The following is a 57,079-nucleotide window of genomic DNA, read 5'->3' on the forward strand; positions in this document are numbered from 1 at the left end:
GATGCCGGCGCCCGCGCTCAGGGCCGCATTGGCGCCGATCAGGTACAGCACCCACCACTGGGCCTGTTCGAAGAAGAAGTTGGGGTGGCGGCTGTAGCGGAACAGTCCCGTGGTCACGAAGCCGGGCGGGAGCTCGCCGCCGGCCGCGGCCTTGGCTCGATGGAAGTTCCACTGCTGCTGGTCGGCGAGCCACTCCCCGGCGAGGAAGGCGAGGAACAGCAGCGCCCACACCGCATCCCAGACGTTCAGCGGCGTCGCGTTCAGCATCGCGGCCGCCGCGGGCAGGGTGATCAGCACGAGCAGCGCGTTCTGATACAGCACGATGAACAGCAGATTGAAGACCTGGAACTGCCACGGCCGCATCCGGGCGCGCAGGATCGCCCAGCGATAGTCCTCCATGCCGCTGTAGCCGCCCTTGCGGGCGAAGTTGAAGGTGAGGCGCGCACCCCAGAGCGTCACGAGCACGGCCATCAGGATGAGCCGCGCCGCGTCGAGGCCGCCTGCGATCGCCACGCCCGCGAAGATCCACACGTAGGCGACCGGAACGATCGACCAGATCCGGTCGACCCACGAGGTGTCCTTCGTGATCAGCGACAGGATCCAGCACAGCGCGCAGACCGCACCGGCGAGCACGATGACCATCCCCAGAGCGCCCATGACGTCACCGTAGCGCGCACACGGCGGCGCGGGGAAGGGTCAGCGGGTGGGGAGGGTGGGGATGAGGGTGTCGAGGTAGTCCGCGGTGTCCTGCCAGCCGTGGACGGCGTGGCAGGTGACGCCGAGGGTGAGGACGGGGTAGTCGTTGCCGTCGGGGTCGAGGCGGTCGCCGATGAAGAGCATGTCGTCGAGGCTGATGCCGGTGTGTTCGGCGAGGCGTTGCATGCCGTAGGCCTTGTCGATGCCGCGGTGGGTGATGTCGACGCTGGTGGATCCGCCGGAGCGGACTTCGAGGTCGGGGATGCGGGCGGCGACGGCTTCGCGGAGGGTGTTCTTCTTCTCGCCGGTGGGGTCCCAGGCGGTCTTCGCGTCCAGGGGTGCGGACTGGCCGAGGGCGGAGAAGGTGATCTGCGAGCCGCGGTCTTCGAGGATGGGCCCCCAGGTCTGCTCGGCCCAGAGCCCGAGGCGTTTGGCTTCTTCTTCGACGGCGGCGAGGGCGCGGGTCTTCTCGTCGTCGGTGAGGCTGTGGGCGTAGACCGTGGTGATGCCCGCGGGGGTGAGGCGGTAGTACTGGGTACCGCAGGTGGGCAGCAGGTGCATGTGATCGAGGATGTCGTCGGTCGTGTCGGGCAGCTGCTCGACGACCTGGGCGCGGAACTGGGCGAGCTGGCCGCCGGAGATGATCGCGACCTCCACCCGGGAGGCGAGCGCGAGCAGCAGGTCCGCGATCCGCGGATCGACCGCGCTCTTGGACGGGGCGAGCGTGTCGTCCAGATCGAACGCAACGAGCTTCGGCGGCTGAGTCATGACGGCTCTCCAGCGGGTGTCGGGATCTGCCGGCGGCCCGGCGGAAGGATCTGAGCGCGGCGGCGCGGCTCCCGCCATCCTATCGGGGGCGACCGCACCCGCCGTGCGCGCCCGGTGCCCCCGTCGCCTTGTCCCCGTGCCCCGCTCCGCGAGACTGCATTCCCCGCACGAGATCATAGGTATCACCCGTGATCTCGTGCGAAAGATGCAGTCTCGGGGATAGGTTGGGGGGACTCCCGTTGCGGAGAGGTCGAGGCCGTCGGAAACGCAAGAAGAGGCCGACCCGAAGGTCGACCTCTTCTGCTGTGCGGTCGGGGTGACAGGATTTGAACCTGCGGCCTCTTCGTCCCGAACGAAGCGCGCTACCAAGCTGCGCCACACCCCGTGGCAACCGTTCGAGTCTACCCCAGCCCGAGCGATTCCCCGAATCGCGGAGGCATCATCGGAGCTGCGCGCGGTGCCGACGGAGTGCGACGACGGATGCCGCTGCGAACCCGAGGGCGAGCGCGCCCACTCCGAGTCCCGCGACCGTGCGCATCGAGGGTCCGCCGCTGATCGCCAGCATGTCGACGAAGGTCGTCTCACCCTCCTCCCCGCACGTACCGGTGTGCAGCACGACGAGTTCGGCGCCCGGCGCGGGTCGGTAGGCGAGTTCGGCGATCCAGAGTTTCGTCCCCGCCTCAGCCGAGGTGACGTCAGGGGAGACGTACTCACCGGATGCGGAGACCGCCAGCGGAGACGTCCGATGCTCGAGCGTCTCCGCGTCGCAGCGTGGCGCGGTGCCCGGCTCGTTGTGGAACACCGAGAACACCAGCTGCGCGTCGACGCCGTCGCCGAGCCCCGTGACCGTGGCCCGGTCGTTGTACGGGTCGCCGACGCCCGCGTGTTCGACTGCGCGGGTGGTCACCGCGGGTTCCTCGACGACCGTCGTCTCTTCGGTGAGTCCGCAGGTTCCGCGAGCGAGCAGACGGGCCTCGCCGCCCTCGGGCATGTGCCAGAGCGACTCGATCCAGTAGTGCACGCCGGCAGCGTGCAGGCGGACAGCGGGGGAGGCGTACTCGCCCGCAGCGGTCACGGCGACAGGGGAGGCGGAGGTCTCGGCGACGCGCGTCTCGGGCGTGCAGGCTTCCGCGGGGGTGACGCCCTCGGGCGCCTGGAACACCTCGAAGCTCAACCACGTGGTGCCCGTCGTCGGGACGAGACCCTCGACCAGCGCTGTGTCGACCGCCGCGCCGCCCAGCCCCACGGAGCTGACCGCCCGCGTCGACACCGTCGGCATGGCGGCGCGAGTCGTCTCGCTCTCGACCCCGCACGCGCCCTCGTGGATGAGGCGACCCTCGATGTCGGTCGCGCGTTCACGCCACACGTATGTGCCGAAGTCGGGGACCACGGGCCCCGCGATGCGCACCGAGCCCGGTTCCGTCGCGCGCACCGCCTCCTCCGGCCCCTGCCAGACGAGGTTCTCGGTCGTGCACGCATCCGTCGCCGCGACACCGTCGGGAACGCGGAACACGGATGCGGTCACGAGAACTCCGGACGTCGGGAGAGGCGCCCCCACGATCACCTCGTCGGACATCCGGTCGCCGACCGCCACCAGGGCATCGGCTCTCGATGAGACCTCCGGGATCATCGTGATCTGACTCTGCACCCCGAAGCGTTCCTGCCAGACGTAATCGGCGGTGAACGCCGCTGCGGTCTCCGGGCTCTGTCGGGAGCGCTCGATGCGCCACACGGCGGTGTAGAAGCCGGGGCCGGGCAGCGGCTCAGCGGACTCGACCCGGTACGGTGCCGTCGGGCCGATGGCGGGGTCGGTGGTCACCTCGAGCTCGGCGACCTCTTCCGCATCGGCCGGGGGAGCGTCCGTGAGCTGCGGCTCCGTCTCTGTTCGATACAGGATCGCTGTGGCCGTGACCGGAAGGTAGCCGCCGTCGACCGTGCGGGCCCAGGCGCCTCGGGTGCTGGCGAACGTCACGTCGTCGACGTACGCGCCGCCCGGGATGTAGCGCGACACCACCTGCGTCGTGACGAGCGGGTCGAACGTCGTGTCGCGCTCCTGCTCGTCGGCTCCGGCGAGCGGGAACTCGAGGCGGCCGCCCGGCCCCGCCGTGTCCTGGCCGCCCGGCGTCGTGAAGTGACGAACGACGGGCAGGAAGCCGCCGATGAAGTGCCCCTCACCAGAGACACGGAAGCGCGTGCCTCCGGTGGGAGCTGATGCGAGGATGTCGTAGGCCACACCGATCTGTGCGTCGTCTCGCGTAGCCTCACCGGTGTCTGCGAAGACCGCGTTCTGCAGCGTGATCCGCCCGCGCGCTCCGGCGGCGTCCGCGACGGCGGTCACCGTGCCGCGCAGGGGAGAAGCCGCATCCGTCGCGAACTGCAGCGAGCCGGTCGCCGTCGTCTGTCCGGCAGGCAGGGCCATCGCCTCCGCGTAATAGGCGGCGGCGAGATTCTGCACGGCGCCGTTGTGGTCGGGCGCGACATGGCGGAAGACCCAGTCGATCGCGCCCTGCAGAGTGTCGCCGGGATAGCCGAAGTGATGCAGCGACTCGTTCCAGTTCGCGATCGCCTTCACCGCCCAGGCAACGGCCGCCGCCTGCACAGGGTCGTCGGTCTGCCCGTAGGTGGAGACGAGCATGTTGATCGCGGTGAGTCGCTGCGGGTCGAGACCGGCGGCATTCGGGCTCGGGCCGTTGTCGACGCTGTCGCCCGTGGGAAGGGGCCGCCCGGGAAAGATGCAGTAGGTGTGCATGCCGCTGATGGCCATCGAGCCGTGCCACCCGTAGCGGGTGGAGCTCGCCCACTCGCCGAAGCCGGTTCCGGGAGAGGCTGCGGATGCGGGCATGATCGACACCGCGGCGGCGACGACGGCGGCGGCGAGGACGAGGAGAGCGGCGAGCACACGTTTCATGTCCCCGATGCTCGGCGGCATCCGCATCCACCGCCGGGCGATACGGACGAACGGGGACGGCGCGCGCGCCGCATCCGGCTGTGGAGAACCGGACCCTCTCCGTCAGGCCGCGGGGACCAGCGTCAGAAGCGAGGCCTCCGGGCGGCAGCCGAAGCGCACCGGCGCGAAGATCGAGTGGCCGATGCCGGCGCTCACGTTCAGCGGCACGCGGCGGCCGCCGTGTGCCCACGTGCTGAGGCCCCGGGCCTGGTCGAGCGGGATGTCGCAGTTGGCGACGATCGCCTTCGACGAGAACGGCACGCGCACCTGACCGCCGTGCGTGTGCCCCGCCAGCAGCAGATCGGCGTCGAGGTCGACGAACCCATCGAGCACCCGCCGGTACGGCGCGTGCGTCACACCCAGCACCAGATCCGCCTCGCCCGCCGCGCGTTGTTCGGCCCGCTTCGGCACGAGAGCGGGGAGGTCGTCCCAACGTCGGTGCGCGTCGTTCACGCCGAAGGCGTCGATGCGCAGCCCCGCCACCTCGAGCGTCGTCGTGGTGTTGTCGAGGGCGTGCCAGCCGAGCTCATCGGTCAGGAATCGATCGAGAGCGCCCGTGTCGAGCGCCTCCGCCGACCGATGCGCCTTCGACGGGCCCGTGAAATAGCGCAGTGGATTGCGGGGCGACGGCGCGTACAGATCGTTCGAGCCGTGCACGTACACGCCGGGTACGCCTCGCAGGCCGGCGAAGGCGTGCCGGATGCCTGCGAGTCCCTCTGCGTGACCGAGATTGTCGCCCGTGTTCACGACGAGGTCGGGCGCGAGCTCCGCGAGGCGCGCGATCCACTCCTGCTTGCGGTGCTGCCACGGCGCCATGTGCGCGTCGGACAGGTGTAGCACGCGCAGCTCGCGCGCGCCCGCGGGCAGGATCGGCAGGGTGTGCTCGCGCAGCGTGAACAGGTACCGCTCGACACCGATGCCCCACACCGCGGCACCTACGCCGACCGCCCCCACCGCTGCGAGCGCGGTGAGGGCGGAACGGCTCGGACTGCCGGTCAACAGCTCTTCTTGGAGTAGTTGATCAGGATCTGCGAGCCGCGGTTGACGGCCGTGCCCGCAGCGGGGTTGGTGCCCGTAGCGCGGCTCTCGTTGTCGGGCAGCTTGTCGTCCGGGGTGCAGGCGCCCAGTGCGATGGAGGTGAATCCCGCATCCTGGAGCGTCTTCTGCGCATCCTGAACCTTGCCGCTGACGGCCGGGATGGTCGCCCCCTGGCCGTTGCTGGGGTTGATCGTGACGGTCGTGCCGCCCGCGACCTGACCCGCGCCGGGGTTCTGCGCAGCGACGATGTCCGTCGGCTGGTCGGAGTCGACGGGGTCGCCCACCGTCACCTCGAAGCCGGCGTTCTGCAGCGTCGTCTGCGCCTGGTCGAGGGTCTGCCCGACGACGTTGGGCAGCTCCTTCAGCGTGCGCTTCGTGAGGTTCGGATCCGGCGCGGGGAAGTCGCCCGCGGGATAGACCTGGTCGGCCGTGCGCTGCAGGTTCTTGGCCAGCGTGTAGCGGATGTTCTGGAGACCGCGACCGAACATGTCGTTGTCGCCCTGCACCGTGCCGACCCACGCGGCGTTGACGACGCGCGTGCTCGACTCGATCATCCAGGTCTGCAGAGCCTCGTGCGTTCCCGTCTTACCGATCAGCTGGGTGCCGTCGTAGGGGTTCGCTCCCGAGCCGGTTCCGCCGTTCATGACGCCTCGGAGGGCGTAGGCGGCGGTGGCGGCGACCTCAGGGGAGATCTGCTGCGTGCAGGTGCGCTGCGGAGCATTCAGCTCGTTGCCCGCGGCGTCCGTCACGCGCTCGATGGCCTGCGGCTGGCAGTAGATGCCGTTGTTCGCGACGGTGCCGTACGCGCCTGCCATGGCGATCGGCGAGATGTTGTCGACACCGATGACCTCCGACGGGTTCGACATCGTGATGTCGCGACCGTCGCCGGTCGTCACACCCATCTTCTTCGCGACCTTCGCGATGTCGCACATGTCGAGCTCGGAAGCCATGGCGAGGTAGCCGGTGTTCAGCGACTGCGCCGTGAACGACATCGGCGTTCCGACGCCACCGCTGACCTTGCCGAAGTTGTTGATGGGGGTGCTGTTGACGATGTTGCCGGTGCAGGAGTTCGTGAAGTTCTTGAACACCCTCATCCGGCCGTCGAGCACCTCGTTCACCGATCGGCCCTGCTCCAGCCAGTCGACGAGCGTGAAGAGCTTGAACGTCGAGCCGGCTTGGAAGCCACCGGAGTTGCCGAACGTGGAGTCACCTGCGTAGACGAGGGAGCTGTACCCCTCGCCGGCGTTCGCCTCTTCCGAGAAGTTCGTGTTCTGGGCGATCGCGAGGATGCGGCCGGTGGACGCCTCGATGCTGACGGTCGCGGCACCGAAGTCGATGCCCGAAACGGATGCGGGGGCGTTCTCGGCCATGCTGACCGTCGCCTGGTACTGCATGTCGGGATCGAGTGTCGTGTAGATCTGCAGACCGCCGCGGCGCAGGTTCATCGCGCGCTCCGTGTCATCGGCACCGAAGGCCGGGTCCTTCTTGACCACGGAGACCACGTACTGGCAGAAGTACGGCGCGCTGGTCGCGGCGCACCCCGTGGTCGGCTGCGTGATCACCGGCGTGATCGGCTCGGCCACCGCGGCGTCGTGCTGCTCCTGCGTGATCTTGCCGTCGGAGAGCATCCGATCGAGCACGTACGTCTGGCGCTTCTTGGTGAGCGCGTAGCCGTCAGCGGCGCCGTTCGTCTCGCGATTGGGCTGATCGATGCGGTACGTGTTGGGGTTCTGCACGATGCCGGCGAGGGTCGCCGCCTGGCCGAGTGTCACGTTGGCCGCGGGCACACCGAAGTAGTACCGGGATGCGGCGTCGATGCCGTAGGTCGTGCCGCCGAAGTTGGCGATGTTCAGGTAGCCGAGCAGGATGTCGTTCTTCGAGTACTTCTGCTCGAGCCCGATCGCGTAGCGCATCTCCTGGAGCTTGCGCTCGATGCCTTCGCTGCCGGATGAGTTCGTCGCCTCGAGGAAGCACGACTGCCGCTCGTCCTCGCTCTGCGCGTTCCACTCGCAACGCTGGATCAGGATGTTCTTCACGTACTGCTGGCTGATCGTCGACCCGCCCTGGGTGTTCGCGCCGCCCTCGAGGTTGGAGAGCACGGCACGCGTCGTGCCGATCAGATCGACGCCGCCGTGGTCGTAGTACCGCGGGTCTTCGCTGGAGAGGATCGCGTCGTACATGACGGTCGCGATCTGGTCGAACTTCACCGGCGAACGGTTCTGGTCGTAGAAGGAGGTCTGCGGGACGAAGTTACCCGTGCCGTCCTTCCAGTAGATCGTCGACGGCTCCATGATGTCGTCGATCTCGAGGTAGTTCGGCATGTTGTCGAACAGCTTGATGGCTTGCGATGTCGCGGCGCCGGTGACGGCGATGGCGGGCGTGACCGTGGCGGTGATGAGAACACCGGCGACGACGCTCAGGCCGACGAGTCCGGCGAGGCCAGAGAGCACACCGGTGGCCGTGCGTTTCTTATCGGGCATAGGGTGATCGTAAGCCAGGATGCTGGGCGAACACTCGAAGGCGCTGCATCCGGTTCCCGCTGTTTCCGGGGCTCAGACCCCGTCCTCACCCACGAACGGGAGACGCCGTGACCACCTGGGAGTACCTCACCACTCCGCTGTTGATCCACAACACCGCCGCCATCTTGAACAACTGGGGCAAGCAGGGCTGGGAGCTCGTCCAGGTCGTGCAGGGCCCCGAGGGTGGCCTGGTCGCCTACTTCAAGCGTCCGGTCGGCTCGGATGCGGCCGCCAATGCAGGCCTCGGTGCGGCACAGGCTGCCGCGCGCCAGTTCGAAGGAGAGAACGCATGAGCACGGTGTCCGAGCGACTCGCGGAGCTGGGGATCGACCTGCCGGAGGTCGTACCGCCCGTGGCGTCCTACATCCCCGCAAAGGCCTTCGGCGACCTCGTGCACACCGCCGGCCAGTTGCCGTTCGTGGCGGGACAGCTCCCTGCGACGGGCAAGGTCGGCGAGGGCGAGGGTCTGGTTGCGCCGGAGGATGCCGCGACGTACGCGCGTCAGTCCGCGCTCAACGCGGTGGCCGCGGCCGCAGCCGCCGTCGGCGGTGTCGACCGCCTGACGGGTGTGCTCAAGGTCACCGGTTTCGTCTCTTCCGTGCCGGAGTTCACCGGACAGCCCGGCGTGATCAACGGAGCCAGCAACGTGCTCGCCGAGATCTTCGGCGAGCACGGACGTCACGCCCGCTCCGCCGTGGGCGTGCCCGTGCTCCCGCTCGACAGCCCCGTCGAGGTCGAGGTCGTCTTCACCGTCGCCTGAGGCGGCACCACGAAAGAGCCCCGCGCCCCCCAAGGTCGCGGGGCTTCTTCGTGCGTCCACCCGGTGCCTCGCACGCCGGAGTGAGCGCCGACTGTCGGCTCATCGTCGGGCGAGGCGGCGCGCCGTGACGATCGCGCTGCCGACGAGGAGAGCGAGCATGGCGGTGAGGATCGTGCCGGTCTGCATCTCGAAGCCGGTGGCTGCGAGCTCATCGGGCACGTGCGCGGCGAGGGCGGATGGAGTCGCCGACGTCACCTGGATCGCTCCCCATCCGACGAGGTTTCCCTCCGTGTCGGTCAGCGCGATCCTGTGCGCTCCGGCGGCGGCGTCGGCTGGCAGCGTCAGGCTCACCATGCCCGCCGCATCCACGACGGCCCGTCCGAGGGAGATCGGGGACGAGTAGAGCCATCCGTTCACCGTCTGGCCGGCGTAGTCGGGGTCGATCGAGATCGTGACGTCGGCTCCGGCGCGCCCCGTGGCGGGGACGACGACCGTCCCGCGCATCTCCTCGGTCAGCACCTCCGCGGACGGTGCCTGCGGCACGGAGGGGGTGCCGGGCCCGGCGGCCGGCGCGGTGGTGAACGTCGTCGTCGCGGCCATGCTCGGCCCGAACCACCCCGTGCTCTCGAAGAAGTAGCCGGCCGTGATTGTCGCCGTGTATGTCGTGGCCGGCTTCAACGCGTTGAACACGCCGATCGTGCCGTCCGCGGCCGAGGCTGCGCGCTCGATGGTCTCTGCGCCGTCGTCGAGGACCAGTTTGTAGACGATCGACGCGCGGGAGGTCGGGCCCGTCTGCTCGGGGAGGAGGTCGTTCACGGTGTGCACCGAGAACGTGACGTCGGTCGCGCCGACATCGGCACTGGTGATGACGGGTGCTGAGGTGATGTCGGGGAGGACGAAGAAGAAGTTCGAGACGCCCGCGCTGCCGGAGGCATTGATGGCCGCGACGTCCACGGCGTACAGGCCGGGTGTGAGCTCCGCCAGGGGGAAGTCGCCGGGGGTGCCCCGTTGCAGGACCGTCGGTTCGCCGCCGGCTCGTGGTGTGACGCTCGCTTGATAGGTCTCGACCGGGCCACCGCCCGTTCCCGCAGCGACGGTGATCTTCGCCGACGTGGGATCCACGAGCGTGATGGTGATCGACGGCACGGCCGGACGTTCCACGGCCTCGACGGTCGAGTCCGGACCCGTTTCGGCGGCGGCCGCCATCGTCGGGGCTCCGAGCGCGAATGCCGTCGCGAGGGCGAGCGACGAGACGAGGAGCCGGATGCGGCGCGGTGAGGGATCGACGAGGTGTCGAGGCATGAGCTGTCTCCTGGTGCGGCCGAAGGAACGAGATCGATCGGGGGCTGTGAACGGATCTCGCGACGACGCTAGTGGTGCGGCCGCGTCGTATCCCGGTCAGCGGACGTTCCCAGACGATCCCGGACAGTCCGGTCGTCTGTTTGTCGCGCCACGAGGGGTGCGCCAGAATGAGCGTCTGGGAAATACGGGGGTCAGGATGAAGGGCGACGGCGTCGGGCGTGTCTCAGGGGAAGGTTCCTTGATCTCCGTTGCGGAGGATCTCCAGCGGCTGCGTCATGAGGCCGGGGTTGTGAGCTACGCGGAGATCGCGACGCGGGTGACCAGCTTGAGGGCGGTTCGGTCCGGCCGTTCATCGGTCGCCGTGTCGCGCTCGACGGTGTACGACGCCTTCCGCCCCGGACGTACTCGGCTCGACGCCGATCTGGTCGTCGACATCGTGCGAAGTCTCGGAGTCACGGAGGCGGATGCGGAGAGCTGGCGCGCCCGGTGCATCGCAGCCAAGCCCGCCGCACCGCGGCCCACGTCGCGCGTGGGGACGGCATCCGGTGCCGAGGCGCCACCGGTGACTGCGGCATCCGTGCTCCGTGTCGACGTGCCTCGCCCCGGCGGGCGACGCGTCGCCCTCGTCGTCGGCGTCATGATCGGGGCCGTCCTCCTCAATGTGGCGGGTGGCCGTGTCGTGCTCTGGCTCGATCTGCCGCTCTACCTGGACATGGCCGGCACCGCCGTCGTGGCGTTGGTTCTCGGGCCGTGGTACGCGGTCGCGACGGCCATCGTCACTCAGCTCGGCGGTGTGCTCGTCAATGAGAGCACCCTGGGCCTTCCGTTCACGCCGGTCGCGGTGGTCGGCGCGCTCCTATGGGGGTACGGCGTGCACCGCTGGGGATGGGGGCGCTCGCTCTCACGGTTCTTGCTGCTCAGCGTGGTCGTCGCCGTCGCGTGCACCATCGTCGCCGCCCCGATCACGGATCTCGTGTACGGCGGCTTCAGCGCCCATGTGGCCGGAAACTCCCTGACGGCGCGATTCCGGGATGCGGGCATGGTGCTTCCGCTCGCAGTCGCGACCGCGAATCTCATCACCTCGCTACTGGACAAGCTGATCGCGAGCTTCGTGGCGCTCTCGCTGGCCGCCCCCATCCGACGCGGGATCACGAAGGATCGGATGCCGTCGCCGGATCTTCCGCCGATGGCTCTGTTCGCCGGCCGCCGCCCCTGGCCGGCTCTGCGCGTCGGCGTCGCGGCGCGCCGGGCCTCCGCCCTGTGAGCGTCGTCGTGCTCGTGCTCTCGGGCGGCGAGCTCATCTACACACCCTCGACCTCACTGCCCTGAGCTCCATCGCGAACGAACGAGCCCCGCATCCTCTGCGGGATGCGGGGCTCGTTCCTTCGCGGCTACTTCGTCGAGAGCTTGGCCTGGATGGTGGACATCACCATCGTGTCGGCGAGGGTCGTCGTGTCGCCGACCTCGCGCCCCTCAGCGACGTCGCGGAGCAGACGCCGCATGATCTTGCCGCTGCGGGTCTTGGGCAGCTCGGTGACGATGTAGACGTCGCGCGGGCGGGCGATCGGGCCGATCTGCTCACCGACCCAGGCGCGCAGGGTCTGGGCGAGGCCTTCGGGGGAGTGCTGGCGCAGGTAGCTCTCCTTGATGATCACGAACGACACGACGGCCTGGCCGGTGGTCTCGTCGCTTGCTCCGACGACGGCGGCCTCGGCGACCGCTTCGTTGCCCACGAGCGCCGACTCGATCTCCGCCGTGGACAGGCGGTGTCCGGAGACGTTCATCACGTCGTCGACGCGGCCCAGCAGCCAGATGTCGCCGTCCTCGTCGCGGCGGGCGCCGTCGCCGGCGAAGTAGTAACCGCGGTCGGCGAACTTCTCCCAGTACGTTTCGACGAAGCGGTCAGGATCGCCCCAGATGCCCCGCAGCATGCTGGGCCACGGCTCGGTGACCACGAGCAGTCCGCCGGCGTCGTTGCCGACCTCCTCGCCCGACTCGTCGACGACGTCGACAGAGATCCCGGGAAGCGGGACCTGCGCCGAGCCGGGCTTGGTCTCGGTGACGCCGGGCAGGGCCGAGATCATGATGGCGCCCGTCTCGGTCTGCCACCAGGTGTCCACGATCGGCGTGCGCTCGGCGCCGATCACGTTGCGGTACCACATCCACGCCTCGGGGTTGATGGGTTCGCCGACGGAGCCGAGCAGCCGCAGCGAAGAGAGGTCGAACTCCTGCGGCACCTGGCGTCCGATCTTCATGAACGACCGGATGGCGGTGGGCGCGGTGTAGAGGATCGTGACCCCGTACTTCTCGATGATCTCCCACCAGCGGCCGGGATGCGGGGTGTCGGGGGTGCCCTCGTAGATCACCTGCGTGGCGCCGTTCGCGAGTGGACCGTAGGTGACGTAGCTGTGGCCGGTGATCCAGCCGATGTCGGCTGTGCACCAGTAGATGTCGCGCTCGGGGTGCAGATCGAACACGTTGCGGTGCGTGTAGGCCGCTTGCGTGAGGTAGCCGCCGGACGTGTGCAGGATGCCCTTGGGCTTCCCGGTGGTGCCGGAGGTGTACAGGATGAACAGCGGATTCTCGGCGCCGAACGGCTTCGCCTCGTGCTCGGCGGATGCGGCCGCCACCGCGTCGTGCCACCAGATGTCGCGCCCGGGCGTCCAGTCCACGTCGTTGCCGCCGCGGCGCACGACGAGCACGTGCTCGACAGTCTCCTGCACGCCCAACCCCCGGTCGGCGAGAGCCTGGTCGACGGCGGGCTTCAGGGGCGAGACCTTCCCCTTGCGATAGCCGCCGTCCGCCGTGATCACGAGCTTCGCGCCGGCGTCGTCGATGCGTGCGCGAAGGCTGTCCGCGGAGAATCCTCCGAAGACGACCGAGTGGATGGCGCCGACCCGCGCCACCGCGAGCATCGCGGCGACCGCCTCGGGGATCATCGGCAGGTAGAGCGCCACGCGGTCACCCTCGCCGATGCCCAGCTCCGTCAGCACATTGGCGGTGCGCTTGACCTCCTCGGTCAACTCCGCGTAGGTGACGCGGCGCTCGTCGCCGGGCTCACCCTCCCACAGCAGAGCGACGCGGTCGCCGTTGCCCGCGAGCACGTGGCGGTCGAGGCAGTTGTAGGCGACGTTGAGTTCGCCGTCGCCGAACCACCGGGCGAAGGGCGGGCTCGACCAGTCGAGTACCTCGGAGAACGGCGTGTGCCAGTGGAGTTCGCGTGCCTGCTCGGCCCAGAAGCCTTCTCGGTCGGACGCCGCCCGTTCGTAGAGCTCGGCGGTGGCGACCGCGTTCGCCGCGAACTCGGCGCTGGGGGAGAAACGACGGGTCTCGTTCAGCAGGTGGTCGATCTGGCTGCTCATGGCTCGCTCCTTTGCGCGCTGTTCGGGATGACGTGCGGGACGTCTCGCACATCATGACCCGCTCCGGTCGGAGGCGGATACCTCCATTAGAAGGTGGGCGATGACGACCGATATATCAATCGGATTGGTCCGGCATGCCGTTTGGCCGCCGGTGTGAGGTTGCGTATGCTCGTGTGCGCCCGCCCTCGCGGCGGGGAGTACGGCCCTCATCACCCCCAATTTGCGGGGCTGTGCTCGGCGGCATCCCAACCCCCCAATGGGATGCCGCCTTTTCTTTTGCCCGCGCGCGGTTTCGCCTCCGTCCGCGACGCCGCCCGTTCGCATCTCCCCAGCCGTCCCGGGGCCGCGGTTCTTCGACCGTGCCTCGTCGGACGCGGCGTCGGCGGCGGGCACGCGCCTAGCGTCGTCGTCATGCCCCAGCCCTTCGTCGTCGCTCCGCGTAGCGCGCCCGCCTCCGGCGGCACGGCGACGCCGGAGGCGGAGGCGCCGCAACCGACACTCGGCGCTCTGCCCGTCGCCGCGTGGGATCCGGTGCGGGTGCATCTGGGCGATCCCGAGGTCACCGACATCTTCATCAACGGCGAGCATGGCCTGTTCGTGGACCGCGGCCGCGGCGCCGAGCAGGTCCCGCACTGGCACGCCGCGGAGAGCGAGGTGCGCGAGATCGCGACGGGTCTCATCGCACGGGGCGGTCGGCACATCGACGATGCGACCCCCTGTGTGGACGTGCGCCTCGACGGAGGCGTGCGGGTGCACGCGGTGCTTCCTCCCGTCAGCGCGGACGGCACGACGATCTCGATCCGTGTTCCGCGGCGGCAGCTCGGCTCCCTGGCCGCCCTGCGCGAGGCGGGCATGCTCGACGTCCGCGGCGAACACGTGCTGCAGCGGCTCGTCGACGCCCGCGAGAACCTGTTGGTGACGGGCGCGGCCGGCAGCGGCAAGACGACCCTCCTGGCGGCGCTTCTCTCGTCCGCGCCCGAGCGCGAGCGGATCGTGACGATCGAGGATGTGGCGGAGCTCCGCATCCGTCACCCGCACCACGTGCGCCTCGAGGCGCGCCAGGCGAACCTCGAGGGCGCCGGCGGCATCGATCTCGCCCGCCTGGTGCGCGAGGCGCTGCGGATGCGGCCGGACCGGCTCGTGGTGGGCGAGTGCCGCGGTGCCGAAGTGCGCGAGCTGTTGACGGCGTTGAACACCGGGCACGACGGGGGAGCCGGCACGCTCCACGCCAACGGCATCGACGATGTGCCGGCGCGATTGGAAGCGCTGGGGGCGCTCGCCGGCCTCGACGACGCCGCGCTCGCCCGCCAGGTGGTCAGCGCGATCGGTGTCGTGATCCACGTCGCCCGTGACGGCGGCGGCATGCGGCGCGTGGCGGGCATCGCGCGTCCGGTCCTGCTCGACGGGCGGCTCGGGATGGAGTCGCTCCCATGGGGCTGATCGCATCGCGCCGGCCCGGTCCCGATGGCGTGGGGGATGCCGCCCAGCGTCTGTCGGTGCTGCTGCGCACCGGCATCTCACCGGCGTCGGCGTGGGCGTTCCTCGCTGCAACGGGAGACGCGGATGCGGTCGCCATCCACGCGGCGCACAACGGCGGACAGGCGATCCCCGCTGCCATCGCGGCCCGAGGCGATCGGTGGCGTCCGCTGGCCGCGACCTGGCGGGTAGCCGCGGCCGTCGGCGCTCCGCTCGCCGAGAGCCTCCGGGCCGTCGCCGCCGCGGTGCGCGACGCGCAGGAGTGCCGCGACGAGGTGCGGGTCGCCCTCGCGGAGCCCGCGGCCACCGCGCGACTCATGGCCTGGCTGCCGCTCGTGTCCATCGGCCTGGGCGTCGCGCTGGGCTTCGACACGATCGGCGTCCTCACGGGCAGCCCGATCGGCATCGGATGCCTCATCGTGGGCATCGCCCTGATGATCGTGGCCCGCGTCTGGACCGGTGCGCTCACCCGCCGTGCGACGCCGCCTCCTGCGATGCCGGGCCTGCACGCCGAGCTCGTTGCGATCGCGCTCTCCGGCGGTGTGTCGATCGAGCGCGCCCGGGCGCTGGCCGACCCCGAGGTCGAGACCACCGACGAGGGGATCGACGGGCTGCTGGAGCTCTCGCGCTCGGCCGGAGTCCCTGCCGTCGACCTCCTCCGCGCCGGCGCGTCCCTCGCCCGCCACCGCGCCCGCACGGACGGTCGGATGCGGGCGGCCGGGCTCGGCGCTGCGCTCCTGCTGCCACTGGGCGTCTGCATCCTTCCCGCCTTCCTGCTGCTGGGGGTCGCGCCGATGCTCATGAGCGTGCTCGGCGCCTCCGCACTCCCGCTGTGACCGCGTGCCCACCCGCCGGTGCCCATCAGAGAGGAGCAACACATGACACCCACTGCCAGAGCCCACAGCCGCCTTCCCGCTCTCACCCGCCGCCGTGCGGCAGAGCTGTTCGGCGACGACTCCGGAGCGGCGACGGCCGAGTACGCGATCGCGACGATGGCCGCCGTCGCCTTCGCGGGACTCCTCGTGATCATCATGAGATCCGACGAGGTGCGCGGGATCCTCGAGGACCTCGTGCGCCGCGCTCTCACGGTCGAATGAGATCCCGGCTCGGCGATCGCGGCTCGGCCGCGGCGGAGTTCGCGGTCGCCGTGCCGGCGGCGTTGCTGGTGCTGATCCTCGGCATCGGCGGGCTCGCCACCGCATCCGCTCAGGTGCGCCTGCAGGACGCCGTCGCGGATGCGGCGCGGCTCGCGGCGCGGGGCGAGGACGCCGCGCGGGCGCTCGCCGTACTCACCCGCACCGTCCCGGGCGCGACGGGCACGATCGGAGACGAGGGCGACCTCGTGTGCGTGACGGCGTCGGCCCCGGCGCCGCTGCCGGTGATCACGCTCCGTGCGCGCTCGTGCGCCCTTTCGGGTGGGCGCTGATGCCCGGCACGGCGGTGACGGTGGGCGTGATCGGCGCGCTCGCCGCTCTCGTCGCGGGCCTCGGCGTGGTCGGTGCGGCGAGCGTGCATGCGCAGCGATTGTCCGCGGCCACGGATGCGGCGGCGCTCGCCGCGGCGGACGCCGCATCCGGTGCCGTGACGGGAGTCCCGTGCGAGCGCGCCGCCCAGCTGGCGGCCACCGCATCCGCGGAGGTCGTATCCTGCGAGGTGGAGGGTCTCATCGCGACCGTGCGTCTCAGCAGCGCTTTCGGTCCGTTCCCCGCCCAGGCCGCAGCCCGCGCGGGTCCCGCGCCCGAGCCGCGCGACGACGGGTGAACCGGCCCTCCAGCCGACCACCGACCCGAGGTGTGTATGGTGACAGCGACGAAAGGACCACCGTTGGCAATGGGTTCTCAGACCACGACGAAGAGCGGCAAGACGCTCGTGATCGTCGAGTCGCCGACCAAGATGACCTCGATCCAGGGCTACCTGGGTGATGACTACGAGGTGCTCAGCTCCGTGGGGCACATCCGTGACCTCGCGAGCAAAAAGGACATTCCGGCCGAGAAGAAGGCCGCGTACGGCAAGTACTCGATCGACGTCGACAACGGCTTCGACCCCTTCTACGTGGTCAACGACCGCAAGACCAAGACCGTCGCCGAGCTCAAGCGGGCGGTGAAGGATGCGAGCGAGGTCCTGCTCGCCACCGATGAAGACCGCGAAGGCGAAGCCATCGCGTGGCACCTGCTCGAGGTGCTCAAGCCCAAGGTCCCCGTCAAGCGCATGGTGTTCCACGAGATCACCAAGGACGCCATCCGCGCCGCCGCCGAGAACACGCGCGAGCTCGATCTGGCCCTCGTGGACGCGCAGGAGACCCGTCGCGTGCTCGACCGTCTCTACGGCTGGGACGTCTCGCCCGTGCTGTGGCGCAAGGTCGGAAGCGGCCGCGAGGGCGCCGCCCTGAGCGCCGGTCGCGTGCAGTCCGCGGCCACCCGTCTCGTCGTCGACCGGGAGCGCGAGCGCATGTCGTTCGTCTCGGCGAGCTACTGGGACATCGAGACGCTCGCCGTCAAGGGCGACCAGTCGTTCACCGCGCGCCTGGCCCGCCTCGACGGCGCACCGCTCGCGCGCGGCACGGACTTCGACGACAAGGGCCAACTGAAGAAGGCCGTGGTCGTCCTCACCGAAGAAGACGTGCGCGCGCTGGCCGCGGCCATCGAGAGCGTCGGCACGGCACAGGTCTCCGCGCTCGAATCGAAGCCGGGAACCCGCAGCCCTCGAGCGCCGTTCACGACCTCGACACTGCAGCAGGAGGCCGGCCGCAAGCTCTCGATGAGCGCGAAGCACACGATGAGTGTCGCCCAGCGTCTCTACGAGAAGGGGTACATCACCTATATGCGCACCGACTCGACCTCGCTCTCGAAGCAGGCGATCGAGGCGGCGCGCGAGCAGGCAGTGAGCCTCTACGGCGACCGCGCCGTGCCCGCGAACCCGCGCGTGTACGCGAGCAAGAGCAAGAACGCGCAGGAGGCGCACGAGGCCATCCGTCCCTCTGGCGAGCACTTCCGCACGCCCGCATCCGTCGCCTCCCACCTCGATCGCGACGAGCAGCGGGTGTACGACCTGATCTGGAAGCGCACGGTCGCGAGCCAGATGGCCGACGCCAAGTACGAGACCACCACCGTCACGCTCGCGCTGACGGCGGACAAGAAGGCGCTCGAGTTCACCGCATCCGGCACCGTCTACACCTTCAAGGGCTTCCTGGAGGCGTACGAGGAGGGCCGCGATGAGAAGCGTGCCGACGCCGACAAGGCCGACGACCAGTCGCTGCCCGCCCTGAGCGTCGGCGACGAGCTGGCCACGCGCGAAGTGGAGCCCAAGGGGCACTCGACGTCACCGAAGCCGCGCTACACCGAAGCGAGCCTCGTGAAGGCGCTGGAGGAGAAGGGCATCGGTCGTCCTTCCACGTTCGCCAGCATCATCGACGTCATCCTCGACCGCGGCTACGTCTCCAAGCGCGGTCAGGCCCTCGTGCCCAGCTGGCTCGCCTTCAGCGTCGTGCGTCTGCTCGAGCAGCACTTCTCCGACCTGGTCGACTACGACTTCACGGCGGCGCTCGAGGACGACCTCGACGCGATCGCCCGCGGCGAGCAGCGACGTGAGCAGTGGCTGCGGGAGTTCTACTTCGGTTCCGAGAACCACGTCGGGCTCCGTCACATCGTCGACAATCTCGGCGACATCGACGCGCGCGAGCTCAACGCCACTCGGATCACCGACACCGCGACGCTCCGCTTCGGCAAGTACGGTCCGTACCTCGAGGTGGTCGACCCTGCGGATCCCGAGGCCAAGCCCCGCATCATCAACATCCCCGACGAGCTGGCGCCCGATGAACTGACCGCCGAGAAGGCGCAGGAGCTCGTCGACGCTCCGATCGCCGGCGACCGCGTGCTGGGCGAGAACCCCGACAACGGCAAGCTCATCGTCGTCAAGGACGGCCGTTTCGGGCCCTACGTCCAGGAAGTCGATCCCGTCGATCCGGATGCGGTGGACGAGGCGACCGGTGAGGTCGCCGAAGCGCCCAAGAAGCGCGGCGCGAAGAAGGAAGCCGCGCCCAAGCCCCGCACCGCCTCGCTCTTCAAGAGCATGTCGGTCGACACCGTCGATCTCGACACGGCGCTCAAGCTGCTCGAGCTGCCGCGCGTCGTCGGTGTGGACCCGGCGACCGAAGAGGAGATCACCGCTCAGAACGGCCGCTACGGTCCGTACCTGAAGAAGGGCACGGACTCGCGCTCGCTCGACTCCGAGCAGCAGATCTTCGACATCACCATCGAGGAGGCGCTCGAGCGGTACGCACAGCCCAAGTACGGCGCCAGGCGCGCATCCAGCGCTCTGAAGGAGTTCGACGCCGACCCGGTCAGCGGCAAGCCGATCAAGATCAAGGACGGCCGCTTCGGTGCCTACGTCACCGACGGTGAGACGAACGCGACCATCCCGCGCGGCGAGACGGTCGACGACGTCGACTTCGAGCGGGCGAAGCAGCTGCTCGCCGACAAGCGCGCCAAGGGCCCTGCGCCCAAGCGCACCTCGGCGCGCAAGACGACCACTCGCAAGACGCCCGCGAAGAAGTGACCGCCGCGACGCCGTCGGGTCTGTGGATCACCTTCGAGGGTGGTGACGGCTCGGGAAAGACCACGCAGGCGGGCCTGCTCGAGCAGTGGCTGCGCGAGTCTGGACGCACGGTTGTGCGGACCCGCGAGCCCGGGGGCACGGAGGTCGGCGTTCTCGTGCGCGACATCGTGCTGCACCACCGCGGCGAGGTCGCGGCGCGGGCCGAGGCGCTGCTGTACGCGGCGGATCGCGCCCAGCACGTCGAGACGCTCGTACGGCCCGCCCTGGCTCGCGGCGAGATCGTAGTGCAGGACCGCTACCTCGACTCGTCCGTCGCGTACCAGGGCGCCGGACGCGTGTTGGATGCGGGGGAGATCCGCCAGCTGTCCCTCTGGGCCACCGGGGGCGCCCTGCCGGATGTGACCGTGCTGCTGGATCTCGACCCCGCATCCGCACGCTCCCGCCTCGATGCCGCCGACAAGCCGTTCGATCGCCTGGAAGCGGAGAAGGACGAGTTCCACGCGCGGGTGCGCGCCGCTTTCTTGGACCTCGCCGCGGGTGAACCGCAGCGCTTCCTCGTGATGGATGCGACCGCGGGTGTCGAGGAGATCGCGGCCGTCATCCGCGATCGTGTCGCAAGCCTGCTGCCTCCTGTGGACGCTGACGGGAGCGTCGACGGCCGCGGATAGGCTGGGCGCATGCACACCGCCACGTCCTCTCTCGCCTGGGAAGACGTGTGGGGGCAGGACGACGCGGTGCAGCTGCTGCAGGCGGCCGCATCTGATCCCGCACAGCTCACGCACGCGTGGCTGATCACGGGCCCTCCCGGTTCGGGCCGCTCGACGCTGGCCTACGGGTTCGCAGCGGCCCTGATCGCCGAGCCCGGTGATGAGGCGGCCGTCCGCCAGGTGCTCGCTCGCACCCATCCGGACCTCACCGCGCTGCGTACGGAGCAGGTCGTCATCCGCATCGAGGAGGCGCGCCAGCTCGTCGAGCGCGCGTACTACTCGCCCTCGCTGGGCCGATATCGCGTGATCGTGGTCGAAGACGCCGACCGCATGGCCGAGCGCACCTCGAACGTGCTGCTCAAGGCGCTCGAAGAGCCGCCTGAGCGCACGATCTGGGTGCTCTGCGCGCCGAGCGACGCCGATCTGCTGCCCACCATCCGTTCCCGTGTGCGCACGGTCCGCTTGCGCGAGCCGGATGTGTCCGACGTCGCTCGTCTGATCACCCAGCGCACCGGGGTCGACGCGGAGGTCGCCGAGCAGGCCGCGCGGCACGCGCAGCGCCACATCGGCATGGCCCAGCGCCTGGCGACGGATGACGACGCGCGCCGGCGTCGCGACGAGACGCTGCGCAGTGCACTCGCCGTGCGCGGGGTCGGTGACGCCGTGGACGCAGCCGCCCGCATCGTGCAGGTCGCCACCGACGATGCGAAGGCCCTCACCGTCGAGCGAGACGAGGCCGAACGGGCATCACTCCTGCGAACCGTCGGCCTCGCCGAGGGTGCCGCGGTGCCACCCGCGGTCCGATCGCAGCTCAACGCGCTGGCCGACGAGCAGAAGCGGCGCGCGACGCGCAGCCTCCGCGACGGCATCGACCGCGTCCTCACCGATCTGCAGTCGCTGTTCCGCGACGTGGTGATGGTGCAGTTCGGCCGCACCGACGGCCTCATCAACACCGAATTGTCCGACGACCTGCATGCCCTTGCGGCGGCATGGGAGCCGACTCGCACCCTTCTCGTCCTCGACGAGATCGCCCTGACCCGACGGAACCTCGAGCGCAATGCGGCCCCCGCGCTGGCGCTCGAGAGCCTGCTGGTCGCCGTCGCCACCGGAAGGAGCGCGTCATGAGCGCCGCCCCCCGCATCCGTCGCCTGATCGCCGTGACAGGTGTCGTCGTCACCCTCGCCGCCCTCGCCGGGTGCGCGTTCAAGGTCGACGTCGCGCCCTCGCCGACCCGCAGCGCAGAGCCCGACACGACCGGCATCTCCGAGGAGCTGCTGCCGTTCTACGGGCAGGAGCTCTCGTGGAACGCATGTGGCACCGGCCTCGACTGCACCACGGTCACGGCCCCCCTCGACTGGGACAACCCGTCGGCCGGAGAGATCGACCTCGCCGTCGTGCGCCATCTCGCCACCGATGGAGAGCCCCTCGGCTCGCTGCTGACGAACCCCGGCGGCCCCGGCGCGTCAGGTGTCGCGCTCATCCGCGATTCGCTCTCGTTCGCGGTCGGCGACGCTCTCCAGAGCGACTACGACGTCATCGGGTTCGACCCGCGCGGCGTCGGCGAGTCGAGCGCGGTGCGCTGCTTCGACGCCCCGGACATGGACCGCTATCTGTTCGACATCCCCACGGGCACCCGCGGGTCCGCGGAGTGGAACAGTCAGCTCGAGGCGCGCAACGCGACGTTCGCCCAGGCGTGCGAGGCGAACAGCGACGGCATCCTGCAGTTCATCACGACCGAGCAGTCCGCACGCGACATGGACCTGCTGCGCGGCGTGCTGGGTGACGAGAAGCTCAACTACCTCGGCTACTCCTACGGCACGTTCCTCGGCGCGACGTACGCGCAGCTCTTCCCGGAGCGTGTCGGCCGCCTCGTCCTCGACGGCGCGATCGATCCCGAGACCTCCCAGCTCGATGTGTCGACGACGCAGGGCATCGGATTCGAATCGGCGCTGCGGGCCTACATGGCCTCGTGCCTCCAGGGTTCCGACTGCCCCTTCACCGGCACGGTCGACGACGGCATGTCGGATCTCAGCACGCTGCTCGCGAGCGCCGATCGCAATCCGCTCGTCAACGCGGACGGCCGCCGCATGGGCGCCGACTCGATGATGACCGCGATCGTTGCCGCGCTCTACTCGCAGGACAGCTGGTCGTATCTGACCACGGCGCTGTCGGACGCGTTGCAGGGCGATCCGTCGGTCGCGTTCCAGCTCGCCGATTTCTACTACAACCGCAGCGGAGGCGCTTACAGCGACAACTCCACCGAGGCCTTCATCGCCTACAACTGCATGGACTACCCGGACGATGCCACGCCGGAACAGGAGGCCGCGTCGAAGGCTCTGCTCGCGGAGCGCGCGCCGACCGTCGCGCCGTACTGGTCCAGCGACGTCGACTCGTGCGCCTCGTGGCCGTTCCCGCCGAGCGGCGAGCGTAAGGCGCTGACCGCTCAGGGCGCCGCGCCGATCGTTGTCATCGGCACGACGAACGACCCCGCCACTCCCTACGACTGGTCGGTGGCACTGGCCGATCAGCTCGCGTCCGGCGTGCTGATCACGCGGGTCGGCGAGGGGCACACCGGCTACAACAAGGGCAACGCCTGCGTCGACGACGCGGTGGAGGCGTACTTCGTCGACGGCACGGTGCCCCAGGACGGCCTGCGCTGCGAGTGAGCGCCTCCCGAGCGTTCGCGGCCGCCCGTTCGAGCATGTAAGATCGTTGCTTGTGCATCGCGGAAGCGACGCGCGCCGCCTTAGCTCAGACGGCAGAGCGATTCACTCGTAATGAATAGGTCAAGGGTTCGATTCCCTTAGGCGGCTCAGCACGAGAAGAGGGGTCCCGGAAGGGGCCCCTCTTCTGTTTTCGCCCCCGCATCCGCGCGCCCGCAGCATCCGCCCCGAATGCTCCCGCGAGACTGCATCTTCCGCACGAGATCACTGTGTTTACCCGTGATCTCGTGATCGAAATGCAGTCTCGCGGGATTGGAAGGGGATGGGGGCGGGCGGGAGGGGGATGGGATGATCGGATGGTGGGTCACACCGTCGACGTGCTGCTGGAGACGTTCACCTGGGTCGGCTTCCTCGGCGCGGTGGCCGTCGGCGTCCTCTGGCTGATCCTGCTGCTGGTCGACGGCACGTGGACCCCCGCGAACGCGGTGATCGAACCGGGCGAGAACGGACGCGTCGCGCACTGGTTCACCGCGGAGGGCGGGGTGGGGCGCGCCGTGCTCAGCGACGCCGACGAGGCGCATCTTGCGGGCGCGGACGAGGCGGCCATCTACTACCGGCCAGGTGTGGACGACCGGATGCGGTTCGTCGCGCGATCTCCGCTCGTACGGCTGACCGGGTGGTTCACGGTGGGACTCCTCGCCGTCGGTGTCCTCGCGCTTGTCCTGTCACTGGTGAGCATGTTCGCGTCCTGAGAAGCAAGCAGAAGAAACAAGTGGCGCGGAGGCTATGTAGCTAGATAAGCTAGCGACATGGCCGCATCTTCGACGTCGACCCGACCCTCCCGCTGGCTCCGGGTGGGAATCCCAGCGTTGCTCGTGCTCGTCTGGCTCGTCGTCGGCTCGATCGGCGGTCCGTACTTCGGCAAGGTCGACGAGGTCTCCACCAATGACCAGTCGACGTTCCTGCCGCAGAGCGCGGCCTCCACGCAGGTCAACGAAAGGCTTCCCGACTTCGTTGCCGGTGACAGCATCCCGGCCGTCGTGGTGTTCGCGGCGGACCAGAAGCTCAGCGACGGGCAACTCGCCGAGCTGCAGACGGTTGCCGAGGACATCGCGCAGACGCCCGGTGTCCTCGACGGCATCTCGCCGCCAATCGTGTCCGACGACGGTCTCGCCGCCCAGATCTTCGTGCCCATCGACGCCTCGGGCGAGGTGCCCGAGGCCGTCGAGGCGGTCCGCGACCTCGTCGCCTCACAGGCGCCGTCGGGCGTCGAAGGATGGGTGACCGGTCCCGCCGGCTTCACGGCGGACCTCGTCGAGGGCTTCCTCGGCATCGACGGGCTGCTGCTCGGCGTCGCGCTCATCGCCGTCTTCGTGATCCTCGTCATCGTCTACCGGTCCCCGCTGCTGCCGGTGCTCGTGCTGCTCACGAGCGTGTTCGCGCTGTGCGTGGCCCTGCTGACCGTGTGGTGGCTCGCCAAAGCCGGGATCTTCGTGCTGAACGGCCAGGTGCAGGGCATCCTGTTCATCCTCGTCATCGGCGCCGCCACCGACTACGCGCTCTTGTTCGTGGCGAGATACCGCGAGGCGGTGGCCGAGGGGCAGAAGAGGTGGCCGGCGACCGTACAGGCCTGGCGTGGCGCGTTCGAGCCCATCCTCGCCTCCGGGGGAACCGTCATCGCGGGGCTGCTCTGCCTGCTGCTCTCGGACCTCGCCAGCAACCGTGCGCTCGGGCCGATCGCGGCCATCGGCATCGCGTTCGCGATGCTCTCCGCACTCACCTTCCTGCCCGCGCTGCTCGCGCTCGTCGGCCGCGCCGCTTTCTGGCCCTTCATTCCGAAGCACCCCGCCGCGGTGCCGTCTGACGACCCGAACGCCCCCGTATCGGGCCTCTGGCCGCGGGTGGCGCGATTCGTCACGCGGCGTGCTCGTCCGGTGTGGATCATCAGCACCGTCGTCCTGCTCGTGGGGGCGGCGGGCATCACGCAGCTCAAGGCCGACGGCGTGCCCTCCAGCGACCTCGTGCTCGGGTACTCGCAGGCGCGTGACGGCCAGGACGTGCTCGCGGAGCACTTCCCGGCCGGCTCCGGCAGTCCGGTCTACGTCGTGGTCTCTGAGACGGATGCGGCCGCCGCCGTCACCGCCACGTCGGATGCAGAGGGCATCGACAGTGTGGCGATCGCCGCCGCGGACTCGCCGACGGGTCAGGCGTCGGTCACCGTCTCGGGCGGCGCGCTCGAGCTCGCCGCGGTCGGCCCGCCCGGGACTCCCGCGCCTTCGGCCACCACCGTCGACGGCGACGTGCTGCTGATCGCGACGCTCGCGGATGCGGCCGACTCCGCCGCGGCCGACGACGCCGTCGTGGCGCTGCGAGACACCCTCGACAGCGATCTCGGAGAAGGCGCGGCGCTCGTCGGCGGCCAGACCGCCATCGACGTCGACACGAACGCCACCTCGATCCGCGACCGCACGGTCATCATCCCGGTCATCCTCGCCGTCGTCTTCGTCATCCTCATGCTCCTGCTGCGATCGATCCTGGCGCCGGTGCTGCTCATCGCGAGCACCGTGATCTCGTTCGGCACCGCGATGGGGGTGAGCGCGCTCGTGTTCAACCACGTGTTCGACTTCCCCGGCGCGGACCCCGCGGTGCCGCTCTACGGCTTCGTCTTCCTCGTCGCGCTCGGCATCGACTACAACATCTTCCTCATGTCGCGCGTGCGGGAGGAATCGCTTCGCCACGGCACGCGCGCGGGCATCGTGCGCGGCCTCGTGTCGACCGGAGGCGTGATCACCTCGGCCGGCCTCGTGCTCGCGGCGACGTTCGCCGCCCTCGGTGTCATCCCGATCCTGTTCCTGGCGCAGTTGGCGTTCATCGTCGCGTTCGGCGTGCTGCTGGACACCTTCGTCGTCCGCTCGCTCCTGGTGCCCGCACTCGCCTCCGACATCGGGCGCGCGGTGTGGTGGCCCTCCAAGCTGTGGCGTGCAGGGCCCGAGACGAAGGATGCGGCGCCGATGACGCGCGCCGAGTACCGGCGTACGCTCGGAGCATGACCAAGGCGCTGTTCATCGTCGACGTCCAAAACGACTTCACCGAGCGCGGTGCTCTCGGGGTGGCAGGGGGTGACGCGGTCGCGGAGCGGATCTCCGCCTACCTCGCGGAGCACGCGGGCGACTACGGCCTCATCGTGGCATCCCGGGACTGGCACGACGCCGAGGGCGACAACGGCGGGCATTTCGCCGCGGAGCCCGACTTCATCGACACGTGGCCGCCGCACTGCGTGGCGGGCACCTTCGGCGCGGAGTACGACGAGGTCTTCGACACGTCCGCCGTGACGCACCATCTCAAGAAGGGGCGCGGAGAGCCCGCGTACTCGCTCTTCGAGGGGCGCACCGACGACGGCCGCACGGCGACCGAGCTGCTCGCTGAGCACGGGATCCTCGACATCGACGTGGTGGGTCTCGCGACCGACTACTGCGTGCGCGCGTCGGCTCTCGATGCCATCGCGGCGGGGCGGCACGTGCGCGTGTTCACCGACCTCGTCGCCGGCGTCCACGCCGAGTCGAGTGAGAAGGCCCTCGCCGAGATCGCGCACGCCGGCGCTGAGGTGACCGCGTCGCGCTGAGCGCGCACGGAGATCACGAGATCCAGAGCACGACGCCGGTCATCCCGGTCAGCACGGCCGCGACGCCCGCGCGGATGGCGTCGTCGCAGCGCTCGGGGGTGAAAGACGCCTCGTCGAAGTGCGTGGCCGACCCCAGGCCCTCGCCACGGAATCCCGCACCGGTCCAGTCGACGGCAGTGACGTTCTCGGTGGGCTCGGCCAGTTCCGCGCCGAGCACGAGGAACGCGATGTCGAGGTGGTTCGGCGTCACCATGGCCATCGCGTCGATGAGATCCTCGCCGGCCGCGACCACGAGCTCGGGGTTCAGATCCATCGCGTGCACGATGCCCGTGATCGCGTCGCCGTCCGCATCCACCGTTCTCAGGTCGACGTCCTCGTCGGCCGCCCACGCGGTCACGGCGTCCCGCAGCGTCTGGGTCGTGGCGTCATCGCCGGAGGTGAGGAGCACGACGCGGTAGCCGGGTGCGGGATGCACGTCGTCCCACGACCCGCTGCGCGGATCGACCGTGGCCTCCGGCGTCGGTTCGATCTCGGGGGCGAAACCCGGCGCGGGCGATCCCACCACGCCGATCGTGTCGCGCGGAACGTTCCAGTCCGTGCTCGCGCAACCGGTCAGAGCGAGGGCGAGCGCGAGGCCGGTCGCGCCGAGGACGAGGGATGCGGGGCGGTGCGGCACGGAGAATCCTTGCAGAAGTGGGAGGGGCGTCACCAGGATGCCGGTCGCGGTGACCGGCGCCGCGCGCTCGAGCCCCGGTTCGCGCATTGTTCTCCGGATCTGCCGCCGGCGTTCACCGGCCGAGCGCACCGGCGGGTCACCCCGTGATCCTCATCTGTTCTCCCGACGGCCGATTCGTATGCCATCGATCGTTCACTCCCAGGAAAGTTCGGCGGGCCAGTCTGCTTGCAGGCGCCGGGATCCGTGCGCCTTCCTGGTTGACCCACATCCACTTCCTCTCCAGAAACGGAAGACACATGCTCCTTGCAGCACCCTCGCGGCCCACGGGCCGCGCGGCCCTGTGGGCCTCGGCGGCGGCGGTCGGCGCCGCGCTGATGCTCAGCGGCGCCCTCGTCGCCCCCGCGGCGCACGCCGACGACCCCGCGGCCTACACCGGCATCGTGCTGGGCGTCGCCTCCAACGAGACGCAGCGCACGGTGTCCTGGTACACCTCGGCCGACACATCGCAGGTCGTGCAGTTGGCCCCCACCTCGGCCGTGGTGAACGGTCAGTTCGTTGCCTCCGTGACCACCTTCGCCGCCACCGGAGCGGCCAACGTCTCGACCACGGGCTACAACCGCCACGCCGTCCTGTCGGGGCTGCAGGAGAACACGCAGTACTCGTACCGCGTGGGATCCGACGGCAACTGGTCGCCGACCTACTCGTTCAAGACGCAGTCCTTCGAGGGTGACTTCGACTTCCTGTTCTTCGGAGACCCCCAGATCGGGTCGTCGGGCAACGTCGCGAAGGACGGCGCCGGCTGGGCCGACACCATGAACGTCGCGCTGACCGCCAACCCGAACGCGGAGCTGCTGGTCTCCGGCGGCGACCAGGTCGAGACGGCCAACACCGAGCCGCAGTGGGACGCGTTCCTCGCTCCCGACCAGCTGCGCCAGTACCCGTGGGCCGCGACGATCGGTAACCACGACGTCGGCGGCAAGGCGTACGAGCAGCACTTCTACACGCCCAACACCGACTACTCCTCGGCCTACTACAAGGACCCGACCAAGACGGCGACGACGTCCGGCGGCGACTACTGGTACATCTACAAGGATGTGCTCTTCATCGACCTGAACAGCAACAGCTACGACTCGGCGAACGGCGGCGGCGACGCGGCCCACGTGCAGTACGTGACGGATGTGGTGAACCAGCACGGCGCCGATGCCAAGTACACCGTGCTCGTGTACCACCACTCGATCTACTCCGCCGCCGACCACGCGAAGGACGCCGACAACAAGGTGCGTCGCGTGGACTTCCCGACCACCTTCTCCAAGCTCGGTGTCGATCTCGTGCTCCAGGGCCACGACCACGTCTACACCCGCAGCTACGAGATCAAGAACGGCGAGAAGGCCAACCCGGCCGAACAGCCCGGTCAGAACGACGTCTTCGTCGGTGAGGGCGGCGTCATCTACATGACGGCGAACTCGGCATCGGGGTCGAAGTACTACGACATCACGGCGCCCGACAACAGCGGCACCACGGGAGCGGGTAACGGGCCCGACCCGCTGAAGCCGAGCGATTACTGGTACAACTCCGTGCAGAACCAGGAGCACGTGCGCAGCTACGTCAAGGTGCAGGTGCGCGCCGACCAGCTCGTGGTCGAGGGCATCCGTTCGGGCACCTGCGACGCGCCCAACGCCGCGGTGGAGCAGGGCAAGGTCAGCTGGTGCGGAACGCCGGGTTCGAGTACGGCGGTCGACGGCGTCGGGTCCCTGATCGACTCGGTCACCATCCACCCCTTCCACGGCGACGGTCAGGACATCCAGGTCGACGTTCCCAACCAGGCTCCCGGTGAGTTCGGCTGGACGATCGATGGTCAGAACGGCCTCGTGGACCTCGGTACCGCCGAGGAGAAGGGCGACCACTTCGAGGCGACGGGTGAGATCAACCCGATCAGCGTCACCGACACGCGCTCCTCGCTGGCGCCGTGGTCGCTCACCTCGGTGCTCGGTGACTTCAAGGACGGCGACAAGACGTTCTCCGGTCGCTACCTCGGCTGGACGCCGAAGGTCGTCACCGACGGTGCCGGCGCCACCGCCGGTGCAGCCGTCTCCTCGGGTTACGACACCGGTGACGGTCTGGCCGTCAGTCGCGTGCTTGGCTCCGCCGCGCAGGGACACGCGAAGGGATCGGCGCTGCTCGGTGCGGCGCTCGATCTCAAGCTCCCGACCGAGACGGCCAAGGGCAGCTACCGCGCGACCCTGACCCTCACCGCGCTCGCCGGCTGACGCCTGCGGCACCTTCGTCCGTGGGAGAGGGCTCGTCCCCTCTCCCACGGACATCCGCATTCCCCCCCCGACCCGAAAGATCTCCGTGAACCCACGCTCGACCCCTCCGCATCGTCGACTCATCGCGCTGAGCTCCGCGATGCTCGCCACGCTCACCGCCCTCGCCTTCGCGGCACCTGCTCAGGCTGCCGAGGGTGATGAGGTCACCTGGACCGTCCGGACCGCCTCCAACAACCTGGGCTCGGAGCGGACGAACTACAGCTACACGGTCGATCCGGGCGGGTCCGTCTCGGACGCCGTCACGATCGCGAACCACGGAGACGAGGCGCTGGATCTCAAGGTCTACGCCGCCGACGGCTCGACCTCCGACGAGGGCCAGCTGTCCCTGCTCGTCGCGGGGGAGCCCTCCCATGCGATCGGCGCGTGGATCGCGCCCCAGCAGGCGACCGTGACGGTGGCGGCCGGTGAGACGGTCACCGTCCCGTTCACCCTCTCCGTCCCCGAGAACGCCACGCCCGGCGACTACGCCGGCGGCGTGGTCACCTCGCTCAGTGCGCCCGACGCGCAGAACGGCGTCACGGTCGATCGGAGACTGGGGATCCGCGTCAACCTGCGGGTGGGCGGTGAGCTCGTGCCCTCCCTGGCGGTCGAGAACATGTCTGTCGCCTGGAACGGCGGGCTCAATCCCTTCGCCGGCGGTGACGCCACCGTGACGTACACCCTGCACAACACCGGCAACGCCACGATCGCCGCGCAGCCGACGGCACGCGTCGGGGGGATCTTCGACCTCTTCGGAATGGATGCCGCCGCGGCACAGGACGTGCCCGCGCTCCTTCCCGGCGAGTCGTGGACCCAGACCGTCTCCGTTCCGGGCGTCCCTCCCGTGCTCGCGCTCATCGCCGGCGTGAACGTGGTGCCCGTCGTGACCGATGCGTCCGGCTCGACGACTCCGCTCGACACGGTGACGGGGCAGACGATCGGCGCCGCCATCCCGTGGACCCTGCTCGTGATCGTCCTGCTCGCGGCGGCCGCGGTCTTCCTGCTGCTGCGCGCGCGTCGCCGGCGCAGCGAGACCGCGCAGCAGCGTGCCGATGCACGCGTGGAGGATGCGGTCGCCCACGCCCTCGCCGAAGAGCGTGCCAAGGCGGCAGTCGGGGCTTCGTCGGCCGACTGAGCCACGCCACGACAGAGTGCCCCCGGAGGGATCCGGGGGCACTCTGTCGTTGCGTGGCGGCTCAGGCGCGGCGGCGGCGAGCGGCCAGGGCCGCGCCGGCGCCCGTGACGGCCAGTGCGGCGAGGAGCCACGGCAGCAGCCGCTGAACGTCGTCGCCCGTCGCGGGCAGCGCTCCGGTGGGCACCTGCGGTGATGTAGCGGTCGGGGACGGGGATGCGGCCCCGACATGCTCGGGGACGTCGACGGTGATCACCATGGCCCCGCCCGTCGTCGTTCCCGCATCCGGGTCGTCCTCTGCGGCGTCGGCGACCGAGGCTCCCGCGCCCAGAAGGAGCGCCGCGACCGTCAGCGCGACCGAGCCTCGGCCCAGCAGTGAGATCCGGGCGCGCTGCCGCGGCGCGGTCACCGTCCCGCCTCGATCCGGCGCGAGCCGGCGGCGGTGCGCGTGAAGTACCACAGCGCCGCGACGAGGGCCACCAGCAGGAGGTACGACACGACGGGGAAGCTCGCGATCTCGGTGAACACCGGCTGCAGAACGGAGTCCTGGTCGGTCAGAATCCCGCCGATCCACGCGGCGGCGGCCAGGATCGCGGCGATCGCGACGGCGGTGCGGAAACCGACGAACGCGCGCGCGTGGGAGAGCCAGATGAGCAGAGGGAGCACGAGCACCGCGGCGATGAGCTGTGCGAGCTCGACGCCGACGTTGAAGCCGATGATCGCGACGAGCGTCTCGCCGAATCCGAGGTTGAGCTCGAGGATCGTCGTGGCGAACGCCGTGCCGTGCACGAGCCCGAACACTCCCGCGATGAGCAGCTCACCTCGGGGGATCAGAGGCTTCAGCGCGTGCGCGGCAGCGACGGCGATGGAGACGGCGACGAGGATCTCCACCGGCTTCTCGGGGAAGGAGATGAGCCCCAGCGACACCAGCGCCAGGGTGATCAGATGTCCGACGGTGAACGCGGTGATCGTCAGCGCTGCCCTGCCCACGGTCTTCTTCACGGGGATCGGCTGCTGCCAGCGCCACCCTCGCCGAGCCCGTGTCGCGAGCGAGGGGGCGACGATCAGCAAGGTCGTGAGGAAGAGCAGATGATCGGTGCCCTCAGCGATGTGCAGCATCCCGAGACGGATCACCGCGAGCAGGCCGTGCAGCGGGTCGGTGTCGCTGCGCTCCCACGTGAGGTGCGTGACGCCGCCGCCCAGCACGCCGATGACCTGCGGCTCGCCCTCGTTGATCTGGCCGTCATCCCAGTCGCTGATCAGAGCGACGTAGACCTGATGGGAGGGGACGACGTCGATGATGAAGTCGTCGGTGAACTCCAGCGCACCCTGCAGCGGGCGGCCCGCGGTGAAGCGGAGCGTCGTCTCGATCGCATCCTCGTCGTTGACCGTCGCGAAGGTCGGCTCCTCGAGCACGGTGGCGGCCAATGAGCCCTGCTCGTCCGAGATGTGCACGCGGTGGAGCAGGAACGTCATGAGATTGTCCGAGATGGCGTCGAGCTCCGACTGGTCGGTGGCGATGTCGTAGCCCGTGGCCGCCACGAAGCCGGCCTTCTGGATCTGCATCTTCACCTCGACCGCATCCTGACGCACCGTGAGGAACACGCCCGTCGACCCTGTGGGATGCGCTGCCGCGCGCTGCGTCGGCAGGAGGACGAGAACGAGGACCAGCAGGAGGGCCGCGAGCGCAATGGCTGCGAGCCGGGTCTCCGGCGCACGACGGACGACGGTGGTAGGCACACGCGCACCCTATGCGCGGCGGGCAAACGGCTGTCGAACGGGCGGCAACCGCTCGGAGCGGGTCGACTTACGGGTGCGGCTCGATGACGCGACCGCGGGACGCCTCGAGCGCACGGATGAGGGAGGCCGAGTCCCACGGGCCGACATGGCGGATCCCCCCGATGAAGAACGTGGGCGTCGAGTGCAGGTCCATGAGCTCCGCGTCCAGACGGTCGTCCTGGATGTGGCGCAGCACAGCGGGGGAGCGCAGGTCGTCGGCGAAGCGATCGGTGTCCAGACCCAGCTCGTCGGCGTAGCGGATCAGGTCCGAGAGCTCCAGCTGGTCCTGGTGGGCGAACATCTTGCGCGTCATCTCATAGAAGTGGCCCTGCGCCGCGGCGGCCTCCGATGCCTGCGCCGCCTGCTGCGCGTGTGGATGCGGCGCGTCGAGCGGCAGGTGCCGCCACACCCAACGGACCTGGTCGCCCAGCGCGGCGAAGACCTCGTCGATGGAGCCGGTCGCGCGGCCGCAGAACGGGCACTCGAAGTCGCCGTACTCGACGATCGTCAGCGGCGCGTCCTTCGGTCCCTTGATGTGGTCGCGCGCGGGGTCGACGGGCCGGTTCAGGTACTTGCCGACGGCGACGGGCGGCCGCAGCCGGTCGCCGACCGAGATGATCGCCCATCCGGCGAGGAACGCGAGGACGGATGCGGTGAGTACGCCGACACGGGCGAGGTCCTGCGTGTGGGGATCGTCGATCGCGATGGGCACGAGGAACAGGGCGATCGTGAACCCGATGCCCGACAGCGCGCCGCCGCCGGCGATCCGCGTCATTCCGAGACCGGGGGCGAGAACGCCCTTGCCTGTCGCGCGCAGCAGCCAGGTCGCGCCGGTGATGCCGATGAACTTGCCGCCGACGAGCGCAACGATGATGCCCCAGGTGAGCGGCGAGGTGAAGGCCTCCTTCAGCGTCGCCGGGTCGAGATGGACGCCCGCGTTCGCCAGCGCGAACAGGGGCAGCACGCCGAACGAGATGTACGGGCGCCATCCCGCATCCACGCGCTCGTTGATCGAGAGCGAGTCGCGGACGCTGCGCTGCACCGCGGCCGCGTACACGGTGTTGGGGGACTCGCGGAAGGCACGCGTGAGCTCGGCCGTGCGTTCGACGTCGCTGCGCCGGGGTGGGAAGACCGGGATGAGGAGCGCGATGGCGACGCCGGCGAGGGTCGCGTGCACGCCCGACAGCAGCACGACGATCCAGAGGGCGATGCCGAGGGCCGCGTAGGAGAAGCCTCGGCCGTACGGCAGGAAGCGCACCAGGGCGATCAGACCCATGAGCACGACAGCCACCACGAGGGCCGCGAGGTTGAGGCTGTCGGAGTAGAAGACGCCGATCACCAGCAGCGCCCCGATGTCGTCCACGACGGCGAGGGTCAGCAGGAACGCGCGCAGGCGAGCGGGGAACTTGGGGCCGATGATAGCGAGGGCCCCCAGCAGGAACGCCGTGTCGGTGGAGATCACGACACCCCACGCGTGACTCTCGTCGGTGCCGAGGGTGAAGAGGATGAAGATCCCCGCCGGCACCACGAGCCCCGCGACCGCCGCCGCGATCGGCAGCGTGGCGCGAGCGCGGTCGGTGAGTTCGCCGATGGTCAGTTCGCGTTTGACTTCGAGTCCGACGAGGAAGAAGAACAGTGTCATCAGCCCGTCGTTGACGAGCGCGTGGAGGTTCGAGTCGATCCGCACATCGCCCACGGCGATCGTGATGGGCGTCTCCCAGAAGTGCTCGTAGCCCGCACCCCAGGGACTGTTCGCCCAGATGATGGCGAGCGCAGTGGCGATCAGCATCAGGGCAGCCGACAGGCGGTCGGGGGCGATCGGACGCCGCTTCTTCTTGGCGGGGCCGCTGCGCTGCAGTTCGACGCTGGTCATCGGGCTCCTCCCGGGCGCGGATGCGGGATCACGGGCGAACGCCCAGGAGGAAGTCTGCCGCATCCGGGGGCGGGCGGGGCGAGTGAGAGGGGCCCCGTCTGACCCACCCTGACGGAGCGCTCCCGATCAGCGCTGCATCGGGCGCCAGGACTCCAGGAATGCCGAGACCGTGAGCGTCTCCATCTCCAGCTCGATCTTGCCGAACAGATGCGACGCCATGTTGGCATCGGTGGGGATGCGCAGAACGAGCGCCTGGGTGTCGATCCGCCGCACCTCGACGTCGTACATGTTGAGCACACCGGAGCCGAGCAGTGCATCGACCCCCGCACGTATCCAGCTCGAGGGGCGCGGCACGAGGGCGGCGCTCAGATAGTCGGCGGCGACCTCGTCGTCGGGTGCGGTGTCCATGCCCCCATCCTCTCGTGACGGGCGGCTCACTCGTCCGTATGGAAGCCCGCCGCCTTGTGTGTGCCGTCGCAGAACGGCTTGATGCTCGACAGTCCGCAGCGGCACAGGGCGACGGTGCGACGACGGCGCTCGACGGCGTTGCCGGCCGCATCCACGATCCGCGCCTCGCCGCGCACGAGCAGCGGGCCGTCCGGATAGGCAGTGATCGTGACGGGCTCATCGCTCATGCGGCACCGCCACGCAGCGAGGAGACGCCGTTCGTGAAGGCGTCGTACATGTGCTGCGCGACCCAGCCGTCGACGGCGAGGCACGCGGCGGCGCCGAACATGATGTCGGCGAGGAGATCGGGTCGGTCCTCCGCCAGGGTGCCCGCGAGATCCCGGCCGGCGATCTGCTCGTGCACGGCGTCGGCTTCGACGTGCTCGTCGAAATAGTCGGTCACGTCCTCGCCGTAGCCGAGCCGGCGAAGGCCGTCGCCGTAGAGACGATTGGGGATCGACGACGTCATCTCGAAGGCGGCCAGGTGGCCGACGATGGCGCCGAGCAGGCGACGGTTCAATCCGAACATCGACATCGCGTTGTGCGAGGCCAGGGTCACGGCCGGAACGTCGTCGACATACGCGCCGTAGCGATCATCGAGGCCGGCGGCGCGGATGGTGCGCGCGAAGATCTCGGCATGCACGCGGTCGGGGCGGCCCCCGCCGTACTCATCGGACTGGATTTCCACGAGCGCAGCCTTCGCGCGCCCGCGCAGCCGGGGGATCGCCCACGAGTGCGGGTCGGCTTCGCGCAGGGTGTAGACCGTGCGTTGGATGAGGAACTCGCGCGCCTGCTCGTCCGTCGCCTTGCGGGCGAGGTAGCGCGACAGGCTCGGGCCGCTGTCATCGGCGGTCAGCGTGAACAGCGCCTGCGCGACGTCGGCGGCGGAAGGAGCCGGAAGCACGGGCACCGAAACCTCTCGGCGCAAGGCGGCTTCGAACGCCGACTCGAGGAGCTGCCGGACGGTGAGGAGTTCCGCGTCCCATTCCAGCGTGGCGTCGAGGCCGTCGAGCGAGCCGTAGGCGTTCGCGTACAGGCAGAACAGCGCGAGCTGGATGTCGTCGTCCCGGACGATGTCCGACGTGGCCGCGAGGGCGCGCTCGCCCCGCGCGGCCAGATCGTCGCCCGCCGCAGAACCGGAGAGGCGCAGCGCGACGGCCGCACTCAGCGGGCCGCGGGCGGCGAAGGGCAGACCGGGCAGCATCGCCCGGGGGATGGCGGTCAGTGACACGAGTGCTCCGATCGTTCGGGGGAACGTCTGCATCTCACCCGTTCCCGCGCCGGGGCGAAGGGGGCTTGACACGTCGGAGCGCGCGGCGCGCTCAGTCCCCCTGATGCCGGCTGCGCACCCGGAACCACAGGGTGAGCTCGCCGATGGCCCGCAGCACGTTGTCCGGGTCGTCCTGGTCGCCGAGGTCGTCGAACGTGTCGCGGAAGCCGTCGGGGGCCGGATGCGATGGGGGCGAGATGGGCTCATATCCCATGCTCCACTCCGAGAACCGTCGCTCACGGATCTCCTCGTCCCGCACGATCCGCACGTCGGCATGCCGGGGATCCTCCTGGATCACCCGCATCAGGTCGCGCACCTCCGCATCCGGGCCCTCGAGGATCTGGATGAAGTGTCCCGCCCGATACAGGAGCATGCCGGTGATTCCGCGGCGAGCGTTCGATTCCCGGCTGACGGAGAGCAGCTGCTCCAGGTCGGGGTCGGTGAAGGGGGCGCGCGCGTGACTGGTGTAGACGACGGAGATCAACGGCTCGGTCACGGTGGGGACTCCTTCAGCGCCGGACAGGATGCGGGCGCGGCGGCTGCGCGGTGAGTGCGCTCATCGCGTGGGTGATCACGGCGAAGCGCCCCGCAGGGCGCGAGTGCATGTCGAAAGCTGCGAAGGCGCCGTCGGCCTGTCGCTCGATGTAGCCGAGGAACTCGCCCCACCTGCTGCCGACGTGGAAACCGTCTTCGACGCGCGCCCAGACGACGCCCGCGGCGTTCGGGTCCGTCGTCATGATGTGGCCGCGCCATCCTGGCGCCGTGCCGCCCAGATCTCCTCGATGGCGTCTCGGTGCGAGCTGTGGAGGTACAGAGAGCGGTAGCTCAGCGAGAAGCTGTCGGGGGTGATGGCGTCCGTGTAGTGCACCACGATCGCGCTGTCGAGCCCGAGCAGCCGCTGCACCTCCGCGTTCACGCGCTCAGGCATGCTCGCGCAGCCCTCGAAGCGGGGCGGCGAACGTCGGGATGCGTGCCGTCATGACACGAACGTACGCGATGGGGTCCGAAGGCCGGAGGGGCTTGCGGAGCAGGGCGGGAACGCTTCGCCGACGGGGTGTCAGGCGATGAGGCTCGTTCCGCACTCCGCGCAGAAGCGCGACGTGCCGGGGTTCTCCGCGCGGCAACCGCCGCAGACGCGGACGCTCACCAACGAGGCCCCGCACTCGCCGCAGAACTTGCCGCCGTGCGACTGCGCGCCGCACGAGGGGCAGCGCGGCTGAGCCTGGCGGCCGAGGTCGACCCCGCCGACGAGGTCAACGGTCTCCAGTCGCTGGCGCATCTGCTGACGCCGGGCCTCGGCCTGCAGCTGCGCGAGCTCCTCGGTGAGGGCGGGGGAGCAGCGCACGCACTGCCCGACCTGATCGTTCCAGCACACGTCGCCGCACACCCAGTCGCTGCATCCGCGGCACTGGTGGAACCGCGGGCCGATCTCCGCGGTGGCGGCGCGCAGCGCCTCGTCCTTCGCGGGGGAGTTGGTGCTGCGATCCAGCAGGTTCTCCGCCATCGAGGTGAACTGCGACAGCTGACCCCCGAAGAGGTTGCCCAGGCCGCGGGCGATCTTCTGCCCGGCGGCTCGAGGGTCGCGACGGAACGCGGAGCGGTAGCCGTTTCCGCAGCGCTCGCAGCGGAACTCGAACTGATAGCCGTCGGCGTTGGAGAGGTCACTGAAGTTGTCGGTGAACGGCACGTGTTCAGACATGTCACTCCTGAGGAGAGTCGGTCGGGTCCGAGGGGGAATCGGATGCCTCGTGCCGGTGCGCCCGGGCGCGATCTGCGTCCTGATCAGACGATAACACCGTGGATTCGGGGTCCAGAACCGCTGTGGATTGCCGCATCCGCTCAGTCAGTGGGCGAGGCTCGAAACGAGGTTGATCGTCGCTGCGACGACCACGACGCCGAGGAGGAACGACAGGAGCGCATGGCGAAGGGCCTCGCGTCGGATGGTGCTGCTGGTGATGGTGGTGTCCGACACCTGGTAGGTCATGCCGAGCGTGAATGCGAGGTAGGCGAAGTCGCGGTAGTCCGGGGGATCGGGCTGGTTGAAGTCGATGCCGCCGTGCTGCGCGTAGTAGAGCGCCGCGTAGCGGAGGCTGAAGAGCACGTGGATGAGAAACCACGACGACGCCACCGTGACGACCGCGATGCCGGCCAACTCGAGCCGGGCGGAGTTCGAACTCACGGTGCCCGCCTCGACGAGCACGAGCGCGATGGCGCCGAAACTTGCGAGACTGGCCAGCACGAGCAGCGTCTGCGCGGTCGTCCGGGTCGGGTCCTCGCGGGTCGCGTGCTGCTCGGTCTGGACGGCGTCCAGCCGGAGGATGCCGAGCCACACCCACACCGAGAAGGTGCCGGCACCCGCGATCCAGCCGATGGCAGGGGCGTAGATCCACGAGGATGTCAGGCCCACGGCGACGGTGACGACGAAGAACACGCCGAACAGGACCGTGACCCGCCACCCCGCGCGGTGGCGGCGCGAGGAGAAGTCCCTGGCCGGGGTGCTCACGCGCGGGCCGTTCGCTCTTGCATACCCGGATCGTACGGCGTGCGCGGGGTGGTCGCCGTGAGCGTGTCTCCCGCGCCGGCGGCGTGAGACGGTCCGTGAGTGGCATTCGGCGCGGAGCGTGAACCGACGCGGAGCCGTTCAGCGGAAGAGGCCCTTGTTGTCTTCGACCCACCTGCGGAACGTGCGAGCCGGTTTGCCGGTGATGCGCGTGTACTCGTCGGACAGCGCGGGGCGGGCGCCGACCGCCTCTCGCCAGTCCTTGATGATCTGGCGTACCCAGACCTCCGGAACATGACGTGACAGCATCGCCGCCGACTCTGCTTCGGTCAGCTCGGTGACCGACAGCCCGCGCCCGATGACGTCGCCGATGGTCTCGATCTGCTCGCGCAGCGTGAGGCGTTCGGGACCGCTGAGCAACGGCGCCTGCCCGATCAGGGTGTCCGAGGTCATCGCGATCACGGCGACATCGGCGATGTCCTGTTCGTGGATGGGGGCCTGCACCGCATCCGGGTAGGGGAGCGGGACTACGCCGTCGCTCTTGATGCTCCAGCTCCAGCGCGCAGCGTTGCTGGCGAAACCGCCCGGCCGGAGGAACGTGTAAGCGAGTCCCGACTCCTCCACCGCTCGTTCGACGCGAAGGAAGCGGCCGCCGTTGAAGTCCTCCGCCGCGCCCGGCAGGGTCACGGCGCTGGAGGACAGCAGCACGACGTGTCGCACGCGGGAGGCGGCGAGCGTGTCCAGCAGCGGCTTCGGCGCAGCGAGGTCTGCGTAGAGGAACACCCGATCGACGTCCACGAGAGCGCGGGCGAAGGATGCAGGGTCGTCGAGATCCGCGGCGAAGGTCTGCACGGACGCGGGCAGAGTCAGCTTCTCGGGCGAACGACTGGTCGCGCGAACCTCCGCTCCGCGCTCGACGAGCCCATCGACCACCGCGCCTCCCACGGCGCCACTCGCGCCCACCACCAGAACCGACATCGCTCACTCCTCTCGATAACGAACGCTGTTCGCGAACAGTATTCGTTACGAACAGCGTTCGTGTCAACTGCTACTCTCGACGTATGGCTTCGACAGACGACGCACCGTCCCGCCGCGGGAGATCCGCTAAGCCGCCGCTTTCCCGGCAGGCGATTCTGGATGCGGCGAAGCATCTGGTGCGCGCTCACGGGGTCGATGCGCTGACGCTTCGACAGGTCGCGGATCGCGTCGAGACGGGCCCCGCATCCTTGTATGCGTACTTCGCCAACCGCGACGTTCTGCTCGAACACCTTCTCGATGCGGCATACAGCGAGGTCGATCTCGTCGAGATGGTCGACGACGGGTGGAAGCACGCGCTCGCCGCCACGATCGGCAACACCATCGACGCCCTCGGTCGCTACCCGGGACTCGGAGCCGTCGCTCTCGGGACCATTCCGACGCTGCCGGGTGCGCTCCGGCTCGCAGAGCACGAGCTGGCTCTCATGGAGGCGGGAGGAGTGCCGGGTGATCGTGCCGCGCTGGCGGTCGATCTCATCGCCCAGTTCGCCGCATCCACCGCGGTCGAGCGTGCCGTGCGTCCCGAGGACGCCGGTGGTGCCGCACAGCGGGGGCGCGTGCGGGCGGCCTATCAGGAGGCCGATCCCGAGCGATTCCCCCGCGTGACCCGATCCGCGGCGCTGCTGACCGGTCCGGGGGAGGAGGCTCGACGCGCCTTCGCGATCAACCTCATCGTGAACGGGATCGAACGCTCCGAGTGAGTGTAAATGCTCAGCCCACGCTGAGCATTTACATAGCGGAAACACAGAAGCGCATCCGAGAAACACCGCCTCTCTAAGTTCCGGGGTGGACGTATCCGTCCGTCACCCGAACGCAGGAAGAGGACGCCGTGAAGGCACTCGGCTCCGCGCGCTGGCGCGCGCTCGCCACAATCCCCATCATCGCCGCTTTGCTTCTCCCCGCCGCGCCCGCGGTCGCCGCCTCCGCCCCGGCCGCCGTTCCGGCCGCTGCGGGCGAAATGCTCGATCCGGACACGCTTCCCGATCCCACCGCGCGCGGGCCGTTCGCCGCCGCGACGATCCAGGAGACGAAGCTGGGCACGGTCGCGCTGCAGGAGCCCAACTCCCAGGGCAACGCGCCGACGGCGGGCTCCGCGCAGGCGGCTGAGAACATCGAGATCCGCGGAGCGCTGTACTACCCGAGCGACCGCCGCGAGCCGTCACCCGTTCTCGTGCTCGTGCACGGGAACCACGGATCATGCGATGTCGCAGGCTCGAACACGACGCTCTCCTGCAACCAGTTCAAGCGCAACGAGGCGGGATACGCGTACCTCGGCGAGAACCTGGCGACGTGGGGCTACACGGTCTTCTCCGTGTCCCAGGACCAGCTCATGATGCGCCAGGACAGCACGAGCGGCAAGGGCATGCACCAGCGCCGCCTCCTCATCGCCGCGACACTCGACGCGCTCACCGCAGCCAACCAGCCCGGTGGTCTGACCGTCGACGAGCACACCACGCTCGGCACGACCCTCGTCGGCAAGCTCGACATGACGCGCATCGGGCTCATGGGGCACTCCCGCGGTGGCGACGCCGTCACGAGCTTCATCGACTACAACCGCATCCGCACCGACGGACCGCGATACCCGTTGCGCGGTGTCATCGCGCTCGCGCCCGTCGACTACGAGCGGAAGGCGCCGTACGGCGTGCCCTTCATGTCCGTGCTTCCCTGGTGCGACGGCGACGTCTCCAACCTCCAGGGCGCCCGTTTCTTCGAGCGCAGCCAGTACATCAACGGCGAGAACCCCTTCCCGTCGATCCAGGTGTCGCACCTGGGCGCCAACCACAACTGGTATAACTCCGTCTGGTTCGCCGACGGGCAGGACGGCAACAGCAGCGGCGACGCCGCATGCGGTGACACCCGACCGTCCAGCACCAGCAACGTCGCGGCCACCAACCACCGGCTCAGCGGCGCCGCCAGCTACGACCCGTGGTCGTACCGCGTCGACAACTCCGACACCTACAACCCCCTCGTGAACACGAAGATCTCCGGCGACCCGGCACGCATGGGCGCGCAGGAGAAGCTGGGACTCGCGACGATGGCCGCCTTCTTCCGACGCTACGTCGGTGGCGAGGGCGCTTTCGAGCCGTACATGACCGGCGAGCTGTCGAACACGACCACGCACAACCAGGTGCCCGCATCCGCGTGCCCGAGCATCACCGCGGGTGACACGGCGATCTCCTGCGCCGATCGTGTGTCGACGACCTACTTCGCGCCGTCCAACGAGCGCATCGACATCATCCGCCCCGAGGTGGAGAACCCGCTCACGCTCAACGCGCTGGGCGGATCGCTCAGCGGGACGGGATTCGCGAACCCCTACCTCGACAACGACGGTGTGACTCCGCGTCCTCAGCCGGCGCTGGGATACGACTGGTGCAACCCCGAGCCGAACCAGTTCTCGACCAGCGTGCTCGGCATCGCGGGTCAGCCGACCGGCGCGAAGGCCTGCCCTCTGCCCGGCAAGGCAGAGGTCGGCGGGCAGAACGGCACGCGTGAGAACTCGCCGATCAACCAGTCCTACGGACGGCAGCTTTCGCTCGCGTGGGAGAAGGGCTCGTCGGCGACGCTGACCGCCCAGATCCCGGCGGCCTCGAAGGACGCCAGCGGCATGAAGGCGCTCGCGCTGTCGGCGGACGTCAACTTCTTCGATCCGCGCAACCCCGGATACGCCTCGCGTGAGCCCGGAGCGCCGGTGACGGACGTGATGTGGAACCCCTCCGCATCCAGCCAGGACTTCGACATCGTGCTGACCGACACCGCGGGCAAGGCGGCTTCGGTGCGCGCCGGTGACCCGCGCTGGGGCAACGCGCTGCACATGGCGACGGGCACGAAGACGCCGTCGACCCACATCGTGCTGGAGCAGATCCGCGTGCCGCTCGCCGAGTTCACCGCGCAGGGTGTGGACGTGTCCGCGCTCGCCAAGCTCGAACTGCGATTCGGGGTCGACGGCACGCCGGAATCGGGATCGATCCAGCTCGCCGACGTGAGGTTCCAGGAGGCGGCAACCGCCGCGCCGATGATCCTCTCGGACGGCACGGCCAAGAACGCGGGTGCCGGATTCGGTGAGCCGGCCTCGGGCCCGAGCCCGAAGGCGTTCCTCGAGAAGACGGACATCACCGCAGGTGCGCTCGCGCTGCCCGACACCGTGGCCGACTCCGCGTCGAACGTGACGTGGGTCGTCGACGACGACAAGGCGCAGTGCCCGAACGCCAACTTCACGAAGATCCAGGAAGCGATCGACTTCGCGTCGCCCTGGGACACGATCGTGGTGTGCGAGGGGACGTATCAGGAGCGCTCGACGCCCACCGTCGCCGCACGCAACGCCGTCTCGGCGCTCGCGTCCGGCGCGATCAACGGTCTGACGATCGCCAAGCCCCTCAAGATCAAGGGTGCCGGCGCCGACAAGGTGACCATCATGCCGGATCAGTCGCTCGCAACGCTGGAGGGCTCGACGCCGTATCTGCGCGACACGGGCGGCAACGTCATCACGGTGTCGCGGCAGTCGCTGGGCTCGACGGACACCAACGAGCTGTTCGTCGACATCTCCGGCGTCACGGTCACCTCGGGTTCGGTGTGGGCGGAGGCGGGCGTCGCGTTCGTCAACACGGCCGGTCGCATCAGCGACAGCGTGATCGGCCCGCTGAAGACGGCCACGACCCCCGAAGAGCGCACCGCCCACCCGCACGGCTGGGGTGTCGTGAAGACCAACTTCCTGCAGGGAGCCGGTGCCGGGACGGTGGAGACCGAACTCACGATCGCGGACAGCCGTGTAAGCGGCTTCCAATCGGGCGGCATCCTGTTCGACGGTGCCCGCGGGGCCGATGGTGATGCGGCGAATCTGCTGCGGGCGGGCATCCGTCAGCACGGATACGTGACGGGCACCGTCATCGAGGGTGCGCAGAACGCCGGCCAGCCGCAGGTCGGCGTGCGCTACACGAGCGGGTTCGACGGGTTCGTCGCATCGAGCCGCATCACCGGAAACCGCTTCGATGCCGCGCCGACGTCCGCCGTGGGCGTCGAGCTGCGCGACGCGGGTGCTGTCGAGGTGCGTGAGTCGGTCGTGACCGGCAACGGTGTGGGCGTGGCGAACCGCGACGCGTCGGGTACGGCGCCGCGCACTGACGCGCTCGTGACGGTGCGCGGCAGCCTCGTCGACGGTCTCTCGGCCGACGGATCGACCGTGACCGTACTCGACCCGAAGGCGGTCGAGCCGGCTGGTGTGCCCACGACGGTGGGTGCCGTGGAAAATGCGGCGCCGGTGGCGGCGATCGTCGACCCGGATGCGGGGCTCACGGTCGAGGTCGGTGACACCATCACTCCGCTCGTGCGGGCGAAAGACGACTTCGCCGTCACGTCCGTGGAGCTGCTCGCGAACGGGAAGTCGGTGGGGCTGACGGGTGTCTCGCCGTACACCTTCTCCTGGCAAGCCGCCGAGGCCGACAAGGGCACCAAGGTCGCCTTCACGGCCGTGGTGATGGATGCGGGAGGCGTGAAGACGACGACGGATGCGCTCGAGGTGACCGTTGCCGGAGATGCCCCCGGTGGTGAGGAGCCCGGTGGTGAGGAGCCCGGTGGCGAGGAGCCCGGTGGCGAGGAGCCGGGCGGGGAAGAGCCTGGTGGGCAGGAGCCCGGTGGCGAGGAGCCTCCGGCTGCCACGGCGGTGCTGTCCCTGTCGGCACAGACGGTCAAGGCGGGTGACCCGGTGACGGTGAATGGCGCCGGCTTCGCTCCGGGCACTCAGCTGCGGCTGGAACTGCACTCGGTGCCCGTGGTTCTGGGCAACGCGACCGCCGGGGCGGACGGATCCTTCCAGACGACGGTCACCATCCCGGCGGATGCGGCGGCGGGAGCGCACACGCTGCGTGCCTTCGCAGCCTCCTCCGAGCTCGCATCGGTGGCGCTCGAGGTGACGGTCGCATCGCCGCTCGCAGCCACCGGCGGTGCGCTGTGGACGACCGGCATCGTGCTGGGTGCGCTGCTGCTGATCGTCGGTATCGCGATGATGCTGCTGGTCGTGCGACGGCGGATCCGCAGGAGCTGAGGTCGCTGAACGGGACGGGGCGAGGGCTGCGGCCCTCGCCCCGTCTTCTTTGCATCACTTGCCGCAGGGATACCCCAGGGGGGTATTCTGTGTTCGCGGACATCGTTCGTCGAGGGAGGCCAGGATGTCACACGATCACACGGCGCATCACGCCGATGCGGCAGACCATGAGCACCACGATCAGCACGCTGGTATGGCGCACAGCGGGCACGCCGACATGGGGCACGGCGGGCACGCTGGTCACGGCGATCATGTCGCCCAGTTCCGGCGGCTCTTCTGGATCATGCTCGTGCTCGCGGTGCCGGTGGTCGCCTTCTCGGGCATGTTCTCGATGCTGCTGGGCTACCCGCTTCCCGACGGCGCCTGGGTCGGGTGGGTCTCACCACTGTTGGGCGCGGTCATGTACTTCTGGGGCGGGTGGCCGTTCCTCACCGGCGCGGTCTCGGAGGTGCGCGCGCTCCGACCGGGGATGATGCTGCTGATCGCACTCGCCATCACCGTCGCGTTCGTCGCGTCACTCGGCGCGAGCCTCGGGCTGCTCGATCACGAGCTCGACTTCTGGTGGGAGCTGGCGCTCCTGATCGTCATCATGCTGCTCGGTCACTGGATCGAGATGCGCTCGCTCGCGCAGACGACATCGGCCCTCGACTCTCTGGCCGCCCTGCTGCCCGACGAGGCTGAGATCGTCGACGGCGATGCCACGCGCACGGTCGCCCCCTCCGACCTCCGGGTCGGCGACGTGGTCGTAGTGCGCCCCGGTGGGCGCGTCCCGGCCGATGGGCGCGTCATCGCCGGGGCGGCCAGCATGGACGAGTCGATGATCACGGGGGAGTCTCGCGCGGTGCCCCGCGCCGAGGGTGCGGCGGTGGTGGCGGGAACCATCGCGACCGACTCATCCATCCGGGTCGAGATCACCGCGGTCGGCGACGGCACGACCCTCGCCGGCATCCAGCGACTCGTCGCCGAGGCGCAGAACTCGTCGTCGCGCGCGCAGCGGATCGCCGATCGAGCTGCAGCCTGGTTGTTCTGGTTCGCGCTCGGTGCTGCGGTCATCACAGCCGCCGTCTGGAGTCTGGTCGGACTGCCCGACGAGGCGGTGGTACGCACGATCACCGTTCTCGTCATCGCCTGCCCGCACGCGCTCGGTCTCGCCATCCCGCTCGTCGTCTCGATCGCGACGGAGCGCGCGGCCCGTGGTGGCGTCCTGATCAAGGACCGCCTCGCGCTCGAGCGGATGCGCGTCGTCGACACCGTGCTGTTCGACAAGACCGGCACGCTGACGAAGGGTGAGCCCACCGTGACCGGCATCGAGAGCACAGGGCAACTGACCCGCGACGACGTGCTCGCCCTGGCGGCCGCCGCCGAGGCGGACTCCGAGCATCCGCTCGCCCGCGCCATCGTCGCTTCCGCCCGCGAACGTGGCGCACGCATCCCGAGCGCATCGGATGCCACATCCTCTCCGGCCGTCGGTGTGACGGCCACGGTTGACGGCCGGACGATCCGGGTCGGCGGACCGAATCTCCTCGCCGAAGAGAATGTGCGGGAGCTGCCCGTCGCCGATGCCTGGCGAGAAGAGGGGGCGATCATCCTGCACGTGCTCGCAGATGGGGAGGTCCTCGGGGCGTTGCGCCTCGCTGACGCCGTGCGTGAGGAATCTCGTCAGGCGATCGAGGCGCTGCACGCGCTGCAGCGCGAGGTCGTGATGATCACCGGCGACGCGGAGGCGGTGGCGAATTCCGTGGCCCGGGAGCTCGGTATCGATCGCGTCTTCGCGGGGGTCCGCCCTGAGGACAAGGCCGACAGGGTGAGAGATCTCCAGTCCGAGGGCCGGGTCGTCGCGATGGTCGGCGATGGCGTCAACGATGCGCCCGCTCTCGCGCAGGCCGACGTCGGCATCGCGATCGGCGCCGGAACCGACGTGGCGATCGCCTCGGCGGGCGTCATCCTCGCCGGTTCGGATCCGCGATCGGTGTTGTCCGTCATCCAGCTCTCTCGTGCGTCCTACCGGAAGATGGCGCAGAACCTCTGGTGGGCAGCGGGGTACAACCTGCTGTCGGTGCCGTTGGCGGCCGGGGTGCTGGCACCCCTCGGCTTCGTGCTGCCGATGTCGGTCGGGGCCATTCTGATGTCGGCGTCGACCGTGGTGGTGGCGGTCAACGCCCAGCTCCTGCGTCGTCTGGATCTGCGACCGGAGACGAGCGCCCGCGAGATTCTCGGCGAGGCCGCTCGGGTGTAGACGCGGTGGGGTAGTCGCCGCTCAGTCCGAGGAAACCCGCACAGGCGAGCCGCCGGTCAGCGCCTGCAGCTGGTCGAAGGTCAGGGGCATGACCGTGTGCGGTGTGCCGCCCGCGGCCCAGATCGTCTCGTAGTCGTTCAGGCTGGTGTCGATGACGGTCCGGATCGGCGCTGGGTGCCCCACCGGCGCCACGCCACCGATGGCTTGGCCGGTGATCGCGCGAACCTGCTTCGCCGAGGCCAAGACGGTCGTCGCCGCTCCCAGCTGAGCCGTCAGGATGTCGGTGTCGACGCGATGCCGACCGCTGGTCATCACCAGCACCGGTTCGTCGTCGACCAGGAACAGGAGGCTGCTCGCGATCGCTCCGACCTCGCATCCGAGTGCTGCGGCCGCGTCGGCCGCGGTGCGAGTCAAGTCCGGCAGCTCGCGCACCGGCGAGGAGATCCCCGCATCCGTCAGGTGCTGCTGGACGATCCGGCTCCGTTCGGGCAGGTGCTGTTCATCGGTCATGGGGAGATGTCCTCTCTCGGAGCCGGTGTGCGGTGGATAGTGCATGAGCAGGATCACGTCGGCGGCGTCATCGAGCGCCTGGAATCGATGCGGTACATCTCCCGAGTAGCGGAGGCTCTCGCCCGCGCCCAGCTCCTGCTCGCTGTCTACGGGGCCGACGCGGACGCGGCCCCGGATGACGGTGACCGTCTCTTCGACGCCGCGTGCGTGTGCGTGGGACTCCTGGCGGTCGGTCGTGAGGGTCGCGCGGTAGGCCTCGATCAGGGTCGAACCCACCGTCCATTTGTCGAGCAGCGTCGCGGACACGGAGGCGCCGGTGACGGGCTGGGCGTTCGCGCCGCTGTCGGCAAGGAGGGCACCCAGAGGTGCGTCGAGGGCGGTCGTCAGTGCGAACAGGGTGTCGAGACGTGCACCTCGGCGCTCATTCTCCAGCTCGGAGATGGTGCCCTTGCCGATCCCGCTCACGCGAGCGAGCTCGGACAGCGACACCCCGCGCTTCTCGCGGAGCCGCCGCAGTCGTACGCCGACGGAATCGTCCATGTCCATCCCCGTTCTGTAAACAGAACGATACGAAGGCGGGAGTGCGTTCGCAAGGCCGGGCCCTGAGTGCTTCCGTCGACCGCGAGACTGCATCTCTCCCACGAGAGCACGGGTGAACACAGCGCTTTCGTGATGGGGATGCAGTCTCGCGGTGGGGCGTCACCCCGCGGGCGATGTCAGTGGATGCCGACGGGGCGCTCGGCGGGGTCGCCGAGTCGGGGTTTGTGGATCACGAACGCCGCGGTCGCAGCCGCGATAAGCATGACGGCTGCCCCGCCGATGAACACGGCGGCGTAGCCGTCGGTCATCGCAGAGAGCGTTTCGCCACCGCGGGAGGCACTGACGTAGAGATTCGTCAGGACGGCCAGCCCGATGGCTCCGCCGATCTGATTGGTGGCGTTGGCCGCCGCGGCGGCTGCACCGGAGTCCTCGGGGCGAACGTGCGAGAGTGCCATGTTCTGCGCAGGCACGAAGATCGCCGCCATCCCGATGCCCATGACGACCAGGCCGGGGAGAACCTCGGCCCAGTACGAGCCGCCGACCGAGACGCGTGCCAGAAGGAGGATGCCGGCCGCAGCGACGAGCGGACCCCCGACCAGCAGGGGCTTGGGGCCGAAGCGCGGAATCAGACGCAACAGCGCGGGGATCGCTGCTCCGATCGTGAGTGCCAGCGGCAGAGTTGCGAGTCCCGCGACGAGCGGCGGCATCCCGAGGACGAGCTGGAGGTGGAACGTGATGTAGAGCGAGACGGACACCATGGCCGCCCCCGCGCAGGCCTGGACGATGAGCGCGCCGCCGCGGTTGCGGTCGAGCACGACCCGCAGGGGAAGAAGCGGCGCTGCGACCTTCATCTCGATCAGCACGAAGCCCGCGAGGAACACCACGCCGATGGCGATGAAGACGAGCGCTCCGCTTTCCATCCATCCCTGCTCGGCGAGGGTGAACCCGTAGACGAGCGTTCCGAGGCCCACCGCGATGGTGATCGCTCCGCCGACGTCGAGTCGCCCGTGTGCGTCGGCGCGGCTCTCCCTCAGCACGATGAAGGCGGCGACGAGCGCGAGCAGGGCCACGGGGATGTTCACGAGGAGGCACCAGCGCCAGTCGGCGAACTCCGTCAGAACCCCGCCGAGCAGGATCCCGACGGCAGCTCCGCTCGAGGTGATACCGCCGAGCACACCGAACGCGAGGTTGCGCGCGCGGCCGGAGGGGAAGGTGACGCTGACCAGGGAGAGCGCGGCGGGTGCCATGAGAGCGGCTCCCGCACCCTGCAGCACGCGGCCGCCGATGAGCATGCTGCCGTCCACGGCGAGACCCGCGAGCGCGGACGCGATCGTGAAGACGACGAGGCCGAGCATGAAGGTGCGCTTACGCCCCCAGTAGTCGGCGATGCGACCCCCGATGAGCAGCACCGCTCCGAAAGTGAGGGCGTAGGCGGTGATGATCCACTGGCGGCTGTCTGCGCCGAGCTGCAGTGCGGCCGCAGCCTGGGGGATGGCGATGTTGACGATCGTGGTGTCCAGGATCACGAGCAGCTGAGCAGCGGCGAGCGTGGTCAGCACGAGCTTGTCGCGGGCGCTCAATCGTTCGCGGGCGGACGCAGTGTGGCTGATCGTCGAGGCGGGGGAGGAGGGGGTGGGCGTCGTGGGCACGGCGAAGTGGATCCGTTCTCAGGATTGAAGGCGTCGAGGGGTTTTCAGCCCGGATCGCCTTCAGCGACCACTCCGGCATCGTGCCGGCCACCGGACAATTGTACCGGGCCCTGCCCCTTGACGGCGGCCGCCGCCCTACTGCCTCCCCCCTGCGTCGCTCGCTGTCCGGACCTCGCGAGACTGCATTTCGCGCACGAGATCACGGGTAATCACCGTGATCTCGTGCTCAGAATGCAGTCTCGCGGTGAAAGAAAGGTCAGGTGAGGTTGTCGCGGCGCCAGAGCGAGGCGGATGCGGTGAGGTCTTCCGCGTAGGTGGTGAGACGAAGCGCTCGCGTGGTGAACGTGGATGCTCGCTCGGGCTCGCTCGTCTCGTGATCGTCGGCGAGCTGCACCGCACCCGCGGCCGTCACGCGACAGAACGCCGCGGCGCGCTCGAGCGCGACGGCGAAGTCGCCCTCGAAGAGCCCGCGCAGGATCATGTCGATCAGCGCCACCAGTTCCTCGGGGCCTGCCGGCGCCGGCGCGCCCGCGACCAGGTCGTCGATCGATGCGAGTGCAGCGCGGCCCCGCTCGTACAGGAGCGCCGCGGTGCGCGGGTCGTCGTGGATCATCGCCTGGAGCAGGTAGAGACGCCAGAGCGCGCCCGGCAGCGAGCGCGCCGGTGCACGCGACCACAACTCGGCGACGTCGTCGATGCCGTGCTCGGTCGCGAACGACACCAAGCGGTCGACGACCTCCGCATCCGGATCCGCACGCACGCGGGCGAGGAGAGCGGCGGCCGTCGAGTGCGCGATGCGCGACACTTCGGCGGGATCGTCGCCCGAGAACAGACGGTCGAACAGTTCGGCGGGACGCCGAATGGGCTTGTGGAAGGGCCGCTGCTCGTCAGTCATCCCCTCAAGGGTACCCGCGCTCCGCGCACGGCCGACGGGCAGTGGATGCGGCGAACGCAGGCCTTTCGAAACAGTAGGCTGGAGGTCACGGGCCTCTAGCTCAGTCGGTAGAGCATCGGACTTTTAATCCGCGGGTCGTGGGTTCGAGCCCCACGGGGCCCACCAGTCAGGCACTGGGATCGCGTCGCTTCGGCCGATCCCGCCGAATCGAAAATCCCGCCGAAAACCCGCCGCGCGGCTCAGGTGGTGTGGCAGTCGTTCGCGCAGTAGTAGCAGCCGTTGACGTCGCTGTAGAAGCGTCGCGCTGCCTGCACGGCGCTCGCGCACGACGAGTGCTCGCCGAGCGCCAGCTGATTCTCGCGGCTGGGCAAGTGATTGCAGTAAGCGTCCAGGTTATGAACCTCGTGGTCATTGGAGCCGTACTGCGCTGTTCGGTTGACAATGTACCTAGCCATCGAAGCTTCCCCATCTCCGCGCACGTCGTCGTGCACGAGATCAGCATAGGGCGCAGGTCGGACATTTACTTCGTGACATCGAATACTCTGCGTGTACGCTACGCGCAAGCGCGAGATTGGGGGAAGTTCAGTGTCTACATCTGCGGTATCGACCGATGATGCCCAACAAGAGCTCCTCGAAGAGGCCGGGGAGGCGAGCGCTTCCGACGGCGTGAATGACCAGGAAGACGCGCAGACTGACGACTCAAGCGGTGGCGATGGTGCGGCCGATTCACCGCCTGGGACACCGAAGCGACGCAAGCGGGTTGTAAGAACGTATCCGGCATCGTCCTTCAAGGAAGCTCTTCCCGTCGCCGAAGCAATCCAAAAGTTTGCCGCCGGACAGCGTGTGCGGCGCCTGACTCTCTTCGAGCACATGGGACGCTCCGTCGACAGCGGCGCGAGCCGCCAACTGATCACGAATTCCGCGCAGTACGGGCTCACAAAAGGCAGCTACTCATCCGAGTTTCTTGAACTCACCGACAAGGGGAAGCTTGCGTCGGGCGATGAGTCTCTCGGCCGCGCACGATTGGCGGCTCGCTTGCAGCTTGCAATCGCCGATGTCCCTCCGTTCAGCGGCATTTACGAGCAGTTCAAGAACAACCGCATTCCCGCATCCAACGTGATTCGAGACTTCGTCGTCGAGCAGTCTCTAGCGAGCGAAGACGCTGCTGATGAGTGCGTCGAGACTTTCCTTGCGAACGCTCGGGATCTCGGGCTACTCACGAACTACGCTGGCGCCGAACGTCTCCTCACCTTTGAGACGCTCCTGGAAGACGCTGCTACCGAGCCGGACCCTGCGCCCGCCGATGCGCAGGGTCCTCCAGCTTCCGAGACCGTCAAGGTTCTCGATGTCCCCCGACCCGACGCGGCGTCTCCGGCGCGCATCATCGCGGACACCTCGGATCTTTCCAATGTGTGCTTCCTAGTCACGCCGATTGGGGAACCCGACTCCATCCAACGGCAGCACGCCGACCTCATGCTCGGCTCGTTAATCGAACCTGCGCTCGCACCGCTGGGCTTGCGCATCGTTCGCGCGGACCGGATTAGCACTCCGGGGCTGATCACTGGTCAGGTGATCGATCATCTGGTCAGATCACCGCTAGTGATTGCTGATCTGTCTTTTGGTAATCCGAATGTCTTCTACGAGCTGGCACTTCGGCACGCCGCACGGAAGCCAATCGTGCAGCTCATACGCGCGGGCGACGCACTCCCATTCGATGTCGGACAGTTCCGCACAGTGACCATCGACATGACGAGCATCTACACGCTGGTTCCCCAGATCGACTTGTACCGGTCCGAGATCACACGCCAGTGCAGACAGGCCATTCAAGAAGAAGGAGAGGCCGAGACTCCACTGTCGCGTTTCTACCCGACATTCTGGGACCGCATCAGCACGAAGTAGGGCTCGCGGTACATTTATCCCTGCGCGAAACGCTCGGGAGTGCTGGGCTTTGCATTAGTGGCCACATCGCTGCTGTATCGATACAGATCGGCTCAGCGTCTTGCCTGATTGGCGGCGTTGATGAGGTACGAGCCTCGCACGCCAAGCCTGTAGCGGATGACCGCAGGGACCGTGCTGATGTCATCAAGTGCGCTGTTTACAGTGCTCTCGTCCACGTCCAGCAGCCTCGCGAGGTTGCCTACCGTCAGACCACAGACGGCGACGAGCGACTCAAGGATGCTCTTCGCCCGCTCGTCATCGTCGATTTGCAGACCAACCGTGAGCTGCGCAATGAGCGCGGATAGCCGGCCGCCGTCGCCGGGCATGAGCGGCGTCTCAGCCATGAGCAGGTCCATGCTCGCCTTCGACCCGTCCTCGTCGAGAAAGGACTGCAGGCTCTCGATCTCGATGCCTGTGATGCGGTGCACGGCTTCGAGCGAGATTCGCCCGTCATCGATCATGGCTCTCAGCTCTTCGACAAGGTGCGGCGTCTCTGAGGTCATCAAGAGTCCTTTCGTCACCCTCGGAGGGCCGAGTGCCTCTGCCCCCTAGCTCCGGTCGAGGGCACAGCCCCACCGCTCAAGCAGATGTTCGATACCCAGCGCCCGCAGCAGTATGTCGCACCGCAAACCGTCAACTCCGCGGCGTCTCATAAGCAGGTTGTCACGAATCGTTCCGTCGAGAACGGGGGCGTCTTGTTATAGGAGGACACTCAGTCCCGCGCGTTCCACTCCGTCGCTCCGATCTCCTCCTTCGTCACGTCAGCCAGCGAGACCTGGCGCGCGTCGGGAGAGTTGAGCTGCACGATCCAGTCGGGACAAGGGACGTCGCGGATCCGCGCGACCGCGGCAACGGCGTCAACCCGAAGCGTGCCGCAGCCGAACAGCGTCGTCGATTCGCTGTACAAGCCAGCATTCACCTGCGAGTTCGTGGGAACGAAGATGTCGACGGACGTCGCATCCAGGCTGGTGGCGAAGCTGTAGATCGTTGACGCGCGCCTCTCGCCCTCGGCCGAGAGTTGCTCTTCCGGTGTCAGGAACATGTGCGCAGCGAGCGGCAGAAGGTCAACCCTTGTGACGACACCGTGCTCTGCCGAGAGCACTGTATCCAGCAGACCCTGAGCGATGAAGTCGACCCCTCCTGCGATGCCTTGTGCGGCGCCCCGCTCCGACGCTCCATACGGCGTCGAGATCGTCCCACAGGCTGTGAGCAGCAGCGACCCAGCTGCCGCGATCATCGCGATAGCGGCGCTACGTCGTACCCGCAGAGATCGGCGTTTCATGGTCGCTCGCCACGGTGAGGGACGACCCACGTACGGAACTCATCCCAGGCGAGACTGCGACCGCCGGAGTGGTAACGGAAGAAGAACGTGTACTTCCCGGCGTCGTCCGCTTTGCCGTCGTCGCTGATCCGTCGCGGTAGTCCCGCCCACCACAAGGACTGCACGGTCGCCCGGGACGGCGACGGCACCCCGTCGATCTCTATCACCGCGAAGAGTCGCCCCGCGCTGTCTTCCAACGTCCAGGCGACGCGGCCCGCGACAGACGCGAGGTAGAACCCGTCGACGGCACGGACGATCACTTCGCCGAGTGTCGCGTCGTCTGGCATCTCCCAGGTCTCGGCGTGGCGCTCGACATCGTCTCCCATCGCGACGGAGTCGCGGTCGACCTTGATCGTCAGCACGGGGCCAGGTTAGCGAACCCGTCACCCCGCTGGGCTTGCAGCGCTGCGACCGGAAAAAGTAAGTGCCAGGCCGCAGAAACGCCTCTCGGCGCAAGGCCGCTCGCAGCGGCAGAAGTTGGAGCCCGGGGTTACTGCGGCCCGGCTGTTCCAGTGTAACGGAGCCTCGCCGTGCAGTATTCCGCCCGCGTAGGCTCGGGGAATGGCCTGGCGATTCGCACTCCTGCTCGCACCCGCCGCATCCGATGATGCGCGCACCGACTTCTCCGGCACGTTCACGCCGATCGATCCGTCGGCACCGGCGCTGAGTGTGGGCGAGCTCAGCACGCAGCGTGGTGACGGCATCTTCGAGTCGATCGGAGTCGTCGACGGCCATGCTCAGGAGGTGTCCGCCCACCTCGAGCGACTCGCGCACTCGGCGCGGCTGTGCGATCTTCCTGTGCCGAACCTCATGCAGTGGGAGCAGGCGGTCGTGGCCGCTGCATCCGAGTGCCCGGCGGGGGAGTGCGTCATCAAGCTCATCCTGAGCCGCGGGGTCGAGCACGGGCCGACGCCGACCGCCTGGGTCACGGTCGCCGAGGCGCCCGACAACACCCGTGCGCGCCGCGACGGCATCCGCGTCGTCCTGCTCGACCGCGGATACGACAGCGGTGCCCCGGAGCGTGCGCCGTGGCTCCTGCTCGGCGCGAAGACCCTCTCGTACGCGACCAACATGGCGGCGATCCGCGAGGCCCACCGTCGCGACGCGGATGACGCGGTGTTCGTCACGAGCGACGGCGTGCTGCTCGAGGGCCCAACCTCCTCCCTCGTGCTGCGCCGAGGCGACCGATTCGTCACGCCCGCCCCGGGCGCCGGCATCCTGCACGGCACGACGCAGCTCAGCCTGTTCGCGCACCTCGCCGAGCGCGGATTCGAGACCGACTATGCGACGCTCGGCGTCGACGCGCTGCGCGAAGCGGATGCGGCATGGCTCGTCTCCAGCGTGCGCCTCGCCGCCGGCATCACCGCGGTCGACGGCGCGCCGCTGCCGTACGACGCGGCCTTCACCGCCGAGCTCAACGACTACCTGCTGTCGCCGCGCGACTGACCCGCATCCATCCGCTCGGCCGATACCCGGGTTGACCGGCGCGAAGGGGCGGTCACGCGGAAGCGCGACCGCCCCTCACGGGTGCCGTCGGATCAACCGAAGCGGCCGGAGACGTAGTCCTCGGTGGCCTGCACGCTCGGCGTGGTGAAGATCGTGGAGGTGTCGTCGTACTCGATGAGCTTTCCGGGCTTGCCGGTGCCGGCGATGTTGAAGAACGCGGTCTTGTCGCTCACGCGCGACGCCTGCTGCATGTTGTGCGTCACGATCACGATCGTGTACTCGCTCTTGAGCTCGTCGATCAGCTCCTCGATCGCGTACGTCGAGATCGGGTCGAGGGCCGAGCACGGCTCGTCCATCAGCAGCACGTCGGGGGAGACGGCGATGGCGCGGGCGATGCACAGACGCTGCTGCTGACCGCCCGAGAGACCGGAGCCCGGCTTGTCGAGGCGGTCCTTGACCTCGTTCCAGAGGTTGGCGCCCTGCAGCGATTTCTCGACGAGAGCATCCGCGTCCGACTTCGAGATGCGCTTGTTGTTCAGCTTGACGCCGGCCAGCACGTTCTCGCGGATCGACATCGTCGGGAATGGGTTGGGGCGCTGGAAGACCATACCGATCTGGCGACGCACCAGCACGGGGTCGACGCCCTGGCCGTAGAGGTTCTCGCCGTCCAGCAGCACCTCGCCCTCGACGCGCGCGCCCGGGATGACCTCGTGCATGCGGTTGAGGGTGCGAAGGAAGGTGGACTTGCCGCATCCGGACGGCCCGATGAAGGCCGTGACGCTCCGCGGTTGGATGTGGAGGCCGACGCCCTCGACGGCGAGGAAGTCGCCGTAGTAGACGTTGAGGTCGTTGACTTCGATGCTCTTTGACACGAAGGGGTTCTTTCTCTCGGGAGATCAGCGGCCGGTCTTCGGCGCGAAGACCTTCGCGACGATCCGGGCGACGAGGTTGAGGAGCATGACGATGAGGATCAGGGTGAGGGCTGCGGCCCAGGCCCGATCCCAGTACGCCTCGGGCGGGATGCCCTGGTTCGCGTACTGCGTGTAGACGAAGACCGGCAGCGTCTGCATGCGGCCGTCGAAGAGGTTGTAGTTGAGCGAGTCGGTGAAGCCGGCCGTGATCAGCAGCGGCGCGGTCTCACCGATGACGCGGGAGATCGAGAGCATGACACCCGTCGTGATACCGGCGATCGCGGTCGGCAGCACGACCTTCACGATGGTCAGCCACTTCGGCACGCCGAGGGCGTACGACGCCTCGCGCAGCTCGTTCGGCACGAGCCGCAGCATCTCTTCGCTTGAGCGCACCACGACGGGGATCATCAGCACGGCGAGCGCCACGGCGCCCATGATGCCCATGCGGATGCCGGGCCCGAAGAACAGTGCGAACAGCGCATAGGCGAACAGGCCGGCGACGATCGAGGGGATGCCGGTCATGACGTCGACGAGGAAGGTGATCGCCTGGGCGAGCCGGCCACGGCCGTACTCGACGAGGTAGACCGAGGTGAGGAGCCCGATCGGGATGGAGATGATCGCCGCGGCGAGCGTGATCAGCACCGTTCCCCAGATGGCGTGCACGATGCCGCCGCCCTCACCGACGACGTTGCGCATCGAGGAGGAGAAGAACGTCGCGTCGAAGCGGGCGACACCGTTGGCGATGACGGTCCAGGCGACCGACACGAGCGGCACCATCGCGATGAGGAAGGCGCTCGAGACGATGCCGGTGACGAGGCGGTCGACGGCCTTGCGGCTGCCCTCCACGATCGTGGAGATGACCGTGATGAGCACGAGGTAGACGAGCGCCGCCGAGACGAGCCAGCCCGCGACGTTCACACCCTCACCGGTCGCGGTGCCGAGGATGGCGAAGACGGCGAACATCGCGGCGAGCGATGCGCCCAGCAGCACCCAGGGGAACCATCCGGCCAGTCGGCCGGCGCGCAGCTGTGCGCCGGATGCGGTGCGCGCGGGGGCTGCGGATTCGGTGATCGTCATGTCAGTTCGCCCCCGAGAATTCTTTGCGACGGCTGACGATCCAGCGCGCGATGGCGTTGACCACGAAGGTCACGATGAACAGGATG

The 57,079-nt window shown here is 69.0% G+C and carries 52 protein-coding genes and 3 tRNA genes (2 of these 55 running past the window's edge); 24 read left to right on the forward strand and 31 right to left on the reverse strand.

Going from position 1 to position 57,079, the window contains the following annotated elements; all coding sequences use genetic code 11:
• From LXM64_RS04550 to LXM64_RS04575, 6 genes are all read right to left on the reverse strand, one after another.
• Window positions 1–657: the 5' portion of a DUF1295 domain-containing protein gene (locus LXM64_RS04550; protein WP_234074811.1), read on the reverse strand. 189 nt of this gene lie to the left of the window's left edge; the window shows 657 of its 846 coding nt (coding positions 1–657); it begins with the start codon at window positions 655–657; its stop codon lies beyond the left edge, outside the window.
• 39 nt (window positions 658–696) lie between these two features.
• Window positions 697–1,464 carry an HAD-IIB family hydrolase gene (locus LXM64_RS04555; RefSeq protein WP_234074812.1) on the reverse strand — a complete coding sequence of 256 codons (768 nt, stop codon included), beginning with the start codon at window positions 1,462–1,464 and terminating at the stop codon, window positions 697–699.
• 311 nt (window positions 1,465–1,775) lie between these two features.
• Window positions 1,776–1,849: transfer RNA gene (locus tag LXM64_RS04560), tRNA-Pro, on the reverse strand.
• A gap of 54 nt (window positions 1,850–1,903) precedes the next feature.
• Window positions 1,904–4,372 carry a hypothetical protein gene (locus LXM64_RS04565; RefSeq protein ID WP_234074813.1) on the reverse strand — a complete coding sequence of 823 codons (2,469 nt, stop codon included), beginning with the start codon at window positions 4,370–4,372 and terminating at the stop codon, window positions 1,904–1,906.
• Between the two features lie 102 nt (window positions 4,373–4,474).
• A complete protein-coding gene (locus LXM64_RS04570) occupies window positions 4,475–5,410 on the reverse strand; it encodes a metallophosphoesterase (RefSeq protein ID WP_234074814.1) in 936 nt (311 codons plus the stop codon).
• A complete protein-coding gene (locus LXM64_RS04575; protein WP_234074815.1) occupies window positions 5,407–7,929 on the reverse strand; it encodes a transglycosylase domain-containing protein in 2,523 nt (840 codons plus the stop codon). The genes LXM64_RS04570 and LXM64_RS04575 overlap by 4 nt, the downstream gene beginning before the upstream one ends.
• A gap of 107 nt (window positions 7,930–8,036) precedes the next feature.
• On the opposite strand from LXM64_RS04575, the gene LXM64_RS04580 reads away from it, so the two are divergent.
• On the forward strand, window positions 8,037–8,261 hold the full coding sequence (locus LXM64_RS04580) for a hypothetical protein (protein ID WP_137417732.1): 225 nt from the start codon (window positions 8,037–8,039) through the stop codon (window positions 8,259–8,261).
• On the forward strand, window positions 8,258–8,728 hold the full coding sequence (locus LXM64_RS04585; protein ID WP_234074816.1) for a RidA family protein: 471 nt from the start codon (window positions 8,258–8,260) through the stop codon (window positions 8,726–8,728). The genes LXM64_RS04580 and LXM64_RS04585 overlap by 4 nt, the downstream gene beginning before the upstream one ends.
• A 99-nt stretch (window positions 8,729–8,827) precedes the next feature.
• On the opposite strand, the gene LXM64_RS04590 is transcribed toward LXM64_RS04585, so the two are convergent.
• A complete protein-coding gene (locus tag LXM64_RS04590) occupies window positions 8,828–10,030 on the reverse strand; it encodes a hypothetical protein (RefSeq protein ID WP_234074817.1) in 1,203 nt (400 codons plus the stop codon).
• A gap of 361 nt (window positions 10,031–10,391) precedes the next feature.
• Here LXM64_RS04590 and LXM64_RS04595 point away from each other — a divergent pair, with 361 nt between their 5' ends.
• Window positions 10,392–11,294, forward strand: coding sequence for a hypothetical protein (locus LXM64_RS04595; protein WP_234074818.1), 903 nt, complete (start codon window positions 10,392–10,394; stop codon window positions 11,292–11,294).
• 127 nt (window positions 11,295–11,421) lie between these two features.
• Here the strand turns inward: LXM64_RS04595 and acs are convergent, their stop codons facing one another.
• Complete coding sequence (gene acs, locus LXM64_RS04600; protein ID WP_234074819.1) at window positions 11,422–13,392, reverse strand: acetate--CoA ligase; 1,971 nt, start codon at window positions 13,390–13,392, stop codon at window positions 11,422–11,424.
• A gap of 411 nt (window positions 13,393–13,803) precedes the next feature.
• Here acs and LXM64_RS04605 point away from each other — a divergent pair, with 411 nt between their 5' ends.
• From LXM64_RS04605 to LXM64_RS04665, 13 genes are all read left to right on the forward strand, one after another.
• Window positions 13,804–14,832, forward strand: coding sequence for a TadA family conjugal transfer-associated ATPase (locus tag LXM64_RS04605; protein WP_234074820.1), 1,029 nt, complete (start codon window positions 13,804–13,806; stop codon window positions 14,830–14,832).
• The gene (locus LXM64_RS04610; RefSeq protein ID WP_234074821.1) at window positions 14,823–15,704 is read left to right on the forward strand and encodes a type II secretion system F family protein; all 882 of its coding nucleotides are present in this window, start codon (window positions 14,823–14,825) and stop codon (window positions 15,702–15,704) included. The genes LXM64_RS04605 and LXM64_RS04610 overlap by 10 nt, the downstream gene beginning before the upstream one ends.
• A 42-nt stretch (window positions 15,705–15,746) precedes the next feature.
• Entirely contained in the window at window positions 15,747–15,965 is a 219-nt protein-coding gene (locus LXM64_RS04615; protein ID WP_234074822.1) for a DUF4244 domain-containing protein, read from the forward strand.
• The gene (locus LXM64_RS04620) at window positions 15,962–16,294 is read left to right on the forward strand and encodes a TadE family type IV pilus minor pilin (protein WP_234074823.1); all 333 of its coding nucleotides are present in this window, start codon (window positions 15,962–15,964) and stop codon (window positions 16,292–16,294) included. Before LXM64_RS04615 ends, LXM64_RS04620 begins: the two co-directional genes overlap by 4 nt.
• Window positions 16,294–16,629, forward strand: a complete 336-nt coding sequence (locus LXM64_RS04625; RefSeq protein WP_234074824.1) for an Rv3654c family TadE-like protein — start codon at window positions 16,294–16,296, stop codon at window positions 16,627–16,629. The genes LXM64_RS04620 and LXM64_RS04625 overlap by 1 nt, the downstream gene beginning before the upstream one ends.
• 69 nt (window positions 16,630–16,698) lie before the next feature.
• Window positions 16,699–19,422 (forward strand): type I DNA topoisomerase, encoded by a 2,724-nt coding sequence (topA, locus tag LXM64_RS04630; RefSeq protein ID WP_234074825.1) that lies wholly within the window; start codon window positions 16,699–16,701, stop codon window positions 19,420–19,422.
• Window positions 19,419–20,090, forward strand: a complete 672-nt coding sequence (gene tmk / locus LXM64_RS04635; RefSeq protein WP_234074826.1) for a dTMP kinase — start codon at window positions 19,419–19,421, stop codon at window positions 20,088–20,090. The genes topA and tmk overlap by 4 nt, the downstream gene beginning before the upstream one ends.
• A gap of 9 nt (window positions 20,091–20,099) precedes the next feature.
• Window positions 20,100–21,254: a DNA polymerase III subunit delta' gene (locus LXM64_RS04640; RefSeq protein ID WP_234074827.1), complete on the forward strand. Its 1,155-nt coding sequence runs from the start codon at window positions 20,100–20,102 to the stop codon at window positions 21,252–21,254.
• Window positions 21,251–22,795 carry an alpha/beta hydrolase gene (locus LXM64_RS04645; RefSeq protein ID WP_234074828.1) on the forward strand — a complete coding sequence of 515 codons (1,545 nt, stop codon included), beginning with the start codon at window positions 21,251–21,253 and terminating at the stop codon, window positions 22,793–22,795. The genes LXM64_RS04640 and LXM64_RS04645 overlap by 4 nt, the downstream gene beginning before the upstream one ends.
• Window positions 22,796–22,869: 74 nt before the next feature.
• Window positions 22,870–22,942: transfer RNA gene (locus tag LXM64_RS04650), tRNA-Thr, on the forward strand.
• Window positions 22,943–23,148: 206 nt separating this feature from the next.
• Complete coding sequence (locus tag LXM64_RS04655; RefSeq protein WP_234074829.1) at window positions 23,149–23,544, forward strand: hypothetical protein; 396 nt, start codon at window positions 23,149–23,151, stop codon at window positions 23,542–23,544.
• Between the two features lie 57 nt (window positions 23,545–23,601).
• A complete protein-coding gene (locus LXM64_RS04660) occupies window positions 23,602–25,842 on the forward strand; it encodes an MMPL family transporter (RefSeq protein ID WP_234074830.1) in 2,241 nt (746 codons plus the stop codon).
• Window positions 25,839–26,414, forward strand: a complete 576-nt coding sequence (locus LXM64_RS04665) for an isochorismatase family protein (RefSeq protein ID WP_234074831.1) — start codon at window positions 25,839–25,841, stop codon at window positions 26,412–26,414. Before LXM64_RS04660 ends, LXM64_RS04665 begins: the two co-directional genes overlap by 4 nt.
• 13 nt (window positions 26,415–26,427) lie before the next feature.
• Here the strand turns inward: LXM64_RS04665 and LXM64_RS04670 are convergent, their stop codons facing one another.
• Window positions 26,428–27,177 (reverse strand): hypothetical protein, encoded by a 750-nt coding sequence (locus tag LXM64_RS04670; protein WP_234074832.1) that lies wholly within the window; start codon window positions 27,175–27,177, stop codon window positions 26,428–26,430.
• A 209-nt stretch (window positions 27,178–27,386) separates the two neighbouring features.
• Here LXM64_RS04670 and LXM64_RS04675 point away from each other — a divergent pair, with 209 nt between their 5' ends.
• Window positions 27,387–29,357 carry a purple acid phosphatase family protein gene (locus LXM64_RS04675; RefSeq protein WP_234074833.1) on the forward strand — a complete coding sequence of 657 codons (1,971 nt, stop codon included), beginning with the start codon at window positions 27,387–27,389 and terminating at the stop codon, window positions 29,355–29,357.
• Between the two features lie 85 nt (window positions 29,358–29,442).
• Window positions 29,443–30,531 (forward strand): WxL protein peptidoglycan domain-containing protein, encoded by a 1,089-nt coding sequence (locus LXM64_RS04680; protein ID WP_234074834.1) that lies wholly within the window; start codon window positions 29,443–29,445, stop codon window positions 30,529–30,531.
• A gap of 61 nt (window positions 30,532–30,592) precedes the next feature.
• On the opposite strand, the gene LXM64_RS04685 is transcribed toward LXM64_RS04680, so the two are convergent.
• The 12 genes from LXM64_RS04685 to LXM64_RS04740 all read right to left on the reverse strand — a co-directional run bounded on the left by LXM64_RS04685 (window position 30,593) and on the right by LXM64_RS04740 (window position 39,375).
• The gene (locus LXM64_RS04685; RefSeq protein ID WP_234074835.1) at window positions 30,593–30,937 is read right to left on the reverse strand and encodes an LPXTG cell wall anchor domain-containing protein; all 345 of its coding nucleotides are present in this window, start codon (window positions 30,935–30,937) and stop codon (window positions 30,593–30,595) included.
• A complete protein-coding gene (locus LXM64_RS04690; protein WP_234074836.1) occupies window positions 30,934–32,268 on the reverse strand; it encodes a HupE/UreJ family protein in 1,335 nt (444 codons plus the stop codon). The genes LXM64_RS04685 and LXM64_RS04690 overlap by 4 nt, the downstream gene beginning before the upstream one ends.
• Window positions 32,269–32,335: 67 nt before the next feature.
• A complete protein-coding gene (gene nhaA, locus LXM64_RS04695; protein WP_234074837.1) occupies window positions 32,336–34,180 on the reverse strand; it encodes a Na+/H+ antiporter NhaA in 1,845 nt (614 codons plus the stop codon).
• Between the two features lie 126 nt (window positions 34,181–34,306).
• Entirely contained in the window at window positions 34,307–34,588 is a 282-nt protein-coding gene (locus LXM64_RS04700; RefSeq protein ID WP_234074838.1) for a hypothetical protein, read from the reverse strand.
• Between the two features lie 26 nt (window positions 34,589–34,614).
• On the reverse strand, window positions 34,615–34,815 hold the full coding sequence (locus tag LXM64_RS04705) for a CDGSH iron-sulfur domain-containing protein (RefSeq protein WP_234074839.1): 201 nt from the start codon (window positions 34,813–34,815) through the stop codon (window positions 34,615–34,617).
• Window positions 34,812–35,831, reverse strand: coding sequence for an iron-containing redox enzyme family protein (locus tag LXM64_RS04710; protein WP_234075401.1), 1,020 nt, complete (start codon window positions 35,829–35,831; stop codon window positions 34,812–34,814). The genes LXM64_RS04705 and LXM64_RS04710 overlap by 4 nt, the downstream gene beginning before the upstream one ends.
• Before the next feature lie 118 nt (window positions 35,832–35,949).
• Window positions 35,950–36,393 carry a BLUF domain-containing protein gene (locus LXM64_RS04715; RefSeq protein ID WP_234074840.1) on the reverse strand — a complete coding sequence of 148 codons (444 nt, stop codon included), beginning with the start codon at window positions 36,391–36,393 and terminating at the stop codon, window positions 35,950–35,952.
• A 13-nt stretch (window positions 36,394–36,406) separates the two neighbouring features.
• A complete protein-coding gene (locus tag LXM64_RS04720) occupies window positions 36,407–36,634 on the reverse strand; it encodes a hypothetical protein (protein WP_234074841.1) in 228 nt (75 codons plus the stop codon).
• Window positions 36,631–36,825, reverse strand: a complete 195-nt coding sequence (locus tag LXM64_RS04725; protein ID WP_234074842.1) for a chemotaxis protein CheY — start codon at window positions 36,823–36,825, stop codon at window positions 36,631–36,633. The genes LXM64_RS04720 and LXM64_RS04725 overlap by 4 nt, the downstream gene beginning before the upstream one ends.
• Window positions 36,826–36,954: 129 nt before the next feature.
• Window positions 36,955–37,596 carry a zinc ribbon domain-containing protein gene (locus tag LXM64_RS04730; RefSeq protein ID WP_234074843.1) on the reverse strand — a complete coding sequence of 214 codons (642 nt, stop codon included), beginning with the start codon at window positions 37,594–37,596 and terminating at the stop codon, window positions 36,955–36,957.
• Window positions 37,597–37,740: 144 nt separating this feature from the next.
• On the reverse strand, window positions 37,741–38,400 hold the full coding sequence (locus LXM64_RS04735; RefSeq protein ID WP_234074844.1) for a DUF1345 domain-containing protein: 660 nt from the start codon (window positions 38,398–38,400) through the stop codon (window positions 37,741–37,743).
• Between the two features lie 138 nt (window positions 38,401–38,538).
• Entirely contained in the window at window positions 38,539–39,375 is an 837-nt protein-coding gene (locus tag LXM64_RS04740) for an SDR family oxidoreductase (protein ID WP_234074845.1), read from the reverse strand.
• 83 nt (window positions 39,376–39,458) lie between these two features.
• Between LXM64_RS04740 and LXM64_RS04745 the strand changes: the two genes are divergently transcribed.
• The 3 genes from LXM64_RS04745 (at window position 39,459) to LXM64_RS04755 (ending at window position 46,706) form a co-directional block, all read left to right on the forward strand.
• Complete coding sequence (locus LXM64_RS04745) at window positions 39,459–40,133, forward strand: TetR/AcrR family transcriptional regulator (protein ID WP_234074846.1); 675 nt, start codon at window positions 39,459–39,461, stop codon at window positions 40,131–40,133.
• A 128-nt stretch (window positions 40,134–40,261) separates the two neighbouring features.
• On the forward strand, window positions 40,262–44,470 hold the full coding sequence (locus LXM64_RS04750) for an Ig-like domain-containing protein (protein ID WP_234074847.1): 4,209 nt from the start codon (window positions 40,262–40,264) through the stop codon (window positions 44,468–44,470).
• 124 nt (window positions 44,471–44,594) lie between these two features.
• Window positions 44,595–46,706: a heavy metal translocating P-type ATPase gene (locus tag LXM64_RS04755; protein ID WP_234074848.1), complete on the forward strand. Its 2,112-nt coding sequence runs from the start codon at window positions 44,595–44,597 to the stop codon at window positions 46,704–46,706.
• A gap of 21 nt (window positions 46,707–46,727) precedes the next feature.
• Here LXM64_RS04755 and LXM64_RS16090 read toward each other — a convergent pair whose 3' ends face one another.
• From LXM64_RS16090 to LXM64_RS04775, 3 genes are all read right to left on the reverse strand, one after another.
• Entirely contained in the window at window positions 46,728–47,762 is a 1,035-nt protein-coding gene (locus tag LXM64_RS16090) for a YbaK/EbsC family protein (protein ID WP_326490539.1), read from the reverse strand.
• Window positions 47,763–47,932: 170 nt separating this feature from the next.
• Entirely contained in the window at window positions 47,933–49,405 is a 1,473-nt protein-coding gene (locus LXM64_RS04770; RefSeq protein WP_234074849.1) for an MFS transporter, read from the reverse strand.
• A gap of 256 nt (window positions 49,406–49,661) precedes the next feature.
• Window positions 49,662–50,300 carry a DNA-directed RNA polymerase subunit beta gene (locus LXM64_RS04775; protein ID WP_234074850.1) on the reverse strand — a complete coding sequence of 213 codons (639 nt, stop codon included), beginning with the start codon at window positions 50,298–50,300 and terminating at the stop codon, window positions 49,662–49,664.
• A gap of 89 nt (window positions 50,301–50,389) precedes the next feature.
• Between LXM64_RS04775 and LXM64_RS04780 the strand changes: the two genes are divergently transcribed.
• Window positions 50,390–50,465: transfer RNA gene (locus tag LXM64_RS04780), tRNA-Lys, on the forward strand.
• A gap of 74 nt (window positions 50,466–50,539) precedes the next feature.
• Here LXM64_RS04780 and LXM64_RS04785 read toward each other — a convergent pair.
• Window positions 50,540–50,755, reverse strand: a complete 216-nt coding sequence (locus LXM64_RS04785) for a hypothetical protein (protein ID WP_234074851.1) — start codon at window positions 50,753–50,755, stop codon at window positions 50,540–50,542.
• A gap of 91 nt (window positions 50,756–50,846) precedes the next feature.
• On the opposite strand from LXM64_RS04785, the gene LXM64_RS04790 reads away from it, so the two are divergent.
• On the forward strand, window positions 50,847–52,199 hold the full coding sequence (locus LXM64_RS04790) for a hypothetical protein (protein WP_234074852.1): 1,353 nt from the start codon (window positions 50,847–50,849) through the stop codon (window positions 52,197–52,199).
• Between the two features lie 92 nt (window positions 52,200–52,291).
• Here LXM64_RS04790 and LXM64_RS04795 read toward each other — a convergent pair whose 3' ends face one another.
• The 3 genes from LXM64_RS04795 to LXM64_RS04805 form a co-directional block, all read right to left on the reverse strand.
• A complete protein-coding gene (locus LXM64_RS04795; RefSeq protein ID WP_234074853.1) occupies window positions 52,292–52,741 on the reverse strand; it encodes an HTH domain-containing protein in 450 nt (149 codons plus the stop codon).
• 209 nt (window positions 52,742–52,950) lie between these two features.
• A complete protein-coding gene (locus tag LXM64_RS04800; RefSeq protein WP_234074854.1) occupies window positions 52,951–53,475 on the reverse strand; it encodes a hypothetical protein in 525 nt (174 codons plus the stop codon).
• A 41-nt stretch (window positions 53,476–53,516) separates the two neighbouring features.
• Window positions 53,517–53,921, reverse strand: coding sequence for a hypothetical protein (locus LXM64_RS04805; protein WP_234074855.1), 405 nt, complete (start codon window positions 53,919–53,921; stop codon window positions 53,517–53,519).
• A gap of 199 nt (window positions 53,922–54,120) precedes the next feature.
• Between LXM64_RS04805 and LXM64_RS04810 the strand changes: the two genes are divergently transcribed.
• On the forward strand, window positions 54,121–55,005 hold the full coding sequence (locus LXM64_RS04810) for an aminodeoxychorismate lyase (protein WP_234074856.1): 885 nt from the start codon (window positions 54,121–54,123) through the stop codon (window positions 55,003–55,005).
• 92 nt (window positions 55,006–55,097) lie between these two features.
• On the opposite strand, the gene pstB is transcribed toward LXM64_RS04810, so the two are convergent.
• The 3 genes in view from pstB to pstC are tightly spaced (at most 24 nt apart) and all read right to left on the reverse strand, a layout consistent with a single transcriptional unit that may run on beyond the window.
• Window positions 55,098–55,877 carry a phosphate ABC transporter ATP-binding protein PstB gene (pstB, locus tag LXM64_RS04815; protein WP_137417695.1) on the reverse strand — a complete coding sequence of 260 codons (780 nt, stop codon included), beginning with the start codon at window positions 55,875–55,877 and terminating at the stop codon, window positions 55,098–55,100.
• Window positions 55,878–55,901: 24 nt separating this feature from the next.
• Entirely contained in the window at window positions 55,902–56,993 is a 1,092-nt protein-coding gene (gene pstA, locus LXM64_RS04820; protein WP_234074857.1) for a phosphate ABC transporter permease PstA, read from the reverse strand.
• 1 nt (window position 56,994) lies between these two features.
• On the reverse strand, window positions 56,995–57,079 hold the end of the coding sequence (pstC, locus tag LXM64_RS04825) for a phosphate ABC transporter permease subunit PstC (protein WP_234074858.1). The gene runs 863 nt beyond the window's last position; the window shows 85 of its 948 coding nt (coding positions 864–948); its start codon lies beyond the right edge, outside the window; it ends in the stop codon at window positions 56,995–56,997.

This window comes from Microbacterium binotii, from assembly GCF_021398715.1.
GTDB lineage: Bacteria > Actinomycetota > Actinomycetes > Actinomycetales > Microbacteriaceae > Microbacterium > Microbacterium binotii_A.

Bases quoted from the DNA above. Each gene is read 5' to 3' on its own strand.
- LXM64_RS04625 (WP_234074824.1), top strand. From the start codon at position 16,294: ATGCCCGGCACGGCGGTGACGGTGGGCGTGATCGGCGCGCTCGCCGCT.
- LXM64_RS04610 (WP_234074821.1), top strand. From the start codon at position 14,823: ATGGGGCTGATCGCATCGCGCCGGCCCGGTCCCGATGGCGTGGGGGAT.
- LXM64_RS04620 (WP_234074823.1), top strand. From the start codon at position 15,962: ATGAGATCCCGGCTCGGCGATCGCGGCTCGGCCGCGGCGGAGTTCGCG.
- LXM64_RS04710 (WP_234075401.1), bottom strand. From the start codon at position 35,831: ATGCTGCCCGGTCTGCCCTTCGCCGCCCGCGGCCCGCTGAGTGCGGCC.
- LXM64_RS04670 (WP_234074832.1), bottom strand. From the start codon at position 27,177: ATGCGCGAACCGGGGCTCGAGCGCGCGGCGCCGGTCACCGCGACCGGC.
- LXM64_RS04795 (WP_234074853.1), bottom strand. From the start codon at position 52,741: ATGACCTCAGAGACGCCGCACCTTGTCGAAGAGCTGAGAGCCATGATC.
- LXM64_RS04660 (WP_234074830.1), top strand. From the start codon at position 23,602: ATGGCCGCATCTTCGACGTCGACCCGACCCTCCCGCTGGCTCCGGGTG.
- LXM64_RS04775 (WP_234074850.1), bottom strand. From the start codon at position 50,300: ATGACTGACGAGCAGCGGCCCTTCCACAAGCCCATTCGGCGTCCCGCC.
- LXM64_RS04605 (WP_234074820.1), top strand. From the start codon at position 13,804: ATGCCCCAGCCCTTCGTCGTCGCTCCGCGTAGCGCGCCCGCCTCCGGC.
- LXM64_RS04745 (WP_234074846.1), top strand. From the start codon at position 39,459: ATGGCTTCGACAGACGACGCACCGTCCCGCCGCGGGAGATCCGCTAAG.
- LXM64_RS04755 (WP_234074848.1), top strand. From the start codon at position 44,595: ATGTCACACGATCACACGGCGCATCACGCCGATGCGGCAGACCATGAG.
- LXM64_RS04640 (WP_234074827.1), top strand. From the start codon at position 20,100: ATGCACACCGCCACGTCCTCTCTCGCCTGGGAAGACGTGTGGGGGCAG.
- LXM64_RS04675 (WP_234074833.1), top strand. From the start codon at position 27,387: ATGCTCCTTGCAGCACCCTCGCGGCCCACGGGCCGCGCGGCCCTGTGG.
- LXM64_RS04800 (WP_234074854.1), bottom strand. From the start codon at position 53,475: ATGATCGCGGCAGCTGGGTCGCTGCTGCTCACAGCCTGTGGGACGATC.
- acs (WP_234074819.1), bottom strand. From the start codon at position 13,392: ATGAGCAGCCAGATCGACCACCTGCTGAACGAGACCCGTCGTTTCTCC.
- LXM64_RS04655 (WP_234074829.1), top strand. From the start codon at position 23,149: ATGGTGGGTCACACCGTCGACGTGCTGCTGGAGACGTTCACCTGGGTC.
- LXM64_RS04785 (WP_234074851.1), bottom strand. From the start codon at position 50,755: ATGGCTAGGTACATTGTCAACCGAACAGCGCAGTACGGCTCCAATGAC.
- LXM64_RS04665 (WP_234074831.1), top strand. From the start codon at position 25,839: ATGACCAAGGCGCTGTTCATCGTCGACGTCCAAAACGACTTCACCGAG.
- LXM64_RS04590 (WP_234074817.1), bottom strand. From the start codon at position 10,030: ATGCCTCGACACCTCGTCGATCCCTCACCGCGCCGCATCCGGCTCCTC.
- LXM64_RS04810 (WP_234074856.1), top strand. From the start codon at position 54,121: ATGGCCTGGCGATTCGCACTCCTGCTCGCACCCGCCGCATCCGATGAT.
- LXM64_RS04725 (WP_234074842.1), bottom strand. From the start codon at position 36,825: ATGCCTGAGCGCGTGAACGCGGAGGTGCAGCGGCTGCTCGGGCTCGAC.
- LXM64_RS16090 (WP_326490539.1), bottom strand. From the start codon at position 47,762: ATGGACATGGACGATTCCGTCGGCGTACGACTGCGGCGGCTCCGCGAG.
- LXM64_RS04565 (WP_234074813.1), bottom strand. From the start codon at position 4,372: ATGAAACGTGTGCTCGCCGCTCTCCTCGTCCTCGCCGCCGCCGTCGTC.
- LXM64_RS04615 (WP_234074822.1), top strand. From the start codon at position 15,747: ATGACACCCACTGCCAGAGCCCACAGCCGCCTTCCCGCTCTCACCCGC.
- LXM64_RS04730 (WP_234074843.1), bottom strand. From the start codon at position 37,596: ATGTCTGAACACGTGCCGTTCACCGACAACTTCAGTGACCTCTCCAAC.
- LXM64_RS04645 (WP_234074828.1), top strand. From the start codon at position 21,251: ATGAGCGCCGCCCCCCGCATCCGTCGCCTGATCGCCGTGACAGGTGTC.
- LXM64_RS04720 (WP_234074841.1), bottom strand. From the start codon at position 36,634: ATGACGACGGACCCGAACGCCGCGGGCGTCGTCTGGGCGCGCGTCGAA.
- pstA (WP_234074857.1), bottom strand. From the start codon at position 56,993: ATGACGATCACCGAATCCGCAGCCCCCGCGCGCACCGCATCCGGCGCA.
- topA (WP_234074825.1), top strand. From the start codon at position 16,699: ATGGGTTCTCAGACCACGACGAAGAGCGGCAAGACGCTCGTGATCGTC.
- LXM64_RS04705 (WP_234074839.1), bottom strand. From the start codon at position 34,815: ATGAGCGATGAGCCCGTCACGATCACTGCCTATCCGGACGGCCCGCTG.
- LXM64_RS04555 (WP_234074812.1), bottom strand. From the start codon at position 1,464: ATGACTCAGCCGCCGAAGCTCGTTGCGTTCGATCTGGACGACACGCTC.
- LXM64_RS04700 (WP_234074838.1), bottom strand. From the start codon at position 34,588: ATGGACACCGCACCCGACGACGAGGTCGCCGCCGACTATCTGAGCGCC.
- LXM64_RS04585 (WP_234074816.1), top strand. From the start codon at position 8,258: ATGAGCACGGTGTCCGAGCGACTCGCGGAGCTGGGGATCGACCTGCCG.
- LXM64_RS04740 (WP_234074845.1), bottom strand. From the start codon at position 39,375: ATGTCGGTTCTGGTGGTGGGCGCGAGTGGCGCCGTGGGAGGCGCGGTG.
- LXM64_RS04575 (WP_234074815.1), bottom strand. From the start codon at position 7,929: ATGCCCGATAAGAAACGCACGGCCACCGGTGTGCTCTCTGGCCTCGCC.
- nhaA (WP_234074837.1), bottom strand. From the start codon at position 34,180: ATGACCAGCGTCGAACTGCAGCGCAGCGGCCCCGCCAAGAAGAAGCGG.